The organism is Mesorhizobium sp. NPDC059025, assembly GCF_042739655.1.
Classification (GTDB): Bacteria; Pseudomonadota; Alphaproteobacteria; order Rhizobiales; family Rhizobiaceae; genus Mesorhizobium.
This window is the reverse complement of record NZ_JBHYIM010000012.1, coordinates 1-55,725: the sequence shown is the minus strand read 5'-3', so window position 1 is coordinate 55,725 and position 55,725 is coordinate 1. Positions and strand designations below refer to the sequence as shown.

At 58.5% G+C, this 55,725-nt stretch carries 57 protein-coding genes and 1 tRNA gene (1 of these 58 only partly in view); 23 read left to right on the top strand and 35 right to left on the bottom strand.

The window, feature by feature from the left end:
* A protein-coding gene (locus ACFWYE_RS24270; protein ID WP_379064942.1) for a 2-dehydropantoate 2-reductase crosses the window boundary here: on the top strand, window positions 1–667 show its 3' portion. 353 nt of this gene lie to the left of the window's left edge; only the last 667 of its 1,020 coding nucleotides appear in the window; its start codon lies off the left edge, out of view; its stop codon occupies window positions 665–667.
* Between the two features lie 18 nt (window positions 668–685).
* Here the strand turns inward: ACFWYE_RS24270 and ACFWYE_RS24265 are convergent, their stop codons facing one another.
* The 3 genes from ACFWYE_RS24265 to dapD form a co-directional block, all read right to left on the bottom strand.
* Window positions 686–1,786, bottom strand: a complete 1,101-nt coding sequence (locus ACFWYE_RS24265; RefSeq protein WP_379114820.1) for a diguanylate cyclase domain-containing protein — start codon at window positions 1,784–1,786, stop codon at window positions 686–688.
* Between the two features lie 189 nt (window positions 1,787–1,975).
* Complete coding sequence (locus ACFWYE_RS24260; protein ID WP_165358119.1) at window positions 1,976–2,335, bottom strand: DUF805 domain-containing protein; 360 nt, start codon at window positions 2,333–2,335, stop codon at window positions 1,976–1,978.
* Between the two features lie 11 nt (window positions 2,336–2,346).
* Window positions 2,347–3,201: a 2,3,4,5-tetrahydropyridine-2,6-dicarboxylate N-succinyltransferase gene (dapD, locus tag ACFWYE_RS24255; protein ID WP_379114819.1), complete on the bottom strand. Its 855-nt coding sequence runs from the start codon at window positions 3,199–3,201 to the stop codon at window positions 2,347–2,349.
* 139 nt (window positions 3,202–3,340) lie between these two features.
* Here dapD and ACFWYE_RS24250 point away from each other — a divergent pair, with 139 nt between their 5' ends.
* A complete protein-coding gene (locus ACFWYE_RS24250; RefSeq protein WP_379114818.1) occupies window positions 3,341–4,180 on the top strand; it encodes an LOG family protein in 840 nt (279 codons plus the stop codon).
* Here the strand turns inward: ACFWYE_RS24250 and ACFWYE_RS24245 are convergent.
* Window positions 4,168–5,049, bottom strand: coding sequence for a DUF817 domain-containing protein (locus tag ACFWYE_RS24245; RefSeq protein ID WP_379114817.1), 882 nt, complete (start codon window positions 5,047–5,049; stop codon window positions 4,168–4,170). The genes ACFWYE_RS24250 and ACFWYE_RS24245 overlap by 13 nt on opposite strands.
* Window positions 5,046–5,753: a pyrimidine 5'-nucleotidase gene (locus ACFWYE_RS24240; RefSeq protein ID WP_379114816.1), complete on the bottom strand. Its 708-nt coding sequence runs from the start codon at window positions 5,751–5,753 to the stop codon at window positions 5,046–5,048. Before ACFWYE_RS24240 ends, ACFWYE_RS24245 begins: the two co-directional genes overlap by 4 nt.
* 165 nt (window positions 5,754–5,918) lie before the next feature.
* On the opposite strand from ACFWYE_RS24240, the gene ACFWYE_RS24235 reads away from it, so the two are divergent.
* The gene (locus ACFWYE_RS24235; protein ID WP_379114815.1) at window positions 5,919–6,674 is read left to right on the top strand and encodes a GGDEF domain-containing protein; all 756 of its coding nucleotides are present in this window, start codon (window positions 5,919–5,921) and stop codon (window positions 6,672–6,674) included.
* 12 nt (window positions 6,675–6,686) lie between these two features.
* Here the strand turns inward: ACFWYE_RS24235 and ACFWYE_RS24230 are convergent, their stop codons facing one another.
* Window positions 6,687–6,842, bottom strand: a complete 156-nt coding sequence (locus ACFWYE_RS24230; RefSeq protein ID WP_165358117.1) for a hypothetical protein — start codon at window positions 6,840–6,842, stop codon at window positions 6,687–6,689.
* A 93-nt stretch (window positions 6,843–6,935) separates the two neighbouring features.
* Here ACFWYE_RS24230 and ACFWYE_RS24225 point away from each other — a divergent pair, with 93 nt between their 5' ends.
* Entirely contained in the window at window positions 6,936–7,424 is a 489-nt protein-coding gene (locus ACFWYE_RS24225) for a MarR family winged helix-turn-helix transcriptional regulator (protein ID WP_379114814.1), read from the top strand.
* Window positions 7,425–7,455: 31 nt separating this feature from the next.
* On the opposite strand, the gene argB is transcribed toward ACFWYE_RS24225, so the two are convergent.
* Window positions 7,456–8,349, bottom strand: a complete 894-nt coding sequence (gene argB, locus ACFWYE_RS24220) for an acetylglutamate kinase (protein ID WP_379064928.1) — start codon at window positions 8,347–8,349, stop codon at window positions 7,456–7,458.
* A gap of 152 nt (window positions 8,350–8,501) precedes the next feature.
* Between argB and ACFWYE_RS24215 the strand changes: the two genes are divergently transcribed.
* Complete coding sequence (locus tag ACFWYE_RS24215) at window positions 8,502–9,125, top strand: class I SAM-dependent methyltransferase (protein WP_379114813.1); 624 nt, start codon at window positions 8,502–8,504, stop codon at window positions 9,123–9,125.
* A gap of 5 nt (window positions 9,126–9,130) precedes the next feature.
* Here ACFWYE_RS24215 and ACFWYE_RS24210 read toward each other — a convergent pair whose 3' ends face one another.
* On the bottom strand, window positions 9,131–10,627 hold the full coding sequence (locus ACFWYE_RS24210) for an amidase (protein WP_379114812.1): 1,497 nt from the start codon (window positions 10,625–10,627) through the stop codon (window positions 9,131–9,133).
* Between the two features lie 216 nt (window positions 10,628–10,843).
* Here ACFWYE_RS24210 and ACFWYE_RS24205 point away from each other — a divergent pair, with 216 nt between their 5' ends.
* The 4 genes from ACFWYE_RS24205 (at window position 10,844) to msrB (ending at window position 13,521) form a co-directional block, all read left to right on the top strand.
* Window positions 10,844–11,383 (top strand): sigma-70 family RNA polymerase sigma factor, encoded by a 540-nt coding sequence (locus ACFWYE_RS24205; RefSeq protein WP_379114811.1) that lies wholly within the window; start codon window positions 10,844–10,846, stop codon window positions 11,381–11,383.
* A complete protein-coding gene (locus ACFWYE_RS24200) occupies window positions 11,380–12,093 on the top strand; it encodes an anti-sigma factor domain-containing protein (protein ID WP_379114810.1) in 714 nt (237 codons plus the stop codon). Before ACFWYE_RS24205 ends, ACFWYE_RS24200 begins: the two co-directional genes overlap by 4 nt.
* 203 nt (window positions 12,094–12,296) lie before the next feature.
* Window positions 12,297–12,854 (top strand): fasciclin domain-containing protein, encoded by a 558-nt coding sequence (locus tag ACFWYE_RS24195; RefSeq protein ID WP_129412269.1) that lies wholly within the window; start codon window positions 12,297–12,299, stop codon window positions 12,852–12,854.
* 166 nt (window positions 12,855–13,020) lie between these two features.
* The gene (gene msrB / locus ACFWYE_RS24190) at window positions 13,021–13,521 is read left to right on the top strand and encodes a peptide-methionine (R)-S-oxide reductase MsrB (RefSeq protein WP_379064916.1); all 501 of its coding nucleotides are present in this window, start codon (window positions 13,021–13,023) and stop codon (window positions 13,519–13,521) included.
* Window positions 13,522–13,606: 85 nt separating this feature from the next.
* On the opposite strand, the gene ACFWYE_RS24185 is transcribed toward msrB, so the two are convergent.
* On the bottom strand, window positions 13,607–15,190 hold the full coding sequence (locus tag ACFWYE_RS24185; RefSeq protein WP_379114809.1) for a DHA2 family efflux MFS transporter permease subunit: 1,584 nt from the start codon (window positions 15,188–15,190) through the stop codon (window positions 13,607–13,609).
* Between the two features lie 12 nt (window positions 15,191–15,202).
* Window positions 15,203–16,381 (bottom strand): HlyD family secretion protein, encoded by a 1,179-nt coding sequence (locus ACFWYE_RS24180; RefSeq protein WP_379114808.1) that lies wholly within the window; start codon window positions 16,379–16,381, stop codon window positions 15,203–15,205.
* A gap of 122 nt (window positions 16,382–16,503) precedes the next feature.
* Here ACFWYE_RS24180 and ACFWYE_RS24175 point away from each other — a divergent pair, with 122 nt between their 5' ends.
* Window positions 16,504–17,220, top strand: coding sequence for a TetR/AcrR family transcriptional regulator (locus ACFWYE_RS24175; protein WP_379114807.1), 717 nt, complete (start codon window positions 16,504–16,506; stop codon window positions 17,218–17,220).
* A 9-nt stretch (window positions 17,221–17,229) separates the two neighbouring features.
* Here the strand turns inward: ACFWYE_RS24175 and yihA are convergent, their stop codons facing one another.
* The 5 genes from yihA to rpmH all read right to left on the bottom strand — a co-directional run bounded on the left by yihA (window position 17,230) and on the right by rpmH (window position 20,960).
* Window positions 17,230–17,889, bottom strand: coding sequence for a ribosome biogenesis GTP-binding protein YihA/YsxC (gene yihA, locus ACFWYE_RS24170; RefSeq protein ID WP_379114806.1), 660 nt, complete (start codon window positions 17,887–17,889; stop codon window positions 17,230–17,232).
* The gene (locus ACFWYE_RS24165; protein ID WP_379114805.1) at window positions 17,886–18,524 is read right to left on the bottom strand and encodes a CatB-related O-acetyltransferase; all 639 of its coding nucleotides are present in this window, start codon (window positions 18,522–18,524) and stop codon (window positions 17,886–17,888) included. The genes yihA and ACFWYE_RS24165 overlap by 4 nt, the downstream gene beginning before the upstream one ends.
* A gap of 111 nt (window positions 18,525–18,635) precedes the next feature.
* Complete coding sequence (gene yidC / locus ACFWYE_RS24160) at window positions 18,636–20,438, bottom strand: membrane protein insertase YidC (RefSeq protein ID WP_379114804.1); 1,803 nt, start codon at window positions 20,436–20,438, stop codon at window positions 18,636–18,638.
* Window positions 20,439–20,458: 20 nt separating this feature from the next.
* A complete protein-coding gene (gene rnpA, locus ACFWYE_RS24155) occupies window positions 20,459–20,791 on the bottom strand; it encodes a ribonuclease P protein component (RefSeq protein WP_239368940.1) in 333 nt (110 codons plus the stop codon).
* 34 nt (window positions 20,792–20,825) lie between these two features.
* Window positions 20,826–20,960 (bottom strand): 50S ribosomal protein L34, encoded by a 135-nt coding sequence (rpmH, locus tag ACFWYE_RS24150; protein WP_008833937.1) that lies wholly within the window; start codon window positions 20,958–20,960, stop codon window positions 20,826–20,828.
* A 263-nt stretch (window positions 20,961–21,223) separates the two neighbouring features.
* On the opposite strand from rpmH, the gene ACFWYE_RS24145 reads away from it, so the two are divergent.
* Together ACFWYE_RS24145 and ACFWYE_RS24140 are read left to right on the top strand one after the other, a co-directional pair.
* A complete protein-coding gene (locus ACFWYE_RS24145; protein ID WP_379064906.1) occupies window positions 21,224–22,723 on the top strand; it encodes an ATP-binding protein in 1,500 nt (499 codons plus the stop codon).
* A gap of 145 nt (window positions 22,724–22,868) precedes the next feature.
* Window positions 22,869–22,945 (top strand) — tRNA-Arg (locus ACFWYE_RS24140).
* Between the two features lie 169 nt (window positions 22,946–23,114).
* Here the strand turns inward: ACFWYE_RS24140 and ACFWYE_RS24135 are convergent.
* The 4 genes from ACFWYE_RS24135 to ACFWYE_RS24120 form a co-directional block, all read right to left on the bottom strand.
* Complete coding sequence (locus ACFWYE_RS24135; protein ID WP_379114802.1) at window positions 23,115–23,558, bottom strand: hypothetical protein; 444 nt, start codon at window positions 23,556–23,558, stop codon at window positions 23,115–23,117.
* A gap of 45 nt (window positions 23,559–23,603) precedes the next feature.
* A complete protein-coding gene (locus tag ACFWYE_RS24130; protein WP_379114801.1) occupies window positions 23,604–25,523 on the bottom strand; it encodes a competence protein CoiA family protein in 1,920 nt (639 codons plus the stop codon).
* An 84-nt stretch (window positions 25,524–25,607) separates the two neighbouring features.
* A complete protein-coding gene (locus tag ACFWYE_RS24125; RefSeq protein WP_379114800.1) occupies window positions 25,608–26,264 on the bottom strand; it encodes a hypothetical protein in 657 nt (218 codons plus the stop codon).
* 8 nt (window positions 26,265–26,272) lie between these two features.
* Window positions 26,273–27,196, bottom strand: coding sequence for a hypothetical protein (locus ACFWYE_RS24120; protein WP_379114799.1), 924 nt, complete (start codon window positions 27,194–27,196; stop codon window positions 26,273–26,275).
* Between the two features lie 291 nt (window positions 27,197–27,487).
* Here ACFWYE_RS24120 and ACFWYE_RS24115 point away from each other — a divergent pair, with 291 nt between their 5' ends.
* A complete protein-coding gene (locus ACFWYE_RS24115; RefSeq protein ID WP_379114798.1) occupies window positions 27,488–28,288 on the top strand; it encodes a hypothetical protein in 801 nt (266 codons plus the stop codon).
* 384 nt (window positions 28,289–28,672) lie between these two features.
* Here the strand turns inward: ACFWYE_RS24115 and ACFWYE_RS24110 are convergent, their stop codons facing one another.
* Window positions 28,673–29,179: a helix-turn-helix domain-containing protein gene (locus ACFWYE_RS24110; protein WP_379114797.1), complete on the bottom strand. Its 507-nt coding sequence runs from the start codon at window positions 29,177–29,179 to the stop codon at window positions 28,673–28,675.
* Window positions 29,180–29,267: 88 nt separating this feature from the next.
* On the bottom strand, window positions 29,268–29,912 hold the full coding sequence (locus tag ACFWYE_RS24105; RefSeq protein WP_379114796.1) for a hypothetical protein: 645 nt from the start codon (window positions 29,910–29,912) through the stop codon (window positions 29,268–29,270).
* 167 nt (window positions 29,913–30,079) lie between these two features.
* Between ACFWYE_RS24105 and ACFWYE_RS24100 the strand changes: the two genes are divergently transcribed.
* Together ACFWYE_RS24100 and ACFWYE_RS24095 are read left to right on the top strand one after the other, a co-directional pair.
* Window positions 30,080–30,265, top strand: coding sequence for a helix-turn-helix transcriptional regulator (locus ACFWYE_RS24100; protein ID WP_379114906.1), 186 nt, complete (start codon window positions 30,080–30,082; stop codon window positions 30,263–30,265).
* Window positions 30,266–30,529: 264 nt separating this feature from the next.
* Window positions 30,530–31,045, top strand: a complete 516-nt coding sequence (locus ACFWYE_RS24095; protein WP_379114795.1) for a GIY-YIG nuclease family protein — start codon at window positions 30,530–30,532, stop codon at window positions 31,043–31,045.
* Here ACFWYE_RS24095 and ACFWYE_RS24090 read toward each other — a convergent pair.
* Window positions 31,042–33,639, bottom strand: a complete 2,598-nt coding sequence (locus ACFWYE_RS24090; RefSeq protein WP_379114793.1) for a S8 family serine peptidase — start codon at window positions 33,637–33,639, stop codon at window positions 31,042–31,044. The genes ACFWYE_RS24095 and ACFWYE_RS24090 overlap by 4 nt on opposite strands.
* 15 nt (window positions 33,640–33,654) lie before the next feature.
* Window positions 33,655–34,650: an AAA family ATPase gene (locus ACFWYE_RS24085; protein WP_379114792.1), complete on the bottom strand. Its 996-nt coding sequence runs from the start codon at window positions 34,648–34,650 to the stop codon at window positions 33,655–33,657.
* A gap of 797 nt (window positions 34,651–35,447) precedes the next feature.
* On the opposite strand from ACFWYE_RS24085, the gene ACFWYE_RS24080 reads away from it, so the two are divergent.
* Complete coding sequence (locus ACFWYE_RS24080; RefSeq protein WP_379114791.1) at window positions 35,448–35,936, top strand: hypothetical protein; 489 nt, start codon at window positions 35,448–35,450, stop codon at window positions 35,934–35,936.
* Window positions 35,937–36,131: 195 nt separating this feature from the next.
* Here the strand turns inward: ACFWYE_RS24080 and ACFWYE_RS24075 are convergent, their stop codons facing one another.
* The 7 genes from ACFWYE_RS24075 to ACFWYE_RS24045 all read right to left on the bottom strand — a co-directional run bounded on the left by ACFWYE_RS24075 (window position 36,132) and on the right by ACFWYE_RS24045 (window position 42,786).
* The gene (locus ACFWYE_RS24075) at window positions 36,132–37,379 is read right to left on the bottom strand and encodes a restriction endonuclease (protein ID WP_379114790.1); all 1,248 of its coding nucleotides are present in this window, start codon (window positions 37,377–37,379) and stop codon (window positions 36,132–36,134) included.
* A gap of 145 nt (window positions 37,380–37,524) precedes the next feature.
* Complete coding sequence (locus tag ACFWYE_RS24070) at window positions 37,525–38,151, bottom strand: hypothetical protein (RefSeq protein WP_379114789.1); 627 nt, start codon at window positions 38,149–38,151, stop codon at window positions 37,525–37,527.
* Entirely contained in the window at window positions 38,148–39,416 is a 1,269-nt protein-coding gene (locus ACFWYE_RS24065; RefSeq protein WP_379114788.1) for an integrase arm-type DNA-binding domain-containing protein, read from the bottom strand. Before ACFWYE_RS24065 ends, ACFWYE_RS24070 begins: the two co-directional genes overlap by 4 nt.
* 210 nt (window positions 39,417–39,626) lie before the next feature.
* Window positions 39,627–41,270 (bottom strand): recombinase family protein, encoded by a 1,644-nt coding sequence (locus ACFWYE_RS24060; RefSeq protein ID WP_379114787.1) that lies wholly within the window; start codon window positions 41,268–41,270, stop codon window positions 39,627–39,629.
* Window positions 41,271–41,291: 21 nt separating this feature from the next.
* Window positions 41,292–41,546 (bottom strand): hypothetical protein, encoded by a 255-nt coding sequence (locus ACFWYE_RS24055; protein WP_379114786.1) that lies wholly within the window; start codon window positions 41,544–41,546, stop codon window positions 41,292–41,294.
* Between the two features lie 96 nt (window positions 41,547–41,642).
* Window positions 41,643–42,107 (bottom strand): helix-turn-helix domain-containing protein, encoded by a 465-nt coding sequence (locus ACFWYE_RS24050; protein WP_379114785.1) that lies wholly within the window; start codon window positions 42,105–42,107, stop codon window positions 41,643–41,645.
* A 4-nt stretch (window positions 42,108–42,111) separates the two neighbouring features.
* The gene (locus tag ACFWYE_RS24045) at window positions 42,112–42,786 is read right to left on the bottom strand and encodes a hypothetical protein (protein ID WP_379114784.1); all 675 of its coding nucleotides are present in this window, start codon (window positions 42,784–42,786) and stop codon (window positions 42,112–42,114) included.
* Here ACFWYE_RS24045 and ACFWYE_RS24040 point away from each other — a divergent pair.
* Together ACFWYE_RS24040 and ACFWYE_RS24035 are read left to right on the top strand one after the other, a co-directional pair.
* Complete coding sequence (locus tag ACFWYE_RS24040; RefSeq protein ID WP_379114783.1) at window positions 42,785–43,087, top strand: hypothetical protein; 303 nt, start codon at window positions 42,785–42,787, stop codon at window positions 43,085–43,087. The genes ACFWYE_RS24045 and ACFWYE_RS24040 overlap by 2 nt on opposite strands.
* 322 nt (window positions 43,088–43,409) lie before the next feature.
* Window positions 43,410–46,067 carry a hypothetical protein gene (locus ACFWYE_RS24035; RefSeq protein WP_379114782.1) on the top strand — a complete coding sequence of 886 codons (2,658 nt, stop codon included), beginning with the start codon at window positions 43,410–43,412 and terminating at the stop codon, window positions 46,065–46,067.
* 51 nt (window positions 46,068–46,118) lie between these two features.
* Here the strand turns inward: ACFWYE_RS24035 and ACFWYE_RS24030 are convergent, their stop codons facing one another.
* Together ACFWYE_RS24030 and ACFWYE_RS24025 are read right to left on the bottom strand one after the other, a co-directional pair.
* A complete protein-coding gene (locus tag ACFWYE_RS24030) occupies window positions 46,119–47,189 on the bottom strand; it encodes an acyltransferase family protein (RefSeq protein WP_379114781.1) in 1,071 nt (356 codons plus the stop codon).
* A 139-nt stretch (window positions 47,190–47,328) separates the two neighbouring features.
* Complete coding sequence (locus ACFWYE_RS24025) at window positions 47,329–47,850, bottom strand: hypothetical protein (RefSeq protein ID WP_379114780.1); 522 nt, start codon at window positions 47,848–47,850, stop codon at window positions 47,329–47,331.
* Window positions 47,851–47,892: 42 nt separating this feature from the next.
* Here ACFWYE_RS24025 and ACFWYE_RS24020 point away from each other — a divergent pair, with 42 nt between their 5' ends.
* The 3 genes from ACFWYE_RS24020 (at window position 47,893) to ACFWYE_RS24010 (ending at window position 49,545) form a co-directional block, all read left to right on the top strand.
* Complete coding sequence (locus tag ACFWYE_RS24020; protein ID WP_379114779.1) at window positions 47,893–48,708, top strand: hypothetical protein; 816 nt, start codon at window positions 47,893–47,895, stop codon at window positions 48,706–48,708.
* 2 nt (window positions 48,709–48,710) lie between these two features.
* Window positions 48,711–49,019: a hypothetical protein gene (locus ACFWYE_RS24015; RefSeq protein ID WP_379114778.1), complete on the top strand. Its 309-nt coding sequence runs from the start codon at window positions 48,711–48,713 to the stop codon at window positions 49,017–49,019.
* A 94-nt stretch (window positions 49,020–49,113) separates the two neighbouring features.
* Window positions 49,114–49,545 carry a hypothetical protein gene (locus tag ACFWYE_RS24010; protein ID WP_379114777.1) on the top strand — a complete coding sequence of 144 codons (432 nt, stop codon included), beginning with the start codon at window positions 49,114–49,116 and terminating at the stop codon, window positions 49,543–49,545.
* Between the two features lie 278 nt (window positions 49,546–49,823).
* Here the strand turns inward: ACFWYE_RS24010 and ACFWYE_RS24005 are convergent, their stop codons facing one another.
* Window positions 49,824–50,030, bottom strand: a complete 207-nt coding sequence (locus ACFWYE_RS24005) for a hypothetical protein (RefSeq protein WP_379114776.1) — start codon at window positions 50,028–50,030, stop codon at window positions 49,824–49,826.
* 342 nt (window positions 50,031–50,372) lie between these two features.
* Between ACFWYE_RS24005 and ACFWYE_RS24000 the strand changes: the two genes are divergently transcribed.
* A complete protein-coding gene (locus tag ACFWYE_RS24000; protein WP_379114775.1) occupies window positions 50,373–50,639 on the top strand; it encodes a hypothetical protein in 267 nt (88 codons plus the stop codon).
* Between the two features lie 98 nt (window positions 50,640–50,737).
* Here ACFWYE_RS24000 and ACFWYE_RS23995 read toward each other — a convergent pair whose 3' ends face one another.
* Entirely contained in the window at window positions 50,738–51,640 is a 903-nt protein-coding gene (locus ACFWYE_RS23995; RefSeq protein WP_379114774.1) for a hypothetical protein, read from the bottom strand.
* A 251-nt stretch (window positions 51,641–51,891) separates the two neighbouring features.
* The gene (locus ACFWYE_RS23990) at window positions 51,892–52,149 is read right to left on the bottom strand and encodes a hypothetical protein (protein ID WP_379114773.1); all 258 of its coding nucleotides are present in this window, start codon (window positions 52,147–52,149) and stop codon (window positions 51,892–51,894) included.
* Window positions 52,150–52,678: 529 nt separating this feature from the next.
* Here ACFWYE_RS23990 and ACFWYE_RS23985 point away from each other — a divergent pair.
* Window positions 52,679–55,725: toxin TcdB middle/N-terminal domain-containing protein (locus ACFWYE_RS23985; protein WP_379114772.1), on the top strand; the 3,047-nt coding region annotated here is incomplete at its 3' end.

The following is a 55,725-nucleotide window of genomic DNA, read 5'->3' as shown; positions in this document are numbered from 1 at the left end:
CCGGTTGGCCTCGACCGTGGACGGCAGACAGGTACTTGCCGGCATGGTGCCTTTCAATGTCGTGCAGCAGGATGGCGAGACCCCCTTCAGGGTGCACCGCGCCAGTGCGGGAACCGTCCTGATCGAGAGCGGTACACCGGGGATCTCAACCCTCCTGAATGTCGAAGGCTTCGCAACGGTCGCGCATGATGACATGCGGTCGGTGCAGTGGGGCAAGCTGCTGTTCAATCTCAACAACGCGCTCGTGGCGCTGTCCGATCTGCCTTTGGCCACCGAACTGACGGATCGTCGCTGGCGCTTGCTTCTGGCCGCGCAGATCGACGAGGCGCGGGCGGCGATGAAGGCAGTGGGCATCAGGCCGGGTCGGGTTGCCGGCCCGCCGCCAGCGCTGCTGCCGACGATCCTGCGGTTGCCGAACTTCGTTTTCCTGCGCCTGGCCAGGCGCATGCTGGCGATCGATCCGCAGGCGCGTTCGTCGATGTGGGAGGATCTGCAACAGCGTCGCAGGACGGAAATCGACGAGTTGCAAGGCGCGATCCTGCGGCTTGCCGCAAGGAGTGGAGTACGGGTACCGTTGGTCGAGCGCATTACCGCCTTGGTGCGGGAGGCAGAGGAGCGAGGCCAAGGGTCGCCGAAATTGACGGCCGATGCCATCGCGCAGGTTTAGCTGCCGGGATCACTGTTTTCAGGAAGCGCTGGGCAGATGTGCCCGATGCCGGCCCTTTCCGGCGCGCTTGGCTTCGTAGAGCGCGAGGTCGGAGCAGGTCAGCAGCTGTTCCGCAGTGTCGCCATCCATCGGCGCCCGCGCACTGCCGACGCTGAGACCGATATAGGCCGCGGCAGCAACGTCGATGTCGAAAGGTTCGGAAATCGTGTCGATCGCCCTCTTGGCGAGGTGGGCGGCTTCGATTTCCGATGTTGCAGGCAAAAGCACGACGAACTCGTCGCCGCCGATCCGGAACACCATGTCGGTGGAACGGAAGGTCCTTCTCAGCCTTTCTCCAACGAGACGCAGCAGCCGGTCGCCGGCTGTGTGGCCGTGGTTGTCGTTGATGTATTTGAAGCCGTCGAGATCCATGCTGAGCACGACGAACGGTTTGCCGCCATTGGCCGCCTGTGCGGCCAACTGGCTGCACATCCGATGCAGTTCTTCCTGCATGAGGATGCGGTTGGGCAGACCCGTCAGCGCATCTCTTACCGCCAGGTCCCGGTTGTCGAGTTCCGCCCGGATCATGCGCACGCTGATGGCGTGGTTGTGCACGAGGACACCGATGATGCCGGCGACATAGAACGGCATCTGCAGGCCGACCACCCACATGCCGGGTTGCGGTGAAACCAGCGCGCCGACCATGAAGGGCAAGCTGACCAGCAGCATCACCAGGATGGCATAACGCGGCGTCGCCGCATTGCGTGAGGAGACGACACCGACAACGCCGGCAACGTTCAGCCCGGCCAGCACCGAAAGAACCAGGTTTTCGCTTGCGATGCAGCCGAAGCAGCCGAGGCCGAAGACCGCTGACCAGACACCCCCCGCTGTCATGAGCGCACCGAGAGGCGGGTTTTCGCCATGCCGCCGCGCCAGTTCGCAGCGCAGGATCAGCGTGAACCGCACTACCAGCAGTACAAGCTCGGCGGCGATCCATAACCATGGCCACCAGGCGCCCGTCAGCACGATTGTCGTCCCGGCGAGCACGAGCACGCTCAGGCTGGCAAAGAGGATGGCGAACTTGCGATCGTAGGTCGTTTCCAGGAAACGGGAGCGAACAGCCTTGGCCTCGTTCTCCAAGGGGGTCGAGAACCAGTCAAAGAGGCGCGCCGCTTGCCTGGAGAGGCTGCCGAGAACTTTTGTCGGGTCTGACAGTCGTTCCCCCTGAGATGTCGCTACAACATCCGTTCCATCTTGCACGGATCGGCTAAGAATCTCTTAGGATTCCATTATAGCGACAAGAATAGCGGTGAGAATATCGACGTTTCGTCAGGCCGGAGCGTTGGTCTCGCGGCCGTAGCGATTTGCGCCTCGTGTTCCCTGTGGCAGGCAGAGCAGAATAAAGACAATGATGTCGCCGATGATGAAGAACAGGCCATACCAGCCGGTCCTGTCGAAATCATGCAGCCGCTTTGCTGCAAGCGCGAGATGGGACAGGATCAACACGCCGAGCACCACCAGGAACACCGAAGCCCATTGTTCCATCGAGGCCTGATCGGGGGCGGTGTAGAGACGATAGATCGGATAGGAGCGGATGACGTAGAGCAACAGTCCGGCAAGCGCGAAAGCTTGCCGGCTCAGTCGGCCGTTGAATCCGAAAAATGTCCAGAGCGTTTGCTGAAGGCTCACAAGATCACCGTTCAGTCACGCAGCAGTTCGTTGATGGACGTCTTTTCCCGGGTCTTGGCATCGACGCGCTTGACGATCACGGCGCAGTAGAGGCTTGGACCGGGCTCGCCATTCGGCAATGGCTTGCCCGGCAACGAGCCAGCCACCACCACGGCGTTGGCGGGCACTTCACCGTAGAAGACCTCGCCGCTGGCGCGGTCGATGATCTTGGTCGACTTGCCGATGAACACGCCCATGCCGAGCACCGCGCCTTCGCGCACGATGCAGCCCTCGACCACCTCCGAACGCGCGCCGATGAAGCAATTGTCCTCGATGATGGTCGGGCCGGCCTGCATTGGTTCCAGGACGCCGCCGATGCCGACGCCGCCGGAGAGATGAACATTCTTGCCGATCTGGGCGCAGGAGCCGACGGAGGCCCAGGTGTCGACCATCGTGCCGCTGTCGACATAGGCGCCGACATTGACGAAGGATGGCATCAGCACCGCACCCGGTGCGACATAGGCCGAGCGGCGTACCACCGCGGATGGCACGGCGCGGAACCCGGCCTTTTCGAATTCGAGTGAACCCCAGCCGTCGAACTTCGAGGGGACCTTGTCCCACCAGGAGGCGCCGCCGGGAGCACCGGAAATCAGTTCCATCGGCTTCAGGCGGAACGAGAGCAGCACGGCCTTCTTCAGCCACTGATTGACCTTCCACTGGCCATCGGCCTGGCGTTCGGCAACGCGCGCGGTGCCTTTGTCGAGCAGTTCCAGCGCTGATTCGATGGCGTCGCGCACCTCGCCGCGAGTCGCGGTCGAAATGCCGTCGCGCTCCTCGAAAGCCTTGTCGAGGGTCTTTTCAAGGCTCGCCAGATCGGGCTTCGACATCAAATGCTCCGTTACAACGCAGTGAAAGGCAGGCTCTTAACCTGTTTGAAAGCCGCGCGGACCCTATTTGAAGGGAATGTGAGGGTCAATCGCAGCTGCGTCATGGAACGACGCTTGAAAGGGATTTGGACGGGTGGATATGAACCCAATGGAAAAGACGGGCTGGACGCCCCTGCCTCACTCGGACGAAGACCTGGAACGTGCCCGCAGCGTACCCGACACGCCGCAGACACGCGCTTCGACCTATCGTCTCGCCTGGAACGACGAAGAATTCATGACGCGGCGCGAGCTGAGGCCGGTGCGGCTGCAGCTCGAACTGTTGAAGCCGGAGATGATCCTGGCGGAGCGCGGCATCCGCTCCACCGTCATCCTGTTCGGCGGCGCCCGAATTCCGGAGCCCGGTGGCGAGGCCTGGGCCGCCAAGAACGAGACGCAGAAGCGAAACCTCGAAAAGAACAGCCGCTACTATGACGAGGCACGCAAGTTCGCCCGTCTGTGCTCGCAGCATTCGGCTACGTCCTATTATCGCGAGTTCGTCGTCGTCACCGGTGGCGGGCCAGGCGTGATGGAGGCCGGCAACCGTGGCGCCGACGATGTCGGGGCGCCGTCGATCGGCCTCAACATCGTCTTGCCGCATGAACAGGCGCCCAACCCCTACGTAACACCGGAACTGTGCTTCAACTTCCACTACTTCGCCATCCGCAAGATGCATTTCGTCATGCGGGCAAAGGCCGTGGCGGTTTTCCCTGGCGGTTTCGGCACCATGGACGAGTTCTTCGAGACGCTGACACTGATTCAGACCGGGCGCATGGAGCGCGTGCCGGTGATCCTGTTCGGCAAGGAGTTCTGGCAGCGTGCCATCGATCTGGACTATCTGGCCGAGCAGGGCACCATCACGCCGGGCGACCAGGACATCATCGATTTCGTCGATACCGCCGACGAGGCCTGGGACATTATCCGCCGCTTCTACACACTCTGAGGCGAGGGTTTCGGTTCGATCTCGTCCATCGTTCGCGGCCGGTGCACGAATGTGACCAGAACGAACGAGATGATCATCAGAAGATACCAGGCGCCGAGTTTCTGGATGGAGACCGGCGCCCAATCCTCGTTCTGGTTCGGATAGATCCAGGCGCGTGACCATGTGCCGATGTTCTCGGCGAACCAGATGAACAGCGAGACCAGCAGGAAGCCGAGCAGCAGCGGCATGCGGTGGCGGAAGCGGAAGACGCGGTAGTGCACCGTCGTCCTGAAGAAGAGGACGGCCGTCGCCGCGAACAGGCCGTAGCGGATGTCGACCGTGAAATGATGCGCGAAGAAATTGACATAGATCGCCGCGGCAAGCAGCGCGGTTGCCCATAACGGCGGATAGCGCGTATAGCGCATGTCGAAGATGCGGCTGACGCGTGCCAGGTAGGAACCGACGGCGGCGTACATGAAGCCGGAGAACAACGGCACGCCGCCGATGCGGAAGAAGGCTTCCTCGGGATAGATCCACGATCCGGCCGAGGTCTTGAAGATCTCCATGATCGTGCCGACGACGTGGAAAACCAGGATGACCCTGGCTTCGGACCAGGTTTCCAGCTTGAAGCCGAGCATGGCGAGCTGGATCGCCAGCGCCGCCAGGAACAGAAAATCATAGCGGGCAAGCCAGGCATGATCCGGCCACCAGAATTTGGTGGCCATGATAAGGGCAAGCATTGCTCCGCCGAACAGGCAGGCCCAGCCCTGTTTCAGACCAAAGACGAGGAACTCGATCGCGGCACCCGAAACGCCGCGCGCCGGCAGCCGGTCCAGTACGCGGTGGGCGGCGGCATCGATGAGTGCTTCGACGGAGGTAAATTGCCTCAAATTTGCGTTTCGATGATCGTTGAGAGGAAGCCGGCAAGGTCGTCGGTGACATAATCGACGTCGTCGGCGTTGTCGGGGTCACGCTCCCAGATTTCCGAAAAGGTCGGTTCGAAGTTGCGCGGCACCACCAGCACCGTCGTCATGCCGAGCGCTTTCGGCACGGCCAGATTACGGGCCAGATCTTCGAACATCACCGAATTCGGGCCACTGACAGCATGCAGGTTTGCGAATTTCTCGTAGGTCTGGCGCGCCGGCTTCGGCGTCAGCCCTGCTGCGACAATGTCGAAAATATCATCGAAATGGTCGAGGATACCAAGCTGACGCGCCGCGCGCTCGGCATGGCCACGATCGCCATTGGTGAAGATGAATTTGCGCCCCGGCAACTGACGGATCGCCGTTCCCAGCACCGGGTCCGGCACCAGCCAAGAATAGTCGATGTCGTGCACCTTCTCCAGGAAATCGTCCGGATCGATCTGGTGGCGTTCCATCAGGCCGTTCAGCGTGGTGCCATATTCCAGGTAGAGTTCCTTCTGCAGCTTGCGCGCGTCCTCGCGCGACAGCGTGAGAAGCTCCGACACATAGGCCGTCATCTTGGCGTCGATCTGCGAGAATAGGTTGGAGTGATGCGGATAGAGCGTGTTGTCGAGGTCGAACACCCAGTCGGTGACATGGGTAAAGCGCGCGGGATCAGGGGATTCGGTCATGGCGCAGTTATCGCATGAAACCAGCGAAGCGGAAGCAGCTTTGTCGATCGTTTTTCGGCGCCGATTGGGGCCAAATTGGCGCGATCGTTCAAATTTTAGCCAGCGCTTAAAGAAGACCTTCAAGTCTAGCCTTCATAAGGCCGCCAGCCGGGAGGGAGGGCAGTTATGACCAGCATAGTCATGCGTTCCGCAGCTGTTGCTGGGGTTGCGGTTCTCGTCTCGCTTGGGGTCATTCTCGCCATCGGCTTTCTGGCCAACGACCTGATCGGTCTTGACTCATGGATCATCGGCACGGTCTGCCCGTTGCTCATCGCAGGTCCGACAAGCGCCTACATGTTTGCGCAAGGCGACAGGCTGAAGGCAGCGCATCGCGAACTTGCCCGCACCCATGCCCAGCTCGCCGTCGCCCACAGGCGCCTGTCCCATAAGGCCAGTCGCGACGACATGACCGGCATGCTCAACCGCGAGAGTTTTTTCACGGCGATGGAGAACGCCAAGGAAAGGACCGGCGGCGCACTGCTCATCATCGACGCCGATCATTTCAAGGCGATCAATGACAGCTACGGCCACCTCACCGGAGACGAGGCCCTGCTGCTGATCGCCGGCGCCATCAAGCGTGCGATGCGCTCTGGCGACGTACTCGGCCGTATCGGCGGCGAGGAATTCGCCGCCTTCCTGCATGGTGCCGACGAACGGGAGGCCGCCCGCATCGCCGAACGCATCCGCACGGAAGTCGAGCTGATCCTGTTCCGGCCGCTGGAGTGCACTGTCCGGTTGACGGTGTCGATCGGCGGGGCGCTCTTCCAGGAAACCATGACATTGCCAGACTTGATGCGCAGCGCGGACCTGCGGCTCTACGAAGCCAAGCGCCGCGGCCGCAACCTGGTGATCGTCGGCAACGCGGTCTCCCGCGCCGCCTGACAGGATCGGGGCTCAGAGACCGTAGATGGCGATGCGCAGCAGCACCGCCGCCATCGCCAGTGCAACGATCATGATGCCCATGCCGATCGGCGATCCCCAGCCGTACCATTCCATGGAACGTTCGGCGAAACGCATCTCTTCTTCTCGCGACATCTGTGACTGGGCCATCGGGCCTCTCCTTCTTTAAGGGTTCGACTTGTCGGCATCCCGACTTTCATCTAATGATAAGTCAGTCGAAATGTTCGATAGATTGATAGTTAGATGATCGAAATAACTTCGTCAACCGCGAATCGCGACGAACTGCTTGGCGCGCTGCTGAGCGCCATCATGCGCTGGCAGGACGAGACGCAGAGTTTCGACGAAGCGGTGCGCGAAAAAATGAGCATCAACAGCGCTGAAGGCCGCTGTCTCAGCCTGCTCTATCACGGGCCGCAGTCCGCAGGCGCCATAGCGCGTGTCTCAGGCCTGACGCCGGCGGCGGTCACGGCGCTGATCGACAGACTGGAGGCGCGCGGCTTTCTGACTCGTACGCGCAGCACCGAGGACAGGCGCAAGGTGGTGGTCGAAGCCACTGAAAAAACGCGGGAGCTGTCGGCACGCTATTATGGCGGCATCGCCCGCGAGGGTGAAAAGATGCTGCGCACCTTCAGCGACGCCGAACTCGGCACGATCCTGGAATTCATGACCGCGGCCGCGGATCTCCAGCACAACGAACTGCGGAAGCTGAAGGCAGGCGAACAGCCGGACTAACGCGAGCAGCGGTTTTGCCGGAACTGCAGCCTTACGGTACGATCAGCGTGCCGGCGCCGTGTTCCGTGAAGAGCTCCAGCAGTACCGAATGCGGCGTCTTGCCATTGAGGATGACGACGCCTTCGACACCGCGTTCGATCGCCTCGATGCAGGTCTCCACCTTGGGGATCATGCCGCCGGAAACCGTGCCGTCGGCAATCAGTGCCTTGGCTTCCGCCACGGTCAATTCGTCGATGAGTTTCTTGTTCTTGTCGAGCACGCCGGGAACATCGGTCAGGAACAGAAGGCGTTTGGCCTTGACCGCGCCGGCAATGGCACCGGCGAACGTGTCGGCGTTGATGTTGTAGGTGTGGCCGTCGCGGCCGGGCGCCACCGGAGCCAGGACCGGGATCATTTCCGACCGTGCGAGCAGGTCGAGCAGGGTACGGTCGACTTCGACCGGTTCACCGACGAAACCGAGATCGAGCACGCGCTCGATGTTGGAATCAGGGTCCTTGATCGTCTTGTGGGCCTTGCGTGCGAAGACCATGTTACCGTCCTTGCCGCACAGGCCGATCGCCCACTCGCCTTCGGCGTTGATGAGCGCGACGATCTCCTTGTTGATCGAGCCGGCCAGCACCATTTCGACGATTTCGACGGTCTTTTCGTCGGTGACGCGCAGGCCGCCTTCGAAACGTGACTCGATGCCCATCTTGGTCAGCATGGCCGCGATCTGCGGACCGCCGCCGTGCACGACGATGGGGTTGACGCCGGACTGCTTCAGGAGCGCGATGTCGCGGGCAAAAGCCTTGCCGAGTTCGATGTTGCCCATGGCGTGGCCGCCATACTTCACCACGACCGTCTTGTGCTCGTAACGCTGCATATAGGGCAGCGCCCTCGAGAGCAGCGCGGCCTGCATCTCGGCGTTGGCGGCGGCTTCCGTCATGGCGAATTTCCCGGCTGGCTGGAAAGAAACGGCGAGGTCTTAGCGGGAAATGACGAGAGGGGCAATCGATAGCAGGCGGGCCGTCTTGTTTTGGCCTGCTGTCGGCGTCATCTGTTCGTGAACAGCGGTGAAACCGTCAAGGAGGTGTCACGATGACGGGGTTCGATTCGAAAACCCACTGGCAGGACGTCTATGCCAGCAAGGCGACGACGGCGGTGAGCTGGTATCAGGAGACACCTGCGCCTTCGCTCGATCTGCTGCAGCTGGCGGGTGCCGGACCGGACACCGGCATCATCGATATCGGCGGCGGCGCCTCGATCCTTACGGACACGCTTCTGGCTCTCGGCCACGGCGATCTTTCCGTGCTCGATATCTCACAAGCCGCGCTTGAAGCGGCACGGACGCGTCTCGGCGCTGCGGCGGGCAAGGTCGATTGGATTGTCGCGGACGTCACGCAATGGCGCCCGGAGCGTTCCTACGACATCTGGCACGATCGTGCCGCGTTCCACTTCCTGGTCGAGGAGAACAGCCGGATCGCCTATGTCGAGCGTCTGCGTTCAGCACTGCCTGTCGGTGGTCATGCCATCATCGGGACCTTTGCACCGGAAGGTCCGGAAAAATGCAGCGGACTGGTGGTACAGCGCTACGACGCAGGATCTCTCGGCGCTGCACTTGGTACTGGCTTCAGGCTCATCGACAGCCGGCGTTACGACCACGTCACCCCGTGGGGCGCAACGCAGCATTTCCACTTCGGCACGTTCCGACGCGAGGCCTGAACTCCCTATTGCGGCACGTGCAATGGCGCGCGCCGCTTCAGCCAGCCGGAAATCGCTTCCATCTGTGCTGCCAGCGACAGCAGCGTCTCTTCGTCGCCGGGACGGCCCGCAGCCTGGATGCCAAGCGGTAGGCCGGCATCGGTGACATGCACCGGCAACGCGATGGAAGGCTGGCCGCTGACGTTCTGGATCGCCGGCCAGTGCGTGAACCACAGGCTCTTGTCGAGCAGTTGCGAGAAGAAGCCCGGAATCCTGAGCAGCCGTGTCAGATGCAGCCTGTCCAGGACGGTTTCGATGAATTCATCGACGCCCTTCGGGCGCATCGCGCCGCAGGCGAGCGGAGGATGCGCGATGATCGGCATCAGCACGGCGTCATATTGGGCGGTTGTGGCGATCAGCTGGCGGCAGGCGGCGTGGAGCCGCTCCAGCAAGGTGTAGGTTTCTCCGCCGGACATCAGTTCACCGAAGCGCCCGAGCAGACGTGTCGCACGTTCGACATCACCCGCGACCGATCTGCCGTTGCGGGTTTCTTCCATGCGCAGCGATCCGGCAACGGCCGAAGCGACACACATGGCAAAGGCGGTCATGAACGCACGGTCGATCATCGGCAGGTCGATCTCCTCCACCGTGTGGCCGCCTTCGCGCGCGATCGCCACCGCCTTGTCGAGCGCCTGCATCGTTTCGGTCGAGACAGGTAGCCCGAGCGGCGATTTGCGATACACGGCGAGACGGAGGTTTCCGGGCTGGCGAGCTGCGGCCGCGGCGAAGGTGCCGTGCGGTGGTCGCGCCGCATAGGGTGCGAGCGGGTCGGCACCGTGAGTAAGATCGAGAAGCAGCGCGCTGTCGCGGACAGACCGGGTGACGGCATGGTCGACGACGAAGCCGTACCAGCTCTCCGACGCCAGCGGGGACAGTGGCACGCGACCGCGCGAAGTCTTGAGGCCGACCAGACCTGTGCAGGCGGATGGCACACGGATCGAGCCGCCACCGTCGGACGCATGTGCCACCGGCACGACGCCCGCCGAGACCAGCGCCGACGCACCTCCGGAGGAGCCGCCGGTGGTATGGCGGGTATTCCAGGGGCTGCGGGTGACACCGAAAGCGGCGGATTCCGTCATGAGCCGCAGGCCGTATTCCGGCGTGGTGCTGGTGGCGATCGGGTTGAGACCGGCTACCAGATAACGCTCGGTCAGAACCGAATTGAAATCAGGCACGAAGGGCGCAACCCGGCTGCCGCCATGCGTCGCGATGCCCTCGATGGCGATGCCGAGGTCCTTGATGGCGAAAGGCACACCAGCCAGTGGCAGGGTGCGGTCGATCGTTTTCGCCCGTTTTCTGGCGGCATCGTAGAGCGGTTCCACTATGGCGTTGATGTCACCGCGCGTCGCCTCGGCGCGCGCTATGGCGGCATCGGCCAGTTCGAGCGGCGACAGCTCGCCGTTGCGGATCAGGGCCGCCAGGCCAATTGCGTCGTTCTCCCACAGCGTCCGCTCGACAGACATGCAGCCCTCCCAAGCCGGTGGAAAAAGGCTATCGGGCCGGCGTAGCCTTTGCAATTGGCGTCGAACCGGAACCGGATCTGCTCCACTGGAGCAATTTGTAGCCAAGTGGAATCACTTGGCGTTACAAAAATGCAACGAAAACAAAAACCTAGAGCGTTTCCGTGAAAAACGGAAACGCTCTAGGCAAGGCGCGGCGGCCATCATAGTCTGGCGCCGATGACGCCACAGGACATCGCCAGACTGATCGTCCGGACCTCGTTGAAGGACCGGGCAGCGTTCGATCTGCTCTACCGGCAGACGAGCGCGAAACTTTTCGGCGTCTGCCTGCGTGTCTTGAGCGATCGCGCGGAGGCCGAGGAGGCGTTGCAGGAGGTGTTCGTCAAGGTCTGGACGAAAGCCGACCGTTTCGCCGTCTCGGAGCTGAGCGCGATGTCGTGGCTGATCGCGGTGGCCCGCAACCATGCCATCGACCGCATCAGGGCGCGGCGCAGGCCGGCTGTCGATATCGACGCCGCGCTTGAGGTGGCCGATCCGGCGCCGGGTCCCGAGGCAATGGCGATGGCGGGCGGCGAAGCCGACCGTATCCATCGCTGCCTGGAAGAGCTTGAACAGGATAGGGCGGATGCCGTGCGGGGTGCCTATCTCAAGGGAGAGAGTTATGCCGAACTCGCGGAGCGCCACGGCGTTCCGCTCAACACGATGCGGACCTGGCTGCGACGCAGCCTGATCAGATTGCGGGAATGCCTGGAGCGATGAGCGAAAGCGACCATACCGGACCGGAACGCGACGACGACGCGCTTGCCGCGGAGTATGTGCTCGGCGTGCTTTCGGCGGACGAACGGCAGGCGATCGCACAGCGAATCGAACAGGATCCTGCCTTCGCACGACTGGTCCATGCCTGGGAGGGGCGGCTTTCACCGCTTGCTGCCGGCTATGTCGAGGTGGAGGCGCCGGCCTCGGTGAAAGCAGCGATCGATCGCAGGTTGTTTTCGAGCGGTGCCGAGCAGCAGGATCGAGGCAGCCTCTGGTCAAGTCTTGCCTTCTGGCGCGGCCTGGCTGCTGCGGCCCTCGCCGCGCTGGTGCTTGCCATCGCCGTGCCTTATCTCGGTGCGCCGTCTGCGCCGCCGCAGGCGGAACTGGTTGCGTCGCTTGCCGGCGAAGGCAGTGATGTGCGCTATGTCGCGGTCTATGACGGGGTTCGCAACGAGGTGCGGCTGTCGCGCCTTTCCGGTCAGCTGGCATCGGCCAAGGATTTCGAACTCTGGCTGATCGAGGGAACGAATGCGCCGATCTCTATCGGTGTTGTTCCCGCTGGCGCCACTGCACAACTGAGTCCGCCCGCAGCTGTTCAAGAGAAGCTGGCGCAGGGCGCGGTTCTTGCCATCAGCCTTGAGCCCAAAGGCGGCTCGCCGACCGGCCAGCCGACCGGACCCGTGGTTGCAGCCGGCGACCTGAAGGACATCTGATCCGACCGGAGCGTTTCCGCTTTTATGGAAACGCGGGAATGCTCCAACTCTTTGTTTTCACGGAATTTCGGGCAGAAAACCGCTACGCGTTTTTCCTGGGCTTGCTCCAGCGCAGAAAAAAATCCGAACGGCTGAAACTCGCAAGGATCGCGTCCCGTATCTCCTCGTGTCCCCAAGAGGGTTGAACCAGAGGAGATTGAGACATGCACAAGATCACCAAGCTGCTGTTCGCAGGCACCGTGGCCATATCCGCACTCGCCGGCATTGCCTATGCCAAGAACCCGATGGTCGGCGGCGCGCCGATGTATGCCGAGAAGAACATCGTCGAGAACGCAGTCAATTCGAAGGATCACACCACGCTGGTTGCCGCGGTCAAGGCCGCGGGCCTGGTCGAAACTCTCCAGGGCAAGGGCCCGTTCACGGTCTTTGCGCCGACCAACGAGGCTTTTGCGGCGCTGCCCAAGGGTACGGTCGAAACCCTGCTGAAGCCGGAAAACAAGGACAAGCTCACCAAGATCCTCACCTGTCATGTCGTTGCCGCCAAGGCGATGTCGGCCGATGTCGCCAAGATGGTCAAGGCTGATGGCGGCGCGCACAAGGTCAAGACCGCCGGCGGCTGCGAGCTGACGCTGAAGGAAAAGGGCGGCAAGGTCACCGTGACGGACGAAAGCGGCAATGTCGCCCATGTCACCATCGCCGATGTCGAACAGTCGAACGGCGTCATCCACGTCATCGACAAGGTCCTGCTTCCCAAGATGTAACGGCAGGCCGGTTTCCAGCGAAAAGCGGAAGAAGGCATGGCGGCCGCACGTTGGTCCTCCCAGACTGGCGTGCGGCCGCTCTCATTTCAGCCCCGACCGAACCACAAGACAACGTGATTTCACGACGGACGCTGGAGCAGGCAGGATAGTAAAAAGGATACGACTTATGGATCGGCGTGACCTTCTTCTTGGCACCGTAGCCGTTGTGACGGCCGGAGTTGGCGCCTGGGCTTTCTCGCGCCTCGGCGGCACGCAACCGGCGCGGGCCGAAACCTTCGAAGTCCAGAAGACCGATGCTGAATGGAAAACCAAACTGACGCCCGAGCAATATGCCGTGCTGCGCCAGGAGGATACGGAGTATCCGGGCACCAGCCCGCTGCTCAACGAGCACCGCAAGGGTGTCTTTGCCTGCGCCGGCTGCGACCTGCCGCTTTATGCGTCCGAGACGAAATTCGATTCAGGCACCGGTTGGCCGAGCTTCTGGCAGGCCTTGCCGAATGCCATCGGCACGCATGAAGACAGGACACTCGGCATGGTCCGGGTGGAATGCCATTGCCGTCGCTGCGGCGGTCATCTTGGCCATATCTTCGACGATGGCCCACCACCCACCGGCAAACGCCATTGCATCAACGGCGTTGCCCTGAACTTCCAGGCCGCGGCTGCCTGACCGTTTCCAGGCGGGGGGCAATCCCAGGAAATGTGTGCGACGGTTTTCCGTCCGGAAAGCGTCTCCGTGAGCAAACGGAAAGGCTTCAGTGGCCGCCGCCGCCTCCACCACCGGCCGCGGTCGGGGGCCGCTTGATGACCATCACGAAGGCTGCCAGCGAGAGGAACAGCATCGTCAGCAGATAGAACACGTCCATGAAGGACAGCAGTGCCGCCTGCTGATGCACGATGGCCGAGAGCTTGAAAAGGGCCGCGCTGCCGGCATCGAGTCCACCCTGGGACTGGAAGTTCTGCGTCATGTTGCGCAGCTTGTCCTGCGCGGCTTCGCTGCCCCACTGCACATGCTCCGACAGGCGGGCATAGTGGAAGGCGTTGCGGTCGATGAGGATGGTGTTGATCAATGCCAGCCCCACCGCGCCGCCGAGGTTGCGGGTCAGGTTGAACAGGCCCGAGGCATTCTTCAGCCGCGAGGGCGGCAGCGTGCCGAGCGCAATGTTGTTGATCGCCACCATGCACAACATCATCGAGGCGCCGCGCAGGATCTGCGGAACGAACAGTTCCCAGAAGTCCCAGTCGGCGGTGAGATGGGTCATCTGCCAGGTGCCGGCGGCGAAGCCGACAAAGCCGGTCGCGATCATCAGGCGCGGGTCGAGCTTGTTCGACAGGATGCCGGAGATCGGCGCCGTCAGGAACATGGCGAGACCGGACACGAACAGCGCCTCGCCGATCATCATGGAATCATAACCCCGGATGCGGCCGAGATAGATCGGATAGAGATAGGTGAGCCCGTAGAGGCCGATACCCATGACGAAGGAGAACAGCGAACCGAAGGCGAAGTTGATGTTGCTGAAGGCGCGCAGGTCGACGATGGGCTCTTCGGCGGTGAACACGCGCCAGAAGAAGACGATCGCGCCGACCGTCATGACGATGGCGAAGATGAACACCGACTGCTCCTGCAGCCAGTCATGGTTCGGACCTTCCTCCAGCACATATTCCAGCGAGCCGAGGAAAGCCGCCATGCCGGCGAGGCCCCACCAGTCGAACTTCTTCAAGAGGCTCATGTCCGGCTTGTCGAAATCGATCAGCGTCCACGCCGCCGTCGCCACCATGATGCCAGGCACGACATTGATCAGGAACAGCCAGTGCCAGGACATGGCGTGGCTGATATAGCCCCCGACCGTCGGGCCGATGGTCGGCGCCAGCGTGGCGACCAGACCGATCATCGGCGAGACGATGGCACGCCGCGACGGCGGGAAGATGGTGAACGCGGCTGCGAAGACCGAAGGGATCATGCCGCCGCCGATGAAGCCCTGGATCGCGCGGTAGACGATCATCTGGTCGATGTTGGTGGCAGTGGCCGCCAATGCGCTCGCCGCGGTGAAGCCGGCCGCGGAGATCGTGAACAGCACGCGTGTCGACAGCATGCGGCTCAGGAACCCCGACAGCGGGATCATGATCACTTCGGCGATCAGGTAAGAGGTCTGAACCCACGGAATCTCATCGGAACTGGCTGAAAGGCCGGCCTGGATCTCGGCCAGCGACGCCGACACGATCTGGATATCGAGGATCGCCATGAACATGCCGAACACCATCGCCAGGAAGGCGATGACGCGCCGCGGTTCGATGTGATCGACTGGCCTTGCTGCGGCAACGGCGTCGACGCTCGACATGGTCGCTTCCCGCTATTTGGTCGTTGCTGACGGTGCGGTGCGGCTGTCGACGTCGACGATGACGCTCAGACCCGCGCGCAGCCTGCCCGTCGCGAGGGCTTCGGGCGACACATCGATGCGCACCGGCACGCGTTGCACCACCTTGGTGAAGTTGCCGGTGGCGTTTTCCGGCGGCAGCATCGAGAACACCGCGCCGGAGGCCGGCGCCAGCGAGGAGACGGTTCCCTCGAACGTTTCGTTGTGCAGGGCATCGACCGCGATGCGCACCGTCTCACCCGGCACGAGGCGGGCAAGCTGTGTTTCCTTGAAGTTGGCGACGATATAGAGCTTGTTCATCGGCACGATCGCGGCCAGCTTCTGGCCCGGGCTGACGAGATTGCCCTTTTCGACCGAGCGGTTGCCGACGACGCCATCATAGGGAGCCCGCAGCACGGTGAAGCCGAGGTCGCGCTCGGCCTTGTCCTTGGTCAGGCGCAGCGATGCCTGCGTGCTGGCCGATTCCGCGCGCTGTGCTTCGAGCACGCCGATATTGGCCTTCGCCGCGGCGATCTGCGCATCGGCGCTGGCGAGCGAGGCACGGGTCTGGTCGACCGCGGTCTGCGCATCGTCCAGTTGTGCCTGCGTGGCGACATGCGTCTTCAGCAGTTGTGCCGTGCGTCCCTGGGTGCGCTGGGCATTGTCGGCGGCTGCCTGCGCAGAATTCTTCTGCGCCTCGGCCTGCTGCAGGGAGGCATGGGCGGCGGTGATCTGCGCGTCGATGCGCGCCAGCGTCTTGTCCAGCGTTGCGATCTGGGCTGCAGCCTGGTCGACGGCGATGCGGTAGTCGCCGGAATCGACAATGAACAGCGGGTCACCAGCCTTCACTTGCTGGTTGTTCTCGACCTTGATCTCGTCGATGTAGCCGGAGACCTTCGGCGACACGAAGGCCATGTCGGCCTGCACATAGGCATCGTCCGTCGAGATCATGAAACGGCCGTCGGTCCAATAGCCGTAACCGTACCAGAGGCCGGTGCCGACCAGGCCCAGTCCAATGATGGGCAGCAGCAGCGAACGCACCGAGCGTTTCTTCTTTGCCGGTGCCGGTGCCGCGGCGGCACTCTCGACCGGCGCGCTTGGGGCCTCGGCGGACGGCGCCTTGGCATTTGGAAACGGATGCACTTCGGCGGTGGTCGGGGTAGAAGAGTTCGACATGGCAACGCTCTTGTGATTTTGCGAACTGAACCGTTCGGTTCGATGTTGACTTAACGTAAGAACAGGCCCATATCAAGAGGCATCGAACCGATCGGTTCGAATTATTTTACGCGTACAGGGAAATGAGCGACATCCTCGTAGAAACCGAAGCGAAACCGGACAGAGCCGAGGAGACCTTGGGGCGCGGCCGGCCCGCCGCCGGCCAGGATCCGGTCAAGCGCGACCAGATCATGGAGGGTGCCCGGCGCGTCTTCATGGACAAGGGATTTGACGCGGCGTCGATGAACGATGTCACCCGCGAAGCCGGCGTTTCGAAGGGCACGATCTACGTCTACTTCGACAACAAGGAAGAGTTGTTCGAGGCACTGGTCGAGGAAGAACGCTGCAAGATCTTCCAGAATCTCTATGAGGTGCTCGACCGCGAGGACAATCTGCGGGATGTCCTCGAAGACTTCGGTATGGCTCTTTCCTACAAGATCACCTCGGACAAGGTGGTGATGGCGCAGCGCACCGTCATCGGTGTCGCCGAGCGCATTCCGGAACTCGGCCTGCGCTTCTACGAGAAGGGACCCAAGCAGGGTCATGCCAAGGTCGAGGCGTTCCTCGAGCGGGCGATCGCCAAGGGCCTGCTTGAGATACCCGACGTCGATCTTGCCGCCTACCAGTTGTCCGAACTCTGCATGGCCGGCCTGCTCAGGCAGCGCCTGTACGGGTACCGCCGCCAGTCACCGGCCGATCATGAAATCAGGTATGTGGTGCGCGCGGGTGTCGACGTGTTCCTGAAAGCCTACGGTACCGAAACATTCGTGGCTCAGGACAGGGCAAGACCTGTCGAGTGAATGGCGGTCTTAGCCGCCATTGGCCACCAGCACGATCGCCGCGCGCAGTTCATCGAGGCCGTCGACCTTCTCGGATGACGTTGCCAGCACGCCTGGGAACGCAGCCGGCCGTTTCTTGATCTTCAGCAAAGTCTCCTCGATCAGGCGCGGCACGCCGGCGGCCTTGATCTTGTCCGTCTTGGTCAGCACGATCTGGTAGGAGACGGCGGCCTTGTCGAGCAGCGTCAGCACGTCCTCGTCGTTCTTCTTGATGCCATGCCTGGCATCGATCAGCACATAGACGCGCTTCAGCGTGACCCGGCCCTTCAGATAGTCGAAGACAAGCTTCGTCCACTGGTCGACCTGCTCCTTCGGCGCCTGGGCGTAGCCATAGCCCGGCATGTCGACCAGCGCCAAGGGCGGCAGGTCGGCGCCCTCGCCGGAAAACCCGTCGGGCACGAAATAATTGAGCTCCTGCGTGCGTCCAGGCGTGTTGGATGTACGTGCCAGCCCCTTCTGGCCGACCAGCACGTTGATCAGCGACGACTTCCCGACATTGGAACGGCCGGCAAAGGCGATCTCCGGAGGACCCTCCGGCGGCAGGAACTTCATCGCCGGCACGCCGCGGATGAAGATCCATGGCCGCGTGAAGATGTCCTCGCCGACCACGGGTATCGTTTCTGCGGTCACGTCGATGCCTCGAGCCGGTCGATGTCGGCGCCGCGGATGGCATCGAGGTTGCGGGTGATCTTGTCGGCCGGCCAGTTCCACCAGGCGATCTGCCGCAGCCGCGTGATGGTTTCGTCGTCGAAACGCATCTTCACCACCTTGGCGCTGTTGCCGGCGGCGATCGCATAGGGCGGCACATCACGCGTCACCACCGACTTGGCGGCGATGATCGCGCCGTCGCCGATCTTCACGCCGGGCATGATCGCGGTGTTCATGCCGATCCAGACGTCGTTGCCGATCACCGTGTCGCCACGCAGTTCGGCTTTCCAGGTCGCGACGTCGAACCCTTTTTCCCAGCCGTGGCTGAAGATGTTGAACGGATAGGTCGAAAAGCCGCCCATGACATGGTTGGCGCCGTTCATGATGAAACGGGCGCCTTCAGAGATGGCGCAGAACTTGCCGATGATCAGCTTGTCGCCGATGAACGGGTGATGGTGCAGCACGCAGGTCTGGACGAAACTCTCAGGCCCACCCGGATCGTCGTAATAGGTATAGTCGCCGATCTCGATGTTGGGAGCGTGGACGATCGGCTTCAGGAAGCCGACCCGATTGTGATGCAGCGTCGGATGCTTGGTGTTGGGATTAGGGCCGTTCATTGTGATCTCCGGCGAGATTGCGGCGGAATTGAAAGATAGCCCAATCCTTTCGCCAATAGCAAAAGGCCCCGGCTGTGCCAGGGCCTTTTTCCAAAGGGATAGCTTGGCGCGCTACTCCGCGGGCGTCGGTTTCTTCTTGAAGAGACCCGCCAGATTGTCCCACAGCTCGATCTTGGCACCCTGGCGTTTCATGATCGCGCCCTGCTGCAGGATCGACAGAAGGTTGTTCCACGCCCAGTAGATCACCAGGCCGGCCGGGAAGCCCGCCATCATGAAGGTGAAGATCACCGGCATCCAGTTGAAGATCGCGGCCTGGGTCGGATCCGGCGGCGCCGGGTTCATGCGCATCTGCAGGAACATGGTCACGCCCATCAGCAGCGGCCAGATGCCGATATGCAGCATGGCGGGCGTGGCGAAAGGCAACAGGCCGAACAGGTTGAGCAGCGACGTCGGATCGGGTGCCGCCAGGTCGTGGATCCAGCCGAAGAACGGCGCGTGCCGCATTTCGATGGTGACGTAGAGCACCTTGTAGAGCGCGAAGAACACCGGGATCTGGATCAGCACCGGCCAGCAGCCGGCGATCGGATTGATCTTCTCGGTCTTGTACAGCTCCATCATCGCCTGTTGCTGCTTCATCTTGTCGTCCGCGTATTTCTCGCGGATTTCCAGCATCTTGGGCTGCACCTTCTTCATGTTCGCCATCGACTTGTACGACTTGTTGGCGAGCGGGAAGAAGATTGCCTTGACGATGACGGTGGTGGCGAGGATCGCCAGGCCGAAATTGCCGAAGAATTTGTAGAGCGTGTCGATCAGCCAGAACATCGGCTTGGTGATGAAGGAGAACCAGCCCCAGTCGATCAGGAGATCGAAGCGGCGGATGTCGAGATCCTTCTCATAGGCATTGATCTTCGACACTTCCTTGGCGCCGGCAAAGACCAGCGATTCCACCGTGGCCGACTGGCCGGCCTCGACGGTGATCGGGTCGGTCAGGAAGTCGGACTGGTAGCGCGGCCTGCCGTCGTCGAAATAGGCGAAGCGCGGCTGGAACGGCTGCTTTTCGGTCGGAACCAGCGTCACCGCCCAGTATTTGTCGGTGATGCCGAGCCAGCCATTGGTCGACTTGGCGGGCACATACTGCTTGTCCTTTTCGACGGACGCGTATTTGTGCTCCTGCAGGCCTTCCTCGCCGGTCACGCCGATCAGGCCTTCGTGCAGCACATAGATCGACGGCGTGCTCGGCTTGTCGAAGCGGGTGACGCGGCCATAGTTGGACAGGGTGACAGCCGCCGCACCGGAATTCTGCACGGTGTCCGAAACCTTGAACATGTAGTTCGCGTCGACCGAGATGGTCCGCTTGAAGGTCAGGCCCTTGTCATTGGTGTAGGCGAGCGTCACCGGCGTCGTCGGCGTCAGCGTGGCATTGCCCTCGACCGTCCAGACCGTATCCGGGCTCGGCACCTTGCCGGTCGCTTCGTTGCCGACGAAACCGAGTTCGGCATAGTAGCCGTTCGGCAGCGCCGACGGGTTGAGCAGCTCGATCTCCGGCGAATTGTTGTCGACGGTCAGCCGGTAGCGCTTCAGCTTGAGGTCGTCGAGACGCGCGCCGGTGAGGTTGATCGACCCTTCGAGGCTGGGCGTATCGATCTTGATGCGGCTGGTGGCGGCAAGCGCCTGTTCGCGTCCGGCCGGGGTCGCGCCGTCCGTGCCGGGCAGGCTTGGCACCGCGCCCGGCTGGGCTGGCGTCTGCGTGCCCGTCGCTCCCGCCGCCGGTGCCGTCTTGGCCTGGCGCTCGGCCTCGATACGTGCCGTCTCGCGCTGGGTTTCGACGCGGGGGTTCATGTAGAACACCTGCCACAGCGTCAGGATCAGCACCGACAAGGCGATGGTGATGAAGAAATTGCGGTTGTTTTCCATCGAGACCTTGGCCTGTCGCGCTAGCGTTTTGCGTGGATACGGCGGGAAAGCTCGGCTTTCAGCTCACCGAAAGGCGCGGTGAGTACATCCTCGCGCCCCACGATGACATAGTCATGGCCGCTTTCCATGTCAGCGGCGGCATAAGTGCGCACGGCTTCTTTCAGCCGCCGGCGGACCCGGTTGCGCACGACGGCGTTGCCGACCTTTTTGGTGACCGTGAATCCGACCCGCGGCGCTTCGCTGTCGCCGCGGTTCAGCACCTCAACGAGGAAAAACCGCCCGCGCCGCTTTTCGCCGCGCCGGACGGTTAGGAAATCCGTGCGTTTCAGAAGCCGTTTGGGTGCCTGTCCCATTGGCCGGGTCGAGGGCAACGGCCGTGGCGTCCGCTTAGGCGGACAGCCGCTTGCGACCGCGGTTGCGGCGAGCAGCGACGACGCCGCGGCCACCCTTGGTAGCCATGCGGGCACGGAAGCCATGCCGGCGCTTGCGAACGAGCTTGGAGGGTTGGTAGGTACGCTTCATTTGTTTAAATACCGCGGGGTGCGGCCCTTCTTGTGTCTGTCACTGTGTAACAGGAGCTTGTTGGCTGAGCCCTGTTTGGCGCGATCGAAACCGCGCCGGGTTCTGGGGCCCGAGCGTGAGCGGGGCTTATAGGTAGAAGGGTTTTGGAAGTCAATCCGACTCGGGCGGCAAAGATTCGCTGGCAATCGCCCATCGCGCCTTATAGCTGGAAATTCCGTCACAATTGCCTAGTTTGCATGGGAAGGCATGGCGGCACCGGGTGAATGAGCGTCGAACCTTCCACGATTGAGAACACGGAGGCTGCCAGGCCTGCGGCCGGCGCCCTGGCCAGGGTCGTGCCGCTGGCGCGTGGCCTGTCGGCCAAGCTGATCCTGCTGACCATCGTTTTCGTGCTTCTTGCCGAAGTGCTGATCTTCCTGCCCTCGATCGCCGATTACCGGACGCGCTGGCTGCGAGAACGTCTCAACACGGCGGCGGCCGTGTCCGTGGTTCTGGTGGAAGGTGACCCGGGCGCGCTGTCCCGCACCGCCCAGGACGACCTTCTGATGGCACTTGGCGCAAAGGCGATCGCGGTGCGCGACGGTGATGCATCCCGTCTTTTGGCGGTCGCGGCCATGCCGCCCAAGGTCGACGAGCATATCGACATCGCCAATACCGGCATGTTCACACAGCTGTCGGATGCGCTTGAGACCCTGTTCTGGGGCGGAGACCGCACGCTGCGCATCTTCGGGCCGGTCGGCGAGCAGGGCCGCGAATTCGAGCTGATCATGCCGGATTACCGGCTGCGCGCGGCCATGCTGTCCTTTTCACGTAACATCGCCCTGATCGGACTTTTGATTTCGGTCTTTTCCGCGATGCTCGTCTATGTCGCCGTCGATCGCATCATGATCCGACCGGTGCGGGCGATGACACGCTCGATGCTGTCTTTCTCTGAAGCGCCGGACGATCCGGGGCGGATTGTGTGCCCGGCCAACCGCGACGACGAAATTGGCGTCGCCGAGCGCGAACTGGCGCAGATGCAGGGGCGGCTGCAGAAAATGCTCGCCGAACAGCGACACCTCGCCGACCTCGGCCTCGCCGTGTCGAAGATCAACCACGACATGCGCAACGTGCTGGCGTCGGCGCAACTCCTGTCCGATCGCCTGCTTCAGGTGAAGGATGCCAGCGTCCAGGCCTTTGCACCGAAGCTGCTGAAGTCGCTGGACCGAGCCGTTTCCTACACTGAAGGCGTGCTGGCCTATGGCCGTGCGCAGGAGGCGCCGCCGGCCCGGCGCATGTTGCGCCTGCGCCAGCTGGTCGACGAGGTGCACGGGCTGCTCGACATGGGCGACGGCATCGATTTCGAGAATGGCGTCGACGCCGCTTTCGAAGTCGATGCCGATTCCGAACAGCTGTTCCGTGTCCTGACCAACCTGTCGCGCAATGCCGTGCAGGCCATGGCCGCCGACACCGAAGGCGCCGTGGTGCGGCGTCTGGTCATATCGGCGGACCGGACCGGCGGCATCAGCCAGATCCTGGTCATGGACACCGGCCCCGGCCTGCCCGCGAAGGCGCGGGAAAACCTGTTCCTGGCTTTCCGCGGTTCGGCGCGCAGCGGCGGCACTGGCCTTGGCCTGGCCATCGCGCACGAACTGGTGCGTGCCCATGGCGGCAAGCTCGAGCTTGTCGAAAGCATCGGCGGCCGCACGGTCTTTTCCGTGAGCATCCCCGACCAGCCCGTCAGTCTCGACCGTGCCCGCCGCGGTCTGAGGCGCTCGGCCTGACGGAGCCCGCGAGCCGCCTTTCACAACGACGGCAAAACTTTTGCATTGATCGCTTGCTTTTCGGAATTTGAGTCGTTAGGGAACACCTCGCATCGCGGCTGGCGCCAAACGCAGGCCGTGAATGCTGTCAGGCAAAGCCTGTTGCGCGCCCGTAGCTCAGCTGGATAGAGCACCAGACTACGAATCTGGGGGTCAGGAGTTCGAATCTCTTCGGGCGCGCCATCTTTTCAATTACTTAGCTCCAATACGCAGACTAACACTGCGGATTAATCTGCGATTTAGTCTGCGGAACGGAAGTGGAAGGCTCCTTTTTGGTAGGATGCATATCGTCCTTCTGGGCGCTCGTCCCGGACACGAGCTAAAATTCAGAGCCTTTGGATAGCCGCAGTATTCAATCCGGAAGTCCGTAGTCGCGCTCCGGATCGCTACGTCGATTCGGACCCTCGTCCTGTTCAATAATTGTCCGACCGTCTTCAGCGTAGTAAATGATGCTTCTTATCGGCCTCGTTTTTCCAGAGTTAGACAGTTGTCGGTTCACTTCCCGCCTCCATCGGGTGCCGTCGAACTCAAACGACCGGTTTTCCCTAAACCATGCCTTCGCTTCCGGTGACATCGGGAAATGCGGGCAATTGTCCGCGTGGCGGCGCCAAGCCTCTTTTACGCTCCTTGGTGGGTGCAAAAGCTGTTCAGCCTTTTTGGCAGCAGCGCGGAGTTTCATCGTTTCCGAGCGCTTCTTGTTTGCCGCCTCCTGTTTGCGAACGTCAGCGAGCATCGCCTGCCATATCTCTCGAGAAAGGCCCAGCGGTGGGGTTTCATCTTCTGAATTTTCGATCAAGGGTATCTCTCAGGCAAGTTGCTACGATGATCCTTGGGTATCTAGCTAAAGCGGTCCGAACTCTCGTTCCCATTCCTTCAGCTTCGCGCACGCCTTGCGGTAGGTACTTTCATCTTTGACGAATGACAGAGGGTTCATTCGTCCCAGATCGTCGTCCCGACCGTTCAGAAAGGCTTGGGCATTTTCTTCGGAGAGGAATTGTCTAGCGTCAGCCGTGATCTTGGCCTGATAGTGATTTCGGGTTTCTGTAGCAGCTGCCTCCGCCCGGCGTCGTCTGCCAAACGCTTCGAGTGCTTCAAAGGCCTTGTACAGGCCTTGGTCATCCGCCTGAGCAATTTCAAGCGGCGTCCTGTCGTCCTCGCCAGCAACTTTCGAATGCAGGAAAGTGACTAGATCTGGACCGTTCAGCTCCTTCTCGGCAGCCCTGCAAAGCCGGTCGCCTCGGTCATGAGCACGGCGGCGGGCCTCCAGGAGTTGATTCCTGCGATGCTCTTCGGCCTGCTCCGCCATCTGAATCTTACGGCGCTCCATCTGAGCCGCCAGCGGTAGGCCCATCGTGTCCCTCGGAAGGGGGCCCCGCCCATCCATCATGGCAGTGATTTCTTCAATTCCTTGCAATATTTTTTTTGACTCGCCGTCAGAAGCGAAACAATCCCGATAGCTCCAGCCTGATTCCGTAGCAATCGATTGCAACCAGGTCTCGCTTGAAGTCACCCCGCGCTCATCTTGTGGAAGAGCGCCGAGTATACGGTCCACAGCTTCAACGGCGGCTTGGAGATCGGCTACTCGCCGGGCCTCGGCCTGCGCTCTTGCATCCCATTGATCAGCGAATGCCGAGGCAAGAAACAGGCTGCGTCCGCGTCGAACCAGAATGCCGCTACCTATCAGGTGCTTCAGATAGTGATCGACGGCTTTCCAGGGAGGGGCAAAACGCGGTTCGATGGCGGAGACATCATCTGCAATTTCACGAGAGATATGGTGGAACGGCGGTCTGATTAGCTTGCGTTTTTCCAAATGCCCGGTGATCGGGACGGCTTGAAGGACGCTGGTCCCAAGGCAATTGTCGTGAAAAATTTCGCCCAAGATTGTTGCCTGCCAACTGGCAGGCGACACCGCAAAGCATCCGAAACCATCCACGTTGACCCCGATGTGGTCAGCAAGTCCAATCGCCGCGAGATCGTCGTAGCGCGGCGCACTTTCCTTCGCTTCTGTCGCTTGCATCAACGCGGCAGCATAAGCACTCACCAGTTCATTGACTCGAGGTTTGCGCCTTTTTACTGCATCAGCGAGTCGCCTGTTTTCCTGCTTTTGCCTGTCGTCGGCTTCCTGCTTGAGCTTCGCGTGTGCTGCATCGATACCAGGGTGAAATAGCCACTGACGCGGTGCGGTTCGCAGAACCGCATCTGCAATATCCTCCCGAGTTGAGTCTCGTGGTAGGCGCGATAAGTCAATTTCCAGGGCGAGGATCTGCTGCATCCGGAGCTTCTGGACTTTTTCAGCGTCACAAAAGTGAGTAACCGCCACCTCAATAAAGAGATCACGGTCAAAGGCGCGGACATAGAGGTCCGGCACGATTTTCTTCAGGTCGGTATATTCCAACCTGAGGAACTCCGTTTGGATCTCCTGGGTCGGCTTGGTGACCACTTGCTTTTGCTCATCTAACCCGATGCGTTCTGGAACAAACATTTTCGGACTGTCGCGGAAAACTTCCTTTGCCAGCAGATGAAGAGCTGTCTCAGGGCCACCGCCACATGCCTCGCCGCTGTGATGCGCAAAATGCGGAACCTGGTGGTCGTCTTTCAGCCGGGCAACCAGTCGGCCTCTACATGCGGGGCAAACGCACCCGCATGCCAAACCGCGAAGCACCTCGCGGATATGAGCGAGTGTGCCGTCGAGCCGTTGCCCATAAACAAGTCGGGCCTGTTCCGTTCCGTAGACCTTTCTTGCCTTGCTGTGCTCATCCATTCGCTTACCTTGAGGATGAAATTTGCCGCGGTGTCGGCATAGCTAGATCTATGTCGGCGATTGGTAGAACCGGCTCGGGCACTTTCATTCAAGATGCTGTCGCCGGCTGGCTTCATCTTGAAACACAAATCCGACAAATGACGTACGCTGGTAAAATCGTAAGAGCCAAACGGACGACATTCCGGCCGTCTCGGTCAGGCGCAGCCATCCATATTCGAGAATATCCGGCTCCGCGTTGTGATGCTCCATGCTTCCGATGATTTCCTCCGGTATCGGATAGCGCATTACATCAGCAAACACCTCGCCGTCGGCTACCGGGTATTTGAGTTGATGGTGCCGTGAAAGGCCGCGAATTATCTTTCGCGCGATGAACACAACGCGATCGTCGTCTGCAGGATAGATGCGGTACCGACCGGGACCTGCATCTGGTGCGGGTCTCATTATCTTGAACAGATCATACGCACGCCGTCGTCCATCGACCTGTTTGAAGGCGCGCGCAACCGGGCCGCTCCAGATTTCGGAAACGACGGGATTGGTGTCGCCTGCAACCAGAACGACATTGCGAAAATGCGCATCGTCATCTGATGTCCCGTTGTTGCAGGATGCGCAGGCGGGAATGGTAATTCTCTGGAACCTGCTATTTGCCTTGGATGCTGGATAAAGCGAGCGTGGAACCACATGCTCCCGCGTCGTTAGTCTATACTCGCCGCAAAGACCGCAGTTGTCCCAACGCTGTGGCATGCTCTCGATTATCCCTCCGTTCCGAGATCAATCGTCATAGTGATCGCAGCCATGATCGGAGCGGAACGGGAATAAAGCAGTGCCCTCAGATTGGGGTCCGTGGCGTCTTCGAACAACCGGCCTTGCCGGCATCGGAGGACTTCATCGGCGACGAAGTTTTCCAATCTCCAACCGCGGAACGCGTTAGCGTCGTCGGAACGGAGTAGAGTTTTCAGAAGGCTGTTTACAGTGGGTGCCTGTCCAACCGCGAGATTACCTATGACGTCGTGGACAAAGTCAGAGGAAAGGACGCGACAGCCAACAAGGTTGTCGGCTGTCGCGACTGTTCCTACCAGAGCCGGGTATTGCGCCGAAAACGGGAGCGAGGTCGGGTTGTAGAGGCCGTAATAGACCGGGATACCCCTCTCTTCGGCATAGCTGTCTATAGCGTTGATCTGGTGGTGGCCGGCACGCATTGCGCCATATACGCAGTCGCCGTCGAAGGTAAATTGCCTACGCTTGCTGAGCGGCAAGATCGGGTCAGTACGATCGGCAAGCCGCCCAATGCCTATTTCATAGTCCTCAGGTTCCAGTTCGTTAACGCTCACCTCCCGCGAATAGAGCCGTTTCGTCTGGAGAAGAACCACCTTGCGCATCTGGAGATGCCCTCTCCGACGCAAGATCACAAAGAAGGCGATATCTGCGATTTCCCATCGACGCCACATCCAGCGGCCGCCAAGCCAATGCGACTCGATTGCCAAACCTATTTGCTGCTCAGCAAAAAATACTGGCGGTGTTGCTGTCAGTTCCATGATCAGCAGCTGATCGAGCGCTTCCTCATGGATCGACGGATGGCTGTCTATAGTTCTCGACACCCTGTCATTCGCGGCGGCGAAGATGGTGCGTACATGGTCGATGACCACTTCAGGTATCTCAGCGAATTCCCAAGCCATGTATACCTCCCCCATGCTGAAGCTATCACAACACCGCAGTATCGGGAGAGCGTGTCAGAGCGTCTTTCACAAGAAAGGGAAGTCAAGGTTGAAAGCAGCATCGTGCGATACAAGGATGGACATCTATCTGCTCGCAACGTGTATTTAGAGCGAGGTTTCTGGTCGATTTTATCTTCCTGTAAGGGTTCCTTTGAATGGCGGTTTGGAACCTGGTTTGTGTATTGAGCGAAACTCTGGCCACTTCAATCCCACGCGCAGTTTCGCGCCAAGTCTGCGCATTTTGAGGAATTGATGAGAGAAACAACCGTCCGTTGGCGACGCCAGGCGTTTGACCTTGCCCCATGTATCTGGTGCAGCAAATCGGCATTCATTCCGTCATTGGAGCATATTCTCCCTCAAGCCTTGGGCTGCCCACCGGGCTTTGTCCTAGACCGCGACGTCTGCCGCAAATGCAACAACGGGTTCGGCCACCTGGACCTAACTCTGCTGCGCCAGTTCGAACTGATAACCTTCTTGGGAAACGTTCCTCGGAAGCGCGGAAAGCGTCCGTCTCTCGACAATTGGAGCTTCGTTCTTGGCCGGTACACTGAACGCGGCTCGGAGTTACATATCAACGGCGGACCGGGCAACTATGAAGCGCTCGGCAAGACCCTCAAGCCTGTCCCGGTGACGAAGGATCTTGAGGATGTGTCATTTGAGGTGGTTGGTAATCAAGCAACTCTCACATTCTCTCAGCGGTTCGGCGACGATCCTAAATTTGTCAGAGCTCTCTACAAGGTTGCTTTCGAGAATGCCGTTTTCTGGCTCGGGCCTGCAATTGCAAGCACCGCCGAAATGGCCGCAGTGAAGAAATTCGTGCGCAAAGGCCGTGGAGAATTCAGCACTGTGCTGCTCGGTGGCTCCAGCGGTCGTGAGCATCACTTCGGGCCGCCATATCACGGAACGGACACTGCCTATCTGGCCGTCGGCATGCGAATCTTCGGCATTGATTTCGTGGCGGATTTCGATCCCAAGCAACGAGTGATTGCCAGCATGGTTGACATACTTACGTCCCAGGGACGTCAGAATTGGACAGTTCTACCTCTCGACTGATTTTGTACCGGATAACATCCCAGCGTACTATGGCGTATGATCGGGAGTGTCAGTAGCCGCAACCGGATGATGGCAAGATAAAAGGGCGCACAGTGCGCTTCGGTTGGGCTGTTGTTTCTTTTGATCTTTTTGGCACTCAACGCACGGTGCATTGTTCGACCGCAATGTGCGATCCAAGACCAAGTCTTTGAAAACGTGGACTTTTTCACACGTTGCCAAAGTTGACAAACTGCCGTCTGCCGAAAACCTGATTGACCGCTGCGCGTTTGGGCCATGCCGTTTAATGAGGCCCCGCTACTTGCGAGCGGGCCTCATTTTTGCGGTGTCCTACTTGTTGTTGCCGAGGGGCAGAGCGGGCTCGGTGTGCTGATGCCAGGATAAGACCTAGGTCTGCTGACCATCGCTTAAATTGTCGTCATCTGTGTCTGCACCCGAAGTAGTCAGCTCTTCTCCCAGCGCAGCGATCAGTGACGACACGCGTCTGCGCACGCGTGGAGGAAGCTGCATCAGCCTCTCGATCAGGCGGCGGCCTTCCGCACTGGCAATGAAGGCCAAACGCTCATCGATAGGTAAGGGCGGAGCTTCTCCGCTGACCTTGTCGTTTCCCGGCAGTCCTTCGAAGAAACGGCTGACAGGGACACCCAACGATTTGCCGATCTCATAGAGCATGGATGCGCTGACACGGTTCCTGGCGTTCTCATACTTCTGCAACTGCTGAAAGCTGATGCCGATGGAGCGAGCAAGCTGAGCTTGCGAGACGTCCGACTGGACACGAACCGTGGCGAGCTGCTTGCCAACATGCTGATCGACGGGATGGGGAGTGCTTTCGGCCTTGGGCTTTGCCCGCGCCGGGACCGGTCTGGAATCCAACGCGGCTTTTCGATGCTGCATCCATCATTTCCCCCGAGGTTGAGACTCGTCGCGATAGGTCCGATGACGCTCGCCAAGGAGTTGCGACACTGCACGCCCCCTGCGGTCTTCAATCTGGCTCCGACAGCTTCCCGATCCGATCGATATCCTCGAAAACCGAACGGAGTTGTGGCCAGGGAAACTCGTCATCATCTTCGGATGGCTGCCCTTGCCTCAACACGACATCAAGCTTGGCTGCCACGCCGGCAAGGGAAGCGGCAGGAGTTTCGGCCAAGAGGTTGAGCATATCCTCTACCCTGCCCCCAGCCTCACTTTCCGCGTCCAACGCTGCCGAGTAGCCAATCTCCTTGTCGGCTGCGTCCCAGCGAGCTTGATGAGCAGCAAGATCGGTCTCAGCTGTCGCATACATTGCCGCAAGTTCTGGATCGGGATCGAGCAGGTCGCGAAGCGCCTTGGGTGAATGCACCGTTACACATTCCCCATTGGACAATTGGATTGTCACGCAAGGAAATCCAACTGTCTCAACGAGTGTGCGTTCAAGCCGCTGCTGCTGGCGGCATAGCCGGTCAGTCTCTTCGTAAGCGACCTTCCATTTGCACCAGACCTCCACCGCAGGATCGCTGGATTGCTGTGCCTTCATTTTCTTGCGCAAAAAAGCTGCTGGCTCACATCCCGACATAACAATTGCCATCTCCCCAAGTGCCTTCCTTCGGGTGACGAGAGACAAAGTCGTGGTATTGTCGGAATCAGCCATGATCCGAGCTCGCACTAGCTTAGGCGTGGTCAGGTCGAGGTGGGCGTGCCTGCGCTCAGCTCGACCGTATTGGACAGCATACTCTTATACAAATTGATTGACGTCAATCGGATTGTCGGAACTTGAAAGAAACCTTGACAATAGAGCAATGTCGCGGGGCTCGGGCTATGCTTGGCTGGAGCCAAGACGAACTCGCGCAGGCCGCCAATGTTGCGCGACAGACAATTGCCGATTTTGAGCGTGGAGCGCGGATTCCGATCTCAAACAACCTCACAGCCGTGAGACGTACGTTGGAAAATGCTGGGATCGAGTTTCTGCCCGAGAACGGTATCCGATTGAGGGCTCGCAGTTAACGGCGTTGATCCTTCGTATGGGCTCGCGAGCAATCCGAGTGAACGATTCCGCGGGCTGTTCCGGAAGAAACAACCGGCAAGCCATGGTGAGAGATAGAATTGGTTGGCGTTACCGCTGGCCCCGTTGTTCTTCACAAAGAGTGCGCGATGTTCTCAGCAAGACCGACTACGCGGGTGCGCCGGTCGATGGGGGGCACCCTAAACCAGGCTGGAAGAGGGTCCCAAACCACACCGAACAGGGTCGTCACTCCAGAGAGGGTATCGATGGCCGTCTATTTTCTTACCGAGCTCGACAACAGCCTTGCGGGCGAATTCCACGTCAAGATCGGACGCTCGAAGGCGCTTGAACGCCGGATAGCCAACCTGCAGACCGGAAACCCACGTGACATCGCCCTGATGGGGCATATTAAAACCGCCTCGATCGCCAGAGACCGGGCCATCGAACATCAATTGCATCGATTGTTCGAAGACAAGCGCGATGCGCGGGAATGGTTTTCCTTGTCGCCGGAGGATGTGATCTCAGCCCTGAAGCTTTTTTCCCCGACTGCCTATATTTCGGTGGGTCAGGACGCTTTCGAAATCGTCTCATACGACAGGGACGCGATCCCAGAATACGCCAGCCCGTGGCTTTGGGGTGACCTCGACCACCACGAGTTCTGCCCCAGTTGCGGCTGGGCCTGCGGCTGGACATACAGCGAGAACCATGGCGGTGAGGTGTGCCTCGAATGCGGGGCTTCCGAGCACCAATACGACTCAGCCGATATAGGGCTGCATGACTAGGGAACGGCCTCTACATCGACCGCCGCCTGTGCAGCCAGATATGCTGCAACCTCGGCGGCAACCTCGGCATAGAGATCGACGTTCTGTCCTTCGGCCGTGATAGAAATCGACAACGCATAGCGGGCCTTGTCCGTCATCCTCTTCTGCCCGGTGTGCGACTTCCACCAGCCGGATACCGGAAAGATGGCAATGTGGTCGTGGCTGGCAAGCTCTACCGCGTAGCCCCGCCAGAGATCGCAATGCAGTGAGCCGGCTTGGACGGCTTTGGGTCCCAGGAGCCAGTGACTTGTCTCAGCGATTTGCGCATCTTGGTTCTTGCCTGCGGCCTGGATGAGATCCTCGGCATGAGCCGGTTCTTCGGGGTAGCTTAGCCGGGTGCGGAATTCATCGTCGGTTTCCAGGCGCTTCTTGAGTTCGAAACGCAGGCCGAACGAACGATACGTGTCAGGCCGTGTCGCGGCGCGGCCGGAAAGGTTTGGCTCCACGAAGTAGGATAGTGTGACCTTCATCACCACGATGGAATTCTCAAGGGCCTGCAAAGTGGTGCGGGGCCAGGGCAAATCGTAGAAGTGCATCTCGTTGAAGACCGGCGTGCCTGCCTTCCCGATCGCGAAAGGCTGAATTTCCGCCTCGGCGATAAAAAACGCGTCATTGCGTGCAGACGCTATTGCACGAGTCAGATTGGGGACGCCAAAGCCGACATCGCGCAGCAGCCGCTGTTTGTCGCCTTTGTTTCCTGTCTTCCAATGGGCCCCTTTCCCGATCAGTTTCCGTCGGATGGGACCGGGCCATTCAGCCGACTGCACGACAAGTGCGCGGTATGTTTCTGGCCAAAGATCGGGTAAGGCTGCTTTGAGGCGCCCGACAAAGTTGCCGGCCATCGCGGTAGCAGCACTCGTGGCCCAGAACGGAACCAGGGGTTCGCCGTTCACGTCTGAACCTGCCCCCAGGAGCGATACCGCCGGATGCCAGTCACAGTGACCGGCAGGGTCGACCATCATGTTGCCGGCCTCGAACAACACCTCGGGCTTGAGAGGCGTCAGGTCTCCCGGCATGTCTTGAGAGCCGGTGCTGAAAGGGCTCTTGTCGTTGGCTGCAGCCAGAGGCGTCGAATTGCCGACAAGTTCAAATTTCGTGGTAAATCCGCCAATGGTAAGCGCGTTCCAGCTCTGAGCAGGATCCTCGATCTGGTGATGCTGTTCAACGACGGCGCGCGGCCCGCCGATCACGTTGCCGCCTGCGACCAGAAGCAGGCGCTTCGGATGGTCTTTTGCTTTGACGTCTCGGTCCTGCTCTGCCGGCATCGAACCTGAACTAATCTGATCGAGCGCCCCGCTCCAGGTGGAAGGCGCTTCGGATGGGAACAAAGTGGTGGAGGATGCAACGCAGAAACTGCGGGAGACATTTGGCCGCTCCAGTTCCGCAGTGGAGACTGCCGACTGCGTCACGACGCCGTAGGCAGACGGCCGGTTCTTCGGAAAGCCCTGAGGCGGAAGAAACTTAATAGACTCGACGTAATGCGTGAGAGCGACCGCTTGATTGTCGTTCATGCGCCAAAACAAGTCGCCATGCAAAACCATGCCTGCCATCGGGGTGCCATGACCGCCATGGGGATGGTGATCGTCGGTTCCCCAATGGGCATCCACCGACCATGCGCCAGCAATGCCCGGCGCGATCAGCGGATGCATGGCGGATACGCCGGAATCAATCACGCAGACCGTTGGCGCATGTTGCGGCGGCGCTTGCACCCGGCCCGCGAGATCTGCCACCCAGTCCTGCTGTCCCAACCCGGCGCCACCGAGTTCCAGGAAAGGCTCGACGCTGCCTTCCGCTTTGCGGACTTCCCATACAGCTCCGGGAACGCGCGCAAGGAATCCGGCCACGAGCGATGCGTTCCCATGAACGAACAGGACCTCGGCGTCGGGAAACGAAAGCCGCTCATGGTGGACCTCGAGGCCCGCTGCCGTTGCCGCTGCGCTGACAGCGTTTGTACGAGCCCCCGGTTTCGTTAGTGCAGGTTCGCGGACCCAAAGTTCCCACCATCGGCCTTCGGGAGCAGCAAAATTGACATTTCCGAAGAACAGGTTGCGTGCCTCTGCAGCACGAATGACCTCAATAGGTTCGAACTTCGGAACATCAGGTCGCTTCTTATTGCCAATATCCTCAGCGCCATAGGCCTCAATACGAGCGGCAAAGTAATCCCTGGCGTCATCGGGGATGAACAGAACAGACTTCTCGGTGCGATCCTCCTGGCGCTCCGATCGAAGGACCACGATGTCCTGCGTGGGATAATCCAGAGCCGGAGTCCTGCTCGCTCCTTGCCGTTCGCCGGCTGGCTCCATCGTTTCGATTTCGACGATGGTCCCTCGTTTCTGACCCGCGATCGTGAGGCGAGTGTCATTTGCAAAGTCCGGCACCGCACCGAGTGCCGCCGCCAGTTGCTGGATCAGCAACTGTGCGTGAGCAGGATAGTCATCCCTGCGAGGCTTGCGGTCCTGCACGCGATTTGGGAATTCATATTGTGCTTTGACACGGAATGGATCGATCCGGATATGCGCCAGATCATGCGCTGAAAAATCGTCGGCCCCCGCCATCAGTTCTCCAAATCACTAGCGTCCTGTGTGTAAGCGTCCTTTAAAAACCTGACGATCGTCGAGCGCCGAACGGAGCGCCTCGGCCGACAGGGTCTTTGAGCCTTCTAGAATTGCATCTTTGACAACTGTATCCGCAGCGCGGACAAGCTCTGCTTGGCTGAGACCTTTTGTGGCCGCTTCCACGTCCGTCCACACTCTCGCTGTTAGCTTCAGCCGCCCAAGCCGGCGCGACAATATCGCCTTTGCTGCGTCGCAATCGGGTACATCGTACTCCACGATCTCGTCGAAGCGGCGAGCCAGGGCGCGATCCAGGATTTCAGGGTGGTTCGTGGCGGCCACGACGAGGCTGTCACTGGCATTGGGCTCTTCCATGAACGTCAGGATCGAGTTGAGCACGCGTCGAATTTCCCCAACGTCATTTGCGTCGCTGCGGTGGGAGCCGACAGCATCAAACTCGTCCAGTAGATAGACGCCCCGTGTCTTTGCAACCTGGTCGAACAGCAACCGAAGCTTGCTCGCCGTTTCGCCGAAATATCGGCTGAACAGCGCGTCCAGGCGAATCGTGAACAGGGGAAGGTGAAGTTCTCCCGCAAGAGCGGCGGCGGTCATCGTCTTGCCTGTGCCGGGTGGCCCAACCAGAAGGATATGGGATGCAGGCACCTGGCCATGGTCGCGCAGCGTCGCACGCTCGGACTGCTGCCGCACCAACCGTTCGAGTCGCTTGCGTACTCCGTCAGCCAGAACCATGCTGCCCAGCCCGATCTTGGGGTACGAGCTCTGGACCAGTTCCAGAAGCTCGCCGCGCGGACGCGCCAGCGGGATGACGGATTGAGGCTTCAGTGCCTCACCGCGATTGCGCAACTGCTGCACGAGGCGCTTCAGCTTCTCCGCATCGATGGTATTGCCGCTACGGGCTTCCTTCGCCGCAACCTGGAGGGCGATTGCCAGGAACTGATCTTCATCGCCAGCCGCGTGGGAGTTCAGGAGTGCAATGAATTGTTTCGCCGACATCTGCGCCTCCCACCTTTGTTTGACGAACCACTGGCAAATCACCGCACATTCTACAACAAGTGATCATGCCGGACACAAGGTTCATAAACTATTTTACTTTGCGTGCTCGAACACAGTTTTCCCGGCTTCGGGGAGTACCCGTCGCTGATTGCCGGCTCGTGCTGCGCGGTCTGCATTCAGCGCCCGGCCTACGGCCTGCGACACTCTCACCTTCGCTGAGATTTGTCTGCTGCTGCCACCCAATGATGAGTTGCCCGCGATCTCTTCGACATGCGCGGCGAGATCGGTCGCTACGAACGACATTAGCGGTCGCGCGCCCAGCTTCCACCTGGTTTAAGCCAGACACCTGCCGCTCAAACATTCGATTTCGTGTAGGTTGCAAAGTTGTGAATTTAGCAAAACTGACGCTCGTCGCGATCGGATTCCACCAGTTTCAGAGAATTTAGAAAAAGCTTAGATAGGTCAGTATCTCTGTCTTGTTTCGAACGGGTAGTAGAACCTATCTGCATTGCTTTCAAGAGAGAGAGTAATGGCTCAATACAAGTATGGACAATATCTCCACCAAAAGAACCATCCCGCTTATGATGTAGAGTACACGCCAGGGACGATCCCTGCTGACTCGGGTATCTACCGTTGCAAGAACTGCGGAGATGAGATTGCGGCAAACAAGGGGAATCCGTTGCCGCCTCAAAACCATCATCAGCATAATCCTCCTGCCCCTATTCGATGGAAGCTGTTGGTCTTTGCTCAACAAAAGAACTAGCTTAAACCAGCTTGGGGCGTTGGGATTTCGATATATGAGTGACTTAGAACTAAAAAAATTTCATTCCTTTCTTGAGGGATTGATCGAAGATACGCCTGTCGACCAACGCTTCTCGGTCGACAAAGTTATCGCCATGATCTTGTCCCTTCATTCTGAGCGCCTGGAAAAGGTTCAGGGATACGTCAATGATCTGGGCCTTCGGGCACTGATCCGAAATAACTGTCGTGCCAAAACTCGCTCGGTAAACCTTGGTCCCGATCTGTTTGGCCAGTATCGCATCGGAAAGCTCGTTTCTGTGCCTTACCTCAATGAAAACGGGAAGTTGCGCTGGGATAAGAAAAGGCGTGGCGAGCTTTCTTTCGATGAGCTCGATGAGGTTCGCAAGCGATTGACGAACCGACCAGTCCGACAATCCAAGGAACAACGTGATTTTGACAGTATCGCGGAAAGGACAGACCCGTACCGGAACAAGGCAAAGAATATCGGTGAGGCTCTAAAGATGGCGGAGCAAGAGGGTCGATAGATTTGGCTGTCCAAGCGAAATCGTAGATCCTTCTCGTAGGTTATCATTTTCTCATCTGACTGCCGCTCAGATTCGTTATGGATTTGGTCACGGGAGGTTGTCTGGAGATGTGAGCGCGCTGATGTGCTTGAAGCCCTAGGCGGTTCTATGGCTTTCCATTTAAAAGAAAACGAAAACCGGCCTGAGCTGCGTGCCTCACTCATAGAAAGAGCTCGTGTCCGCGGTGACCGCTAGAAGATAAGTGCCATTGGCATCTATGTGTCCCGAGGCGCGACCGGGAAATGACATCGAGTGTCCTGTTTCTCCATCATACTCCAAATCAACTTCAATCGTGATTGTCGCGTGGAACTCAATTGCGCATTGCTTAGCATTGGGCGTCAGTTCAACACTCTCAGTGTAGACGTCACTGATCGTTGTGTGTGATGACAGCGAGTCGAGATCGCTCCAAGCTTCATATTTCCCCGGGTCCGCCGTGTAATCCTCGCTTATGAATACGCTGATTTCCTGGGCATAGAGGTGATGAAGGTCCTCTCTTGTCAGGTGGAGTGCCAACGCAACCTGCTCATCGTTCGCCGGCTCATAGTTGTCGACATAGAACATATAAGAAAACAGGGACCTTCCGCTTGGATCCCCGACCTTAATTTGAGCATAACAAAGCGCACGTGCATGTTCAGGCCTGAATGATACCAACGTTGTCAGCATGGCCTCGAAGGCATCAAATTCAATCTCGCCATTTCTCAACACATTCGTTGCTTCGACTGGGTCGTTTTTCTCGAGTAATGCCTCAATAGCGCGATTTATCGTCTCTGCGCTCTGATGATCATGCGGCCAAATCAACTCCCCCGTGAGCCACGTTTCGTCTGCGTTGTAGGTCCCTATAACTGTTGTGATTTTTTTATAGACCGGCACGGGCACCAGAGCTCGCAATGAGTCCAGTATTTGTGGCAGGCTGCTCAGGCGCCCCAGCGCGGCGTAGCTTGTTGGTAGATATCGTTTGACGAGATGGGTATTTTCTTCGCGAAGAAGCAGGCTTTCCAGCTCGTGCCGATCCCATACGACTGCTTCAATTTCTCCTCGTTTATGGAGCGCGTCGAGCATGGCTTTGAGGCCGCTGCTAGCGGTTGTCGTCGTCGCAAGTAGGTAACCGCCGGCTTCGTGTTGTTTCATCTTGTCGGTGACAGAACCAGCATCTTGCTCCGTGACCGAACGGCCTGAATTGGCGAGATCCTTACAACTGACGAGCCATCGTATTTCGTATGTACCAAGCACACCTTTTCTATTTTCCGTGAACAGCAGATCGCGTCCTTGATCAGCGCCGCGACCAGACCATTCTGGATTGAGGCCAAGGCTTTTCCCAAGCTCGCGAATTAGCCCTTCGAAATTCTCACCGGCTGGCGATTTGGCGCGGGAGGGCGCCAGTTCCTTGAAGTCTAAAATGGGCATTTTGCGCTGCCTGATGCCGCTATCACTCGAATATCGAGTACCAATGTCATGTCGGCAAAATCACCTTTAAAAGCAGTTCAAGGAGGTTTTGGTGCAGTGCGATCAAATGCCATCCAACCGACTCTGCGGAAACGCATATTGGCCGCTAGCTAAATATAGGAGTGTCCCAATCGAATTCCGAAAAAATCTTGTGCGCGATGAAGTTCATGAGAGCGAGACCCGCTGTCATAAACTTGGCGGTTCGATCGTAGGTGAATGGCGCCGAAATCTGATGTTTGTTGCCATGAGCTATATTGTTTCGAAGCTGCGCATACCCGCGGGCGAGGACGAGTTCCCAGGAATCAACAGGTTGATTATCGCAATCCCATTTCAAGCCGCCTTCCGGCTTCAAGACCAAATACTGAGGCACGGACTCCACGAAGATCGCAAAATCAGATTTGGAAAAGTTGAATGAAGCAAATGGAAAGTCTCTCTCCACGAGTTGCGCCAAGCGGGTCCAATTGACGCCAGCTACAACCTTGAGTCCGCGGACTTCCTTTGTCAGTGCAAGGGAATTTGCTCGGTTTACGAGAAAGAACTCAAACTTTGACGCTTTGAGCATGAAATTGGCTATCTCATCCTCCATGTTGCCCGTTACCTCCGAGGACAATTGCCCCACTTTAGCTTGAGAGATTCCAGAGAAATGTAGCGTTTGATGAAGAATACTGGTGGAGTGAGGAAAGATGGTTCGCAGACCACCCTTCGAGAATTTCAAAGGCGTGTCGCTATTCAAGCCGCCCTTGCGAAAGCCGGTTTACTAATGACAAACTCTAGTTTCGAACATCGAAACCAAGTTGTGTCTGCACCATCATCGCTGCCTGAAGCCGCATCGATAATGATCTTTGAAATTCGTTCCTGCTGCTTGCGCAGGTGATCCCCAAGTAATCCATCGCGTGTGATGTATCCGGCGTTCACGCCTGGTAGTGAGTGGTTCATAAGAAGGTGAACATCCAGCTGGGAGACCCCGGCTGATTGGGCAAGCGTCCGATACGTTTGCCGTAGTTCGTTGCCCCACTTCGATAAGTCGCGCCGGTCTTCCTTGTGCTCCACCAAATGCCCTGAAGTACTATCGGCCGGGAAGAGCCAGGATTCAGCCTGGTTTGGATAGGCAACGCGGCCAATACGGAGGGCCCGAATAATGCAGCGTATCATTGGTCGCGACAATGGAATGTCGAATGCCCTTTCTTCCCCGCCTTTGGGTTTGGGGATGTGGAGCACCCGCCTCCGGAAATCGACATGTTCAGGCCGGACGTGCTTGAGAGCAGTTGGCCGCGAGCCGCTCAGCAACGTTAGCAGGTGAAATTCGCGGCGCACAATGTTACTCAATCCAGAAAGTTCAGCGAACCATGCTGCCAATGGGCCTGCGCCCATCCCAGTTTCACGTCGATGCTCTTTATTCCAGTCCACGGCAATTACCGGATTTGCTCTTGGAAGATCGAGATGGCTTTTGCATGCGTGGTTGTAGACCGCTCGTAAACTGCGCATCGCGCCATTCGCAATATATGCCCCGTGCTCTCTAGTTATCTTCTCGTGCCGCTCCACAACGAGATTCGGTTGGCGGCCGAGCCGGGCCAGGGGTTTGTCGAGCCAATCTGCAAACAGCCGATCCATGTGGTCGCGATAGTTCTCGATCGTTCCTGCGCTGCGCCCTTTGCGCACCATGTGCCCCTCGCGATAGCGTTCCCAGGCGGTGCGCAGCGATAAGGCGCCACGCTTTATCGAACTCTCGTCGTCAGGACGCTCGCCACGAGCAATCTTCGCCAGGATTTCCTTCGCCTTGCTGCGAGCATCGCGAGAGGTCATATCGCCTGCTTCGCCAATCTTCTTTCGAGTGGCAAATTCCCGCATGCCGTTACGCCAAAAAGAGGCTTGAGCAGCAAAGGTCTTGGTCCGTCTCCCGATCACGACAACGAAGCCCTTTAGCTCCGTGTCATTGACCCTGTATTGACCAGCAGATGCAAACGGAAGCTTCGCTAGAGCTTTGTCCGTGATGAGCATTGATCGCTCTGCCATGATCACAACCTAGAAATTAGTCTGCGATTAGTCTGCGAAAGTTACGTTCAGAAGTTTGGAGGGTCTGGGTACGAGAATGCACGCTGCAATACGAACATTATATTAAAATCAGTAAGTTATGTCAATAGAAAGCGAGAGTCTTCTGACTGTGGCGCAGACGAGAAGATCCAAGGAAGCATACTACGAATCTGGGGGTCAGGAGTTCGAATCTCTTCGGGCGCGCCACTTCAGAACAGAACTATGAACGCCGAATTCCGCCGATTTTTCGCTGGGCGCAGCGATAAGCGTTCGCAGAAGTTCTGATTTCGATCCTTTGATTCGAACTTCCGTATCTGCGACTTCAACGCATTGCGCCAGCGCGCGCAGGTACTCCCGTCGATAGCCGCCGCCTTCAAACCGTAGGGCGTCGCGGGCGGCTCGTGTGAAGCTCTCCAGCATGTCCGGCGTAATTGCCTGCCGGCTCGCGCCTTCAAGTGCAGCCCGGGTACGCTCCGCATCTGCCGTGGCTTGATCACGGATCCCCCTGAGACCAGCTATGCGCTCTCTCAGCGCTGCATCGTTCAGGTCAGCCACGCCGGTCTCGATCGCATCGTAAAGTCGATTGAGCCGCTGGTCGGTCTCCGTGATGCGTCGGTTGAGTTCGGCGAGATGCTCACGGCGACGTTCAGTCCGCTCCTGACGGCGATCAAGCAAGCTGGCAAGGATGGCTCTCAGGCGATCTGGCTGGAGCAGGCGCTTCTCCATGTGGCTCACGACCAGATCGTCAAGCTTGCTCATCGGGATTGTACGACCCTCACACCCGGTTTTGCCCTGCCGCGCCCTGGTCGAGCAGGTGTAATAGCGATATGTGCTGCCCGAATTGCCTCTGCCGGTGCGCAATGTCATGGAGCCTCCGCACTTTGCGCAGAAGCAGATACCGGTCAGCAGCGTCGGACCACTGGTGACGCGAGCGGGCACAAATTTTGGGTTACGGGATTTCAGTCGCGCCTGCGCGGCATCGAAGATCGCGCGCTCGATAAGCGGCGGCACGGCCATGACCGAAACTTCGCTGTCAGGCTTCTTGATCCGATCCTTATGCGAGCGCGTGTTGAACCGGTGTTCGCCGATATAGGTCGTTCGGGTAAGGATGGCGTGGATTTGGGCGAGGCCCCATCGCCCGCCGTCGCGCGTGAAGATGTGTCTCTCGTTGAGATAGCAACTGATGGTTTTGACACCCAGCGGGCCTGACCTGCCATCGCCCTTCAGGAACAACCGATAGATCAGCCGCACGGTGTCGGCGTGCAGGGGATCGATCTCCAGCTTCTTCTTTGTCTTGGATCCCCGCTGTTCGGCCGCAACGATGCGATACCCAATGGGTGGTAGAGCCCCGTTCCAAAAGCCCTGCCGGGCGTTCTCGTTCATGGCGCGCAGGACGTGCTTGGCGTTCTCCTTCGACTGATATTCGTCGAACAGTGCCATGATCTGGCGCATCATGACGTGCATGGGATCGTCACCCATCTCCTGCGTGATGGAGACGAGCTTGATACCGTTCTTGGCCAACTTCCTGACGTAGAATTCCAGCTCGAAATGATCGCGGAAGAAGCGGGAGAAGCTGTGTACCACAACAGTATCGAATGGCACCGGTTTGGAGGTGCCGGCTTCGATCATTCGCTGGAATTCAGGGCGGCGGTCGTTGGTGGCGGATGCACCTGCCTCGACATAGGTCTCGACAAGCTTGTAGCCTCGTGCCTCGCACCAAGCCTCCCCTTGCTTGCGCTGGTCGGGAATGGAGACATCATGCTCTGCCTGCCGCGCCGTCGAGACGCGCAGATAGAGGGCGGCGCGCTGCGGCATGGTCATGAGGTATTGCTCCTTCTTACTTCATGAGATGGTCTTGAAGAATTCGTCAAACAGGCCGCCGAGCCACGCCTCGAACAGGTCAATCTCTGCTTTGGAGACCGGCAGAGGAGTTGGCCACTCGTCGGTGACGGTCCATGTCTCAGGCGTGAACTTTGGTGGACGTCCAGTGGGCGGCAGGGAACGGACTTCAGCATAGGAGTAGAGGTCCTTTGGCAACGCACCGACCCCAGGCCGCTCGCGACGTTTGGGGGTGCGATTGACGTGCCGCTTGGACATACACCAAGGATCGACCGCACGTCGAAAATCGCCAAGGGCGCATATGCCGCCAGTAACCGTCTTTTACCGTGTTGTCGGGAAAGCCCGTCCACGTTCCTAGCCTGCGTGTGATCCTCGGCGTGTGTCGTCTCTGATTTCTTCCCCCAACGTAGAAATCAGGGACGACACGCGATTGCGCACGCGCGGGGGAAGCTGCATCAGCCCTTCGATAAGTCGCCTGCCTTCCGCGCTGGCGATGAATTCCAGGCGTTCGTCGACCGGCAGGACCGAAGTCGAGGCTTCGTCATTGCCCGGCAACCCCTCGAAGAAGCGGCTGACGGGAACATCCAGTGAGCGGGCGATTTCGTAGAGCATGGAAGCGCTGACGCGGTTGCGCGCGTTTTCATACTTCTGGAGCTGTTGAAAGCTGATGCCTATCGAGCGGGCCAACTGCGCCTGCGAGATGTCCGAATGCACACGCACAGCTGCGATCTGCCTGCCGACATGCTGGTCGGCAGGATGTGGATTGCCCTCACCCTTGGGTGGCACACCGGTTTGAAAGCGATCGAAACGTTCCAGCAAGGCTTCACCTGCTTCGAGAGTTCTGCTGCTTTTTTGATTTTAGGGTGGTCGCAATGTCTACGCCATGAAGGCGGGCGAGATCGTCCCGCAGGGCGCGGATGTGTGGCCACGGAAAATCCTCAGGGTCTTCCCTGTGTTCTGCCTCGCACATGATGACCGAAAACTTGGCTAGCACGCCTTGGATTGTTACGGCGGGCGATAGGAGCAGATCGCTCAGAAGAGCCTGTTCGACAGCTTCCGATTCCCGGATCATCCCGTCCATTCTCGAATAGCCGATCTGGTCATCCAAGGCATCCCAGCGGGCTTGATGTTCGTCCAACTCCACACGTGCCCGATCGCGGATGGCTCCCCCCTCAGCCCGCCCGACGTCAGGCAAGTCTTCGGCCGAATGGATTTTCCCTTCGCTCCCATTGGTGAGGCTTGGTCGTGCATTGGGAAAGCCGATGACTCTGACAAGCTCTGCCTCCAGCGCTCCATGCTTGCGACAGAGCGCCAGTGTATGGTTGCGAGCCTCCTGCCACTCCTCGCACAGCCGAAGTGTGGGGTCTTCGTGCGAAGCCTTGCTCGACTGGCTCTGCCGCGTCGAGACCTCAAATGGCCGCGTCGAGCGTGCCGAAGCAGCAGTCAATCGCCTGCGCGTGACGGACGGCAAAGTCGTGCTATTGTCGGAATCAGTCATGATCCGAGCTCCAAGCAGCTTGGGCGTGGTTAGGCAGGTCGCGGCGTTGCTGCGCCAAGACCTGCCGTGCACTTGCAAAGCACTTGCATTGCACGTGCGCATTTATGCACGGCCGTATTGGAAATTCAAGCGCCGAATGGAAATGACAAAGAAGCCGTTCACCACACGTTTAGATCCCGCGATCTTGGAGTTGGCGCAGAAACTTGCCGAGATCGATCGACGCTCGATAACGGCCGTAATCGAAATCGCACTCATCGAGTATGCTGAGCGTCGCGGGATTAAGTCGACAAAGGGCGAGTGAGCCAAACGGCGGCCCCCTAGCCACAGGGCATTCGTCCCCGCGGATATTTCCCATATTACTACGCCGCCAATCGCCGACGGGTGACGGCGGCCAGCGTCGTCTGGCACGTCGGTCGGCGGGCGCGTGACAGAAGAAACGCTATAGGCCGCCGCGCAAACGACCCGTCTCACTTGCTGGATGTCTTCTCCATCCAGCACGTGGGTTGGTAGACCTGTTTTCCAGGTCAGGACGGCGTGCCGCCATCCAACGGCACAGCAAGCCCGCCATCGGCCTGATCAGACTGAAGCCGATCGATTCATAGAAGACAATCTGGAGCACTTGAATGACCGTCTTTACCAAGCTCGGTGTGGACATCAATGCGCCGACCACTGCGGCTGGCCTGCCTCGCGGCGCGGACATGCTGGAGGAAATGGTCTGGAAAACGGAGGTCGAGCGTGTCATCGACAGCGCCTTCGTCACAGGTTCGAGCGTCATCTTCTCGAGCAAGTCGGCCCTGGACTCCAGCCTGGATTACCCAGCAACGACGCTCGCCTGGGTCGTTGGTGACCCCACGGCTGCCAACAATGGCATCTATCAGAAGATTGGCGCGGCCGGGACCGGCTCATGGACCAGGCGGGCGGACCTTCCTTACAGCTTCATTCGTGCGGTGAATGCCGGAATCGGCACCGCAAACGCAATTGTTGCGCTATCCTCATTGCCGATTCCGAGCGCCGACGCCGCCGCGCTGGTTTCGTTCAACGTCACCGCCGCCAACACCGGATCCGCAACCATCGCCTTCAACGGCGGCCCGGTTCTGACGCTGAAAACCAGTGGCGGCTCCAACCTCGGTGCCGGCGCGCTTCAACCCGGCATGGTGGTTTGGGGGACGAAAGAAGGGGCCAATTTCCGGCTGCTTTCCGACCCGGCAACGACCGCGATCCTGACCCAGGTACTTGCCGCTCAGGCTGCGGCCGAGTTGGCGCGGGATCAGGCGCAAGCCTCGGCATCGTCAGTGCAGATCACAGAGTTCGCGACCTTGGCGGCAGCACAGGCTTATGCGCCGATCAGTGCCCCGGTTTACATCCGAACTGCCTTCCGGGACACGGATCAGGTCGCTCGCTCGGGTGCAAAATTCAAGAAAAATGGGACGACTAGCGGCGATCTCGTGATCACTCTGGCAAACGGGACCACGCAAGTTGGTTACAGCTTCGCTGACGACGTAATTAGCGCGACGGCGATGGGGATGAAGCCGACAAACACTGCGGCTGCAAACATGTCGGCGCTTAAGGATGCGATTGCGCGGACGCCCACGAAGGGATCCTTACTCATCGCAGAGGCTGGGGCTATTTTCAACATTGACACCGGCGGCGGGCTATCTGCTGCTGCTGTAATTGATCGAAAGATGACCATCTTGTGTGATGGGCATCTCAAAATGACGGCTGCATCCTATGCTCCAAATCCTGCCTACATGTTCAAGATTACCGCTGCTGACGTCACGTTCGTCCATAGCGGCACGCTTGAAGGCGGTGGTGCAATTATCGTTGCACCACCCTCCAGCAGTACGTCGCAAATGCCCGGACTCATCTACGTCGATAATGTTGCAGGTTTTAGCTTTAGTGGTGGCCAAATTCTAAGACAACCATGCACCGGGTTCATGCTTGCTGGAGCAAATTGTACGAGAGCTCGGATCAAGGATGTGGATTTTGTCGGCGGTCCCGATAGTTTCCATTTCAGCGTATTGCGCACCGACTATCTGACGCCGGATCCAGCTTATGTCGGCTCCGCCCATTTTGGAATCGTAGCTAGCGGTGGAGGGCATCACGACTTTGCTGGGTTGCGCTTCCTCCAAGATCTCGTGGGAGGCGGGCGAACAATCAATGGCATCTTCACCTCAGGTTGCTACGGCAACGCGAACTACTGCACGGTAAGAGGATGCCGAGCATACAAATTATGGGAGAAGCTCTTTTACGGCTACGGAAATGGCCATGAGGCGAGTGGCAACTTTGGTTTTGGGGATTACGGCACTGCTGACACCGAGTTCATTCGCATTTGGGGCTCAGATGGCCGTGTTTTCAGCAACTTCACGGAATTGTGGCGGGGGGCTGTACAAGTTCTGGATGGCAACAGAAGCAAGATTTTTAGCAATGCCTTCACTCGGATCAGAGCGACGGGTATCAACGTACAGGACTATGAACCGGGATATCTCGGTGGGGTGGACCAAAACGAAGTTTACGATAATACCCTTACATGGGATGGCTCTGCCCCCGAGCGGCGCTTTGCGGTGCGCTATACTAATGTGAAGCGGGACAACAGCGTCGTTAATAACATCACGGGTGGTGTCGTTCGTAACAACATCGTCAACGGATTTGGCAACGCAGGCAATGGCGCCCAGGAATTGGAGTTCGCTATCCAATTTGAGAGCGGTTCACCATACAACGCTATCGCTTGCGTGATTGATGATAACTACCTAACGAGTTGCCCCAACGGTATTAAGCTGGGCAGACAGGTATCCCCATCCATCAAAAAGAACATTATTAATGCAGGTACCTTCTTGGGTATCCATATATCGGGGGGAATCCATTTTGATGCGGCGCTGAATACTGGCATTAACCCAGGATCGTACTTCCTTTCACTGGACGGCGGGGCGATGCCTGCGGGAGGGAGATTCTTGCATAATAAGTGCACGGGCGCAGCGAATACCGGTATTCGAAACCACACTACCTTTGGCGCTAACAACGTAGCCACCGAAGGTAACTCCTGGACCAATATGCCGCTAAATGGGCTGATCACTCTATCAGTTGCGGTGACCACAACAGCTACGCATGGCGGTATTGCCCCTCACGCATTCATTGGTCTCGACCCTGTGAATGATGCGTTCGGTGCCTTGCTGGCGAACCCCGGCCTTCGTGCATCTCCCAGCGGGTCCGATGTGGCCGTGCGCATGGTTAATGGCGTTGCTGCTGCTGGCGGTGAACAAGGGCGTTACCGGACCTATCAATGAAGTCGAACAAGTCGGCCGGGATGTTGCTCCGACGACCGTCCATAAGCAATCCTACTGCAGAGGTATGCTCGTTGGTGGAAGTCGACCTACGTTTGCCATTGTGGCAAGCCATCGCCGTCCGATGTTGCTTATTGGAACCTCAAATAAGAAGAAAGAGGCTGTTGCGATTGGTAACGTCAGCACTGCGCCGATAGCAGGATCCAAGGGGAATCCCGGGAATGGGCGATACGGACCGTTTCCCGTCAGTAGACCCTGCCACATGTAAAGGCCGTAGCTGATTTGACCGATGAAAAACAGCGGCTTCCAATCGAGAGATTGAACAACCCGATTGCTCTGGTTCAAATAAATCCAGGCGATGATACCGGCTATGCCGAGCGTGCTTGCAATCTCCACCAAAGGCTGAGGCGGCACAAACAGCGGCAACGCTATGAGGATCGCAGAAGAAGCCAGGGCAGCGCCGCTGCCGAGGAGTTTCCGCCTATCTTCTGACACCAGCAATGCAAGGAGCGAGCCGGTCGAGATTGGGTAGATGGCCGGAATAGTCCAGAGCGAAGTGCTGAATTTCGCGCTTAGGTGCCCGAAATCCCGGTCAAGAAACGCGTAGCAGATCAGTAAAAACGCAATGCAAACCCCTATGAGCGCGGTCTTTCGGTCTACGAACCACGCAAAAATCAGAGGCCAGAACAGGTAGTATTGTTCCTCAACAGCCAGGCTCCAGAGATGGCTCAGATAGTTGACGTTGTGCCTTTGGGGAACAAAATTGTAAGCGAGGAATGTGCCGAAGGCCATGCCATTCCAACTCGGCTCAGCGATGCCGAGCAAGACAAGCACTATGGCGATGGCAATAATCAGGTAGTACAGCGGCAAAATACGAAACGCGCGTTTCGTAATGAAAGATCGTATGTCGATCCGGCCGGTTCTTTCGGCCTCCTTTATGAGAATCGTTGTGATCAGGAAGCCTGATAACACGAAGAACGTCTTCACTCCGTACTTGGCGTTGAAGACAGTGAAAAATGTAACGAGGTAGGGGCTCGTCGCTGCTTCGGTAATGCCGATGTGCGAAACGATCACAAGTAGTACCGAGAAGGCGCGCAGCGCGTGGAAACCTCGGATGTGCTGCAAGGCCGCGCCCCTCTTTAGCAGACTCTCCCGATAGCGTCCCAATCACCTTGGTGCAAGAAGCTTCCTTCTGAAAAGAAAAATCCAATGGACCGTCTGCGTTTCTACGCGACATTGCGCCAACGCACGTCCGGCGTTTTCGCTACCTCCGTCCCGGCGCCATCGACGAGGGAAACTCTAGAATGACCGCCTTGTCTCCTCTGAGGATTTCAACCGGGAGATCGTTGTCAGTGTTGGGCACCAAAAGATTGCAATTGCCGCATTGGAAGTATCTTCCAGTTTGGCCCTCGGCTAACGTGACTTCGATATCAAAGCCGTCTCGCGCTGGTTTGTAGTGGACGGCGTAATCCTTGTCGTTGCACCACTTGTCTTGATCGCAAGCCAGATAAACTAAGCAGGTCTCCATGGAGCAGAACATATTGTTGTTCATGCTCTTTATTGCCGTTCGGAGCCTTCTTGCAACGCAGGCGCGGAATTCGTCTGTGGTGATGGTTGCCTGGTAGCAAGCGTTCCTGACTCCGGGAATTGTGAAAAGAGGCTTGCTGTGAGCCAGAGCTGGCATCGCTGAGCCAAGAAAGATCAGGACTACCATTCCTAGTTGCACGGCGATCTCTCGACTCATTTTGAGGCTGTAGCGATCGCCTACCGCAAATGTGTGCGGCACTCCATCGCTCAAATGAACTAAGCCCTGAAAGGACACATCAGTATGACGAACGCACCTACGGGAGCGGGCGACCGCTATTACGTCTACCGCCCCATGCTCGACCTGATAGGCAAGTCCGAAGGCACCGACAAGGGCAGAGGGTACAACGAAACCCTTGGCTACGGTGCCTATACCGGCGGCGACGTGGACCTCGTCGGCATGACGCTCGACCAGATCGACACGCTGCAGACGAAGATGCTGGCCAACAGGAAGAACAAGCTGAAGTCTTCGGCGCTCGGCCGGTACCAGATCATCCGCACCACGCTCCGAACCATGCGCCAGCAGCTCGGACTCACCGGTCGCGAGAAGTTCGACGCTGAGATGCAGGACCGGCTGGCGTGCTACCTGCTTGGCCAGCGCGGTATCGATAAGTGGTTGGCTGGCCGACTGAAGCTGGAGACGTTGATCGACAACCTCTCAATGGAATGGGCAAGTCTGCCCAAGGTCAGCGGCAAAGGTCATTACGAAGGCCAGAACGCCGGCGTCTCTGTGTCTCAGGTCAAGTCAGCGCTCGCTGAGGTCGCGCGCCGACATGCTGAGGGCCAGCCGAAAGTCGTTGAGAAGGTTCCGGTCACGGTGGAAACGCCTGTGGTTCCTGAAACCCTCGACAAGGAAGTCAAGAAGAAGACCAGCCTGTGGGGCTGGCTCACGACCGTCTTCGGCAGCGGTGGTGTCGGCGTAGCCGGTCTCCTCGGCGCCGACTGGCAGACCATCCTGGCGATCGGCGGCGTCGCGTTGGTTGTGCTCCTGATCGTCATCGTTCTTCGTCGGCAGATCATCGGCGCGGTTCAGGACATCCGCGGCGCGGTCGAAGGCTGACCATGTGGGCCTTCTTCACCTCCAAGATCGGCGTCTACGCCGTCTGTGGGCTGACGATCACCGCCTTCCTCTGTTGGACCCACTACGAAATGTACGAGACCGGGCGCCGCTATGAGCGCCAGGCTGTGCTCGAAGCAACCCTCAACGCCTTCAGGGACCGCGCCAATGAAAACGCCGCTGTTGAAGCTCTCGATCCTGTCCGCCTTTGCGTCGAGCTTGGCGGCTTGCGCGACGAATGCGCCGCCGAGTTGCGCCGGCTGGCAGAAGATAGACGTCCTGGCGCCGACGGCGATCTATCTCGCGGGCAATGACGTGAAGGCGGGGCAAGGCATCGCCTCGCACAACAAACACGGCCGGAACGCCGGATGCTGGAAATAGCAAGACAGGGCATGGGGGCGGATGACGGTGAGCGACATGAACACGTCTGAGAAGATCGTAAACAGCGTGATCATCACGGCAATAGCGAGGGTCGCAATGGTTTTGGCGCTGCCCGTGATCTATGCGGTCTTTCAACTCTATTCGAGCCAGCAAGCGGCCACACTCGACCGAATGAAGATGGACCTGACGGGACAGATCCTCGCTGCTCAAGCGGTAGCGTCCAGCGCGCAATCCTCCGCCTCCGACGCCTCCACTGCTACCGTCGCACTGTCCACCCGCCTGACAGCAGTCGAGACCAAGCAGTCGGAGGCGGCTACATCGAATGAGAAATTCCAGGCCGCTACCTTGAATCGCCTCGATCGCGTTCAGGACAGTATCGTAGGCCTATCGAACACAGTGGCGGCTCTGACAGCCACGTTGCAAACAATTGTCGACGACAAGCGTCGCCAGCCGCCGTAGCCGGATCAAAATTCCTAATCAGAACAATGATGCATGCCCCGTTGGCTTCGGCCGGCGGGGCTCTTTTCTGGTATGTGTGTCATGCATATGCCTGGAAGGTATCGCCAAGATGGCAATGCCCGAGCGCGCCAGATGGCGCTATCGGGAGCCCGTTTCATGTCGCGTTTATGTTGCACTCCTGTTTAGTCCCACTCGAAGAAATACCAGCAGAGTGTCCATACCGCCGAGGCGAAGCCCCACGTCGAGAATGGTAAGATAAAGAGCAAGAGCCAATAGAACTAATCGAAGGTTGACCGTAGTTCGCGTCTACGGAACGCCTGGATGAGACTGTGCAACGCTACGACGGTGACGATCGCGGCAAGCGCGGCCACGAGTATGAACCAAGCCACCGACCAGCCGTCCATGTTTCGCGAGTAGACCGTATCCGCCGTCGCCGCCAGCAAGAAGGCCAGCGCAACGAGCAGCACGACGATTGTCCGTTTCATAAAGCCCACCTTAGCCGAACGCCGCTTCGACAGCAGCCATTTCGGAAGCATCATCTGTGCGCGGAAACAGTTGCGAATAGGTGTCCGTGGTCAAGGCAATCGTGCTGTGACCTAGACGTCATCCGTACGCGTCAACTCGGCGGAAGGCCGCATCTCTGCCTGTTTAAACACCAACTTGGTCTTGGGCTCAGTGACAACCAGATCAATTGAGGTGCACACTGCTACGATTCCGCAGCTGTAAGAAGTCGTCAGGTTGGCCAGGCTGCCGATTTCTGCGTTTGCCAGAAGAATTGCAGCACTAGGCGGACAGGGTATCTTCTACACGCTCATGGGGAGATCGACATGTCGGTGGAATGCTACGTAACGGTGTTAAACGATAACGGACAACGTTCGCCAGGTTCGACCCCGGTGTTCACGTTTTTGCAGGTGCCGCGGATCGGAGAGTCTATCGCTCTTGTCTTGAGTGGGCAGCCTGATGACGATGGTGTCTACTATGCCGATCGATATCGCGTGCAGGATGTTCTCCACAGTGCGGCCATCGATCCAATGCCAGCAAGCATCAGTGTTCTTGTTACGCTTGAGCAATCCCGTCACGAAAGCGAGGACTGATTTCCCTACCGCTGAGCTTCGGCTGGGTGGGCTTTTTGGCGTTTGAAAGCTGGCAGAAACGAAAACCCCGGCCGGAGCCGGGGCTATGGCTGGGTGGTTCACTTTGCAGGCAATGCCTTTTGCTTAAATGCTTCAATTGCCCTAGTCGCGACAGATGGCTTGACCTTCCCAAGTTTCGCTTGACCCTGTAAATAATCGGGCAAATGGATGTCTAGATAAGTCTCGCGAAACCACTTTCGGAACTCACCCAGGGCATCATCTGGATAGCACCAAGGACTTTGGGGGTTTGACGCCGCCTGTGGGAAGTAAACTGGGTAGTCATGCGAATACGGCTTCCTAACACCGTACAGCACTTCCAGATTGTTCGAGGTCCAATGTTTTCCCCACCGTTGGCCGACGCTAATGTCAGGAACAATGTGGGGTCCTACGTCGATTCCGGAGTTGATCATCGGAACGATCATCCCAGCTATCTCTTGGTAAATGCTGAAGAATCCGGAAGGGACAGCGTTCGCCACTAGGCTGACGCGATCATGAAACTGTTGCCATGCGAGGCTGACTTTGCCGTCCGGATTGTACCCCACTTGGGCATAGACAAAATCGGTGAAGCCCTTCTTTGCCAAAGTGCGATAGCTATTGAGTGCATGCGCATTGCCTGCTCCAGTCTCAAACGCATAGTACTCCAACGTGGCCATGCAGACATGAGCGGGAATTGCGTGATGGATAGTTCCGTTCTTCTTCACAGCGTGAAAGAACACGGTGTCATTGAAGCCCTGCGCTCTGATCAGGTCGCGTATCTTCTGTTCTCGGGCTTTTGTTGCCGGCATTCCCCAATCGCTAGTGAGCTTCACCAAAGTGGTGTGGTCGATTCCGCACATCCGAGCGAGGCCGCGCAGCGTGAGAAAAGGGGTGCCGTCACCCAGAACTCCCATTCCAACGCCGTCAATTTCTGCCTCGACTACAATTTCTAAGTCGAAAGACAGTTGATGGGGGGTGGTGGTCAAATCGGTATTCTGAGACATTTTTTCTAGCCTTTTCAATCTGTTGATGTGGTGGTCAACTTGGCTAGAAATCTCTCCCAAAGAGACTATCTTTGAGGTGTGCAGAGTGGTGATCTACCCAAGTTGTCGATCCGCTCGCAAAAGCCGCTTTCCTTGGCCGGGGGCGGCTTTTTGTTTGGATCAATCACAACTTAGTCGAAAGACCGTGAAACTTCCAGTTGAGTGCGGTGCAAATCGATGCATTTTGCACCGGATCAACTCGGGCTATGGGGGATGATTGGTTGGAGGATCTGCTCGATACGAGCCTGATGTGTGGCGTCATCATCTTGACCTGACGCATTGTCGAAACACGCTTTCGCTATTTCAGCGAACAGATCGGGATTAGCTGCGATCTCGTCTTCGACAACGGCTAAGGTCTCCTGGCGGAGGTCATCGCCAACGTTTTCCCACTTCGCGCCGCCTGCCTCATGGAATGCCCGAGCGATTGTTTCGATCGTTCTGTCCCACACCACAGGACGCCTCCATGGCTTTCATAGAGAAAGCGGCCGGCTGCGTGTATTACTTCACCCAAAGGAGGAGAAACCAGCCGACGGCAGCGCCGAAGATCTTAGCTCCAGAAATTGCTGGCCGCCAACACCGCGAGGGCAATCACGCACCCGGCGAAATAAATCAGGCCGATCCAGACAATGACTTTCCTCATTTTGGGGGCCTCCGAGATGTGAGTTCTCGGACGCGTCGATATCAGTCACAAACACGGTTGGCGACTCGGCGCGGTCTGCTTAGATCGTCCGTATGAAAGCCACTGTCGATCCCGAAGCTCGAACGTTCACTTTGTCCGCAGGCGAGTGGACCGGCACCTATCCGATTTCGCAATATGAACAGTGGGTGAGGTTCTATCAGGGCCAGCAGGAGCGCTTAGCTCTCGTCCCATTTGGGAAGTAGTACTCCAGAGTTGTGGATATTCTTGCTGGGCCAACGACTCCGTCATTTTCACGCATAGCGCCATGGGTAGCTTTTACGCAACCGGACACGGAGGGGCTGATGAGTCGGTTGCTGCTTGGTGTGGCGTTTGTCGTCGCAGGGGTTCTTGGTACAGGCAATCCCGGTCCTGCAGGCTGGTCCGGTGACGGACAGGCCTTTGCTCAATCCACTCAGTCTGGAACAGCCAGTGGGAGTTCCACGACCCAGGGCAGCACCGACTTCGGTAATGGCGGTGCTGGTTTCGGTGGCAAGCCTGTCGATGGCAAGCCGAATGGCGCTGCTTCGACATCCGCCAAGGATGAGAGCAGCGGCATAGCGAAGCCAAACAGCCAGGGTGATGCCAAGGGGACCGCCTCTCAGGATCGCGATCCGGATGCAGCCGCCAAGATCGGCAATGGTTCGACCAAAACGGCTGACGAGAAGGACAAAGGCAGCAACAAGGATGCCGCCAAGGCCAAGGCGGAACAGAAGGCGGCTCCTGAGGCAGCGGCGATGGCAGCCGCCCCCGGCTCTACTGAGCGAGATCCTCTCGGCGCTCCCGCCAAGGTTTCACTACCGTCAGTGAAGGGGCCAGGCGACCTTTCTTACTCGGTAGGTATCGATGTCCCGGCCTTCCGCGGCCTCGAGCCGAAACTGTCACTGACCTACGATTCCTCGCGCAAGACGAAGCTTGGCGGACTCTATCAGGGCTGGCTAGGCTACGGCTGGGGGCTGGATGGTATCGATGTCATCGAGCGGGCAAGTCCGGGTTATGGCATGCCGGCTTTCGACAGCTCCGATGTGTTCCTGCTCAATGGCATGCCGTTGGTTGCTTGCGGCTCGATCTCGTCCCCATCGTGCACGACTGGTGGAACGCATGCCACGGAGAATGAATCCTATCGGCGCATCAAGCAGCTTGGTTCGCAATACTCCACGTATTGGGAGGTTACGGACCGAGATGGAACGGTCTCGACCTTTCGTTCCATTGTCGCGATCTGGGGCAGCGCGCCAACCAACAACCTCGGCTATTCCTATCGCTGGTTGCTGACCTCAGTTCGGGATGTCCACGGCAATACGGTCAGCTACGGCTACACCTGTTCGGACACGCCGGTCTGTCATCCCGAAACGATTTCCTACAACGGCACGACCATCACCTTTTACCGTGAGTCACGACCCGATCCCATCCTGATGGGCAACGGTGAGGGCATTTCACTGGTGACTACCCGGATCAAGTCGATCGTGATCCGGGTCTCAGGTCAAATTCGGAACGCTTATGCGCTGACCTATGATCAGGCGCCATTTTCCGACGCATCGCGCCTCACCAAAATAGGCCTCTACGGTTCGGATGCAGCGATTGACAGCAGTGGTGTGGTGACTGGTTCGACTTTCAAGCGCATCGCCGAGATGAGCTATCAAAACGCGAGCCTGTCATACGTTGATCGAACCGCTCCGAATACGACTGATCCGATTGGTATCGTATCCGATGAAAACAGAGATGGAAAAGACGAACTCGTAGCGCGCACACTTACGTATAATTATGCTTTTGTGCCCTCGCGTTGGAATTTTAAAGATCAGTACTTCTCGATTGATGGGGCAAACAGTGTTTATGCTGGTGTGTTGAACAGCATTGAAACTCAATACAAGGGGCACTTCGGCGCATCTCCCGAAGAGATTTATGGATATTGGCAAGCAATACCTTATTCGAGTCCGCGCAGCGTTTATGTTAATACGTCCAAGCAAGACAAAAATTTGACCGGAACAAGAAATGTAAGTTCTTCCGATCAATCGAATATTGCATCAATGTTTAATTTATACCACGATGACCAACTTAAGAACCGTCCATTTATTGTAGATTGGGACGGGGATGGGATCGATAGTATCGCCTATTATGATGGCACGTTTGATGAGAGCGACATTCGAGGAGTTGTTGATTTTTGGGGAAATGGCAAGAATCAACCAGCGATTGAACATGGTGGTCAAATTTATCTTGGCGGTAAGTTAAGGTCAGGAACCGATGCAACTCCGATATCTGGAAGCTCTTGGTGTGGGGAGAGAACCTCGAGCAAGGGGAATGGTTGCCATTTTGCCGACGTTAATGGCGATGGTGCGACTGATATAATCAGGGTAGTCGGGTCGCAATCATCCGTTCAAGTGGACATTTTTGTTTCAACCGGAAATTCTGTCAGAAACATCTTTTCCGGTGCCGTGCCGCTAAACTCAGGATATCGCGTAGATATCGCCGATGTCGACGGAGACGGGAAAGCTGATTTTCTAATAGGCGAACCCAACGTGCAAGTCGCGTCGTTGCGATTTGGCAGTATTGTTACCGTCTCAAACTTGTCGACCGGCTCTGTAAAGTTTGACGATCTCAGCACGTTGTACGGCATGTCTGTCGTTGGGGATGTCAACGGAGACGGCCTGGCAGATATCGTCAAGTCGGATCAAAGCGTCCTCCTTTCAGATATAGGTGGGGCTAGTCCAAATCTATTGCGGACTGTCTTCACCGAATTGGGAGGGGCGATTGCAGTTGAATATACGCCCTCGACGCGCTGGCAGAATACCTATTTGCCGAACGTCGTGCATGCGGTGACAAAGCTGTCAGTTGGAGATGGCCGCGGCCAGCTTGCCGTCACTGATTACAGCTATTCCGGCGGCAAGTACGATCCGGTCGCGCGGCGCTTCCTCGGCTTTGCCAATGTTGTTGAAACAAAGCCGTTGGCCAATGGCGAGATTAACCGCCCGACTGTCGAGACGACCTACCGCCAGGATCTGGCCAGCTATGGCCTGCCGTCGCTGGCCGTCTACAAGGACGGTTCCGGCGTCGAGCGTAAACGTGTCACAGAGGCCTACACTGTCAACGTCGTAACCAAACCCTACTGGGTCCAGAACACCGGCACGACGACCACCGAAACGGATGGTCCCATCGCGTTGACCCGCACGCTCGATCGTATCTTCGATGCATGGGGCAACATCACCGAGATCAAAGACTACGGCCGCAACGACATGAGTGGGGACGAGGCCTGGACAGTCTACGCCTACGCGCCGACACTTAGCTCCTACATCGTCTCCAAGTCGCGCTATGAGGCGATCCGGGATTCTTTTGATCCCAACGCGTTCCCGATCAAATA

Bases quoted from the DNA above. Each gene is read 5' to 3' on its own strand.
- argB (WP_379064928.1), bottom strand. From the start codon at position 8,349: ATGACGGAAGCCGCCGCCAACGCCGAGATGCAGGCCGCGCTGCTCTCG.
- ACFWYE_RS24005 (WP_379114776.1), bottom strand. From the start codon at position 50,030: ATGAAACGGACAATCGTCGTGCTGCTCGTTGCGCTGGCCTTCTTGCTG.
- ACFWYE_RS24085 (WP_379114792.1), bottom strand. From the start codon at position 34,650: ATGTCGGCGAAACAATTCATTGCACTCCTGAACTCCCACGCGGCTGGC.
- ACFWYE_RS24215 (WP_379114813.1), top strand. From the start codon at position 8,502: ATGACGGGGTTCGATTCGAAAACCCACTGGCAGGACGTCTATGCCAGC.
- ACFWYE_RS24210 (WP_379114812.1), bottom strand. From the start codon at position 10,627: ATGTCTGTCGAGCGGACGCTGTGGGAGAACGACGCAATTGGCCTGGCG.
- ACFWYE_RS24185 (WP_379114809.1), bottom strand. From the start codon at position 15,190: ATGTCGAGCGTCGACGCCGTTGCCGCAGCAAGGCCAGTCGATCACATC.
- ACFWYE_RS24165 (WP_379114805.1), bottom strand. From the start codon at position 18,524: ATGAACGGCCCTAATCCCAACACCAAGCATCCGACGCTGCATCACAAT.
- ACFWYE_RS24120 (WP_379114799.1), bottom strand. From the start codon at position 27,196: ATGGCTTGGGAATTCGCTGAGATACCTGAAGTGGTCATCGACCATGTA.
- ACFWYE_RS24060 (WP_379114787.1), bottom strand. From the start codon at position 41,270: ATGACCATGCCGCAGCGCGCCGCCCTCTATCTGCGCGTCTCGACGGCG.
- ACFWYE_RS24225 (WP_379114814.1), top strand. From the start codon at position 6,936: ATGATCGAAATAACTTCGTCAACCGCGAATCGCGACGAACTGCTTGGC.
- ACFWYE_RS24250 (WP_379114818.1), top strand. From the start codon at position 3,341: ATGAACCCAATGGAAAAGACGGGCTGGACGCCCCTGCCTCACTCGGAC.
- ACFWYE_RS24080 (WP_379114791.1), top strand. From the start codon at position 35,448: ATGAGTGACTTAGAACTAAAAAAATTTCATTCCTTTCTTGAGGGATTG.
- ACFWYE_RS24090 (WP_379114793.1), bottom strand. From the start codon at position 33,639: ATGGCGGGGGCCGACGATTTTTCAGCGCATGATCTGGCGCATATCCGG.
- ACFWYE_RS24195 (WP_129412269.1), top strand. From the start codon at position 12,297: ATGCACAAGATCACCAAGCTGCTGTTCGCAGGCACCGTGGCCATATCC.
- ACFWYE_RS24130 (WP_379114801.1), bottom strand. From the start codon at position 25,523: ATGGATGAGCACAGCAAGGCAAGAAAGGTCTACGGAACGGAACAGGCC.
- ACFWYE_RS24075 (WP_379114790.1), bottom strand. From the start codon at position 37,379: ATGCCCATTTTAGACTTCAAGGAACTGGCGCCCTCCCGCGCCAAATCG.
- ACFWYE_RS24095 (WP_379114795.1), top strand. From the start codon at position 30,530: ATGGCCGTCTATTTTCTTACCGAGCTCGACAACAGCCTTGCGGGCGAA.
- ACFWYE_RS24240 (WP_379114816.1), bottom strand. From the start codon at position 5,753: ATGACCGAATCCCCTGATCCCGCGCGCTTTACCCATGTCACCGACTGG.
- ACFWYE_RS24175 (WP_379114807.1), top strand. From the start codon at position 16,504: ATGAGCGACATCCTCGTAGAAACCGAAGCGAAACCGGACAGAGCCGAG.
- ACFWYE_RS24110 (WP_379114797.1), bottom strand. From the start codon at position 29,179: ATGCAGCATCGAAAAGCCGCGTTGGATTCCAGACCGGTCCCGGCGCGG.
- rpmH (WP_008833937.1), bottom strand. From the start codon at position 20,960: ATGAAGCGTACCTACCAACCCTCCAAGCTCGTTCGCAAGCGCCGGCAT.
- ACFWYE_RS24100 (WP_379114906.1), top strand. From the start codon at position 30,080: ATGCTTGGCTGGAGCCAAGACGAACTCGCGCAGGCCGCCAATGTTGCG.
- ACFWYE_RS24040 (WP_379114783.1), top strand. From the start codon at position 42,785: ATGATCCGAGCTCCAAGCAGCTTGGGCGTGGTTAGGCAGGTCGCGGCG.
- ACFWYE_RS24200 (WP_379114810.1), top strand. From the start codon at position 11,380: ATGAGCGAAAGCGACCATACCGGACCGGAACGCGACGACGACGCGCTT.
- ACFWYE_RS24205 (WP_379114811.1), top strand. From the start codon at position 10,844: ATGACGCCACAGGACATCGCCAGACTGATCGTCCGGACCTCGTTGAAG.
- ACFWYE_RS24105 (WP_379114796.1), bottom strand. From the start codon at position 29,912: ATGGCTGATTCCGACAATACCACGACTTTGTCTCTCGTCACCCGAAGG.
- ACFWYE_RS24230 (WP_165358117.1), bottom strand. From the start codon at position 6,842: ATGGCCCAGTCACAGATGTCGCGAGAAGAAGAGATGCGTTTCGCCGAA.
- ACFWYE_RS24035 (WP_379114782.1), top strand. From the start codon at position 43,410: ATGACCGTCTTTACCAAGCTCGGTGTGGACATCAATGCGCCGACCACT.
- ACFWYE_RS24125 (WP_379114800.1), bottom strand. From the start codon at position 26,264: ATGCCACAGCGTTGGGACAACTGCGGTCTTTGCGGCGAGTATAGACTA.
- msrB (WP_379064916.1), top strand. From the start codon at position 13,021: ATGGATCGGCGTGACCTTCTTCTTGGCACCGTAGCCGTTGTGACGGCC.
- ACFWYE_RS24065 (WP_379114788.1), bottom strand. From the start codon at position 39,416: ATGCTCATCACGGACAAAGCTCTAGCGAAGCTTCCGTTTGCATCTGCT.
- dapD (WP_379114819.1), bottom strand. From the start codon at position 3,201: ATGTCGAAGCCCGATCTGGCGAGCCTTGAAAAGACCCTCGACAAGGCT.
- ACFWYE_RS24000 (WP_379114775.1), top strand. From the start codon at position 50,373: ATGTCGGTGGAATGCTACGTAACGGTGTTAAACGATAACGGACAACGT.
- ACFWYE_RS24020 (WP_379114779.1), top strand. From the start codon at position 47,893: ATGACGAACGCACCTACGGGAGCGGGCGACCGCTATTACGTCTACCGC.
- ACFWYE_RS24055 (WP_379114786.1), bottom strand. From the start codon at position 41,546: ATGTCCAAGCGGCACGTCAATCGCACCCCCAAACGTCGCGAGCGGCCT.
- ACFWYE_RS24145 (WP_379064906.1), top strand. From the start codon at position 21,224: ATGAGCGTCGAACCTTCCACGATTGAGAACACGGAGGCTGCCAGGCCT.
- ACFWYE_RS24115 (WP_379114798.1), top strand. From the start codon at position 27,488: ATGAGAGAAACAACCGTCCGTTGGCGACGCCAGGCGTTTGACCTTGCC.
- ACFWYE_RS24045 (WP_379114784.1), bottom strand. From the start codon at position 42,786: ATGACTGATTCCGACAATAGCACGACTTTGCCGTCCGTCACGCGCAGG.
- rnpA (WP_239368940.1), bottom strand. From the start codon at position 20,791: ATGGGACAGGCACCCAAACGGCTTCTGAAACGCACGGATTTCCTAACC.
- ACFWYE_RS24180 (WP_379114808.1), bottom strand. From the start codon at position 16,381: ATGTCGAACTCTTCTACCCCGACCACCGCCGAAGTGCATCCGTTTCCA.
- ACFWYE_RS24235 (WP_379114815.1), top strand. From the start codon at position 5,919: ATGACCAGCATAGTCATGCGTTCCGCAGCTGTTGCTGGGGTTGCGGTT.
- yidC (WP_379114804.1), bottom strand. From the start codon at position 20,438: ATGGAAAACAACCGCAATTTCTTCATCACCATCGCCTTGTCGGTGCTG.
- ACFWYE_RS24015 (WP_379114778.1), top strand. From the start codon at position 48,711: ATGTGGGCCTTCTTCACCTCCAAGATCGGCGTCTACGCCGTCTGTGGG.